Raw genomic sequence first — 57,200 nt, 5'->3', positions numbered from 1 at the left:
AAAATATACTGAAAAAATATAAGTTTGATAAACCTATCATTATTGTTAAGGGTGGGAAAGAAAGGCAGGACTCAGTTTACAATGGACTAATTTCAATGGAAGATTGTGAAGTTGTGCTTATTCATGATGGCGCAAGACCTTTGGTTAGTGATGATATAATAAAAGATGGAATAAGATATGCCTATTTGTATGGTGGTGCGGCACCTGGGGTTAAGGTTAAAGATACTATAAAAGTTATAGATGAAAGTGGCTTTTCAAAGGCTACTTTAAATAGGAAAGAATTAGTAGCAATACAAACACCTCAATGCTTTAAATATTCCATTATATTAGAAGGACATAACTACATTAGAAAGAATAAGATATTAGTAACAGATGATACGGCTGCTTTAGAACTTATAGGTCACAAGGTTTTTATTTATGAGGGAAGCTATGAAAATATAAAAATTACAACTAAAGAAGACCTAAGAATTGCCGAGCTTATCATTAATAGAGTATAGCTATGTGCTAGTAATTATGTAGGGTTAAGTATTTATTAAAATTAAGGTGTAATTACAAAGGCTTTATTTAAAGAAATAATAAAATCAATTAGAAATAAGATGGTTTATAAATTAGCAAAAATAATATAATTAAAAGGTAATATAGAAAAATTAAAAACTTATATATAGTTTTGAATTATGATATAATTTAATTTGGATAGATTAGAAAATTTTATATAGGCTTAAATGGAGGGAAATTATGAAATTATATAATACATTAAATAAAAGAAAAGAAGAATTTGTTCCTTTGACAGAAGGAGAAATAAAGATGTATGTTTGTGGACCTACTGTATATAATCTTTTTCATATAGGTAATGCAAGAACATTTATTGTTTTCGATGCTTTAAGGAGATATCTTGAATATAGTGGATATAAAGTTAGTTATGTTCAAAACTTTACGGATATAGATGATAAAATGATAAAAAAAGCTAATGAAGAAAAAACTACAGTAAAGTCTCTAGGAGATAAATATATAAATGAGTACTATAAGGATGCTGATGCATTAAATATAGAAAGGGCTACCTTTAATCCTAGAGCTACAGAGCACATAGATCAAATAGTAAGTTTTATATCAGATCTTGTGGATAAAGGATATGCATATGAGGCAGATGGAGATGTTTACTTTAGCACAAAGAAATTTAATGGCTATGGCAAACTATCAGGACAAAACATAGATGATTTGCAGGCAGGAGCTAGGATAGAAGTAGGAGATAAGAAACAGGATCCTATGGATTTTGCTCTATGGAAAAACAAAAAAGAAGGGGAACCAGCTTGGGAGAGCCCATGGGGAATGGGAAGACCAGGATGGCATATTGAATGCTCTTGCATGGCGCATAATATATTAGGTGAAACCATTGATATCCATGCTGGAGGATCTGATCTTGTATTCCCACATCATGAAAATGAAATAGCACAAAGCGAATCGAGAAGTGGAAAACCATTTGCAAATTATTGGGTGCATTCAGCCTTTGTAAATATAAATAATCAAAAAATGTCAAAATCATTGAATAACTTTTTCACAACTCGTGATATATTAGAGAGTTATGATTCAGATGTAGTAAGATTTTTCATGTTATCTGGACATTATAGAACACAACTAAACTTTAGTATGGAGCTTTTAGATTCTGCTAAGGCATCTGTAGAAAGGCTTTATAATGCTATAGGTAATTTAGAAAGCCTTTTAGAAGAAGTGAAGCAAGATAGCATTAAGGAAGAAGAGAAGGTATATATAGATCACATAAAGGAATACAAAGAGAAATTTATGATAAAGATGGATGATGATTTTAATACTGCAGATGGAATATCTGTTATATTTGATTTGATTCGAGATTTAAATAGTAATATAGATATAAATTCATCTAAAGATATGATTAATTATGCTTTAAACCTTATAAGAGATTTAGGGTCACCACTTGGAATTCTTCAAAAATCCACTAAGATGAATTTAAAAGAAGAGGTGGAAAGGTTAATTGAACAAAGAGAACAAGCAAGAAAAGATAAAGATTGGGCGTTATCAGATAAAATACGAGATGAACTTAAAGATATGGGGATAGTTTTAGAAGACACACCTCAGGGAGTAAGGTGGAAAAAGTGCAATTAGACTTAGTAAATAATCATATACTTACTATAGAAATTTTTAGTGTTCTAAGGATTATATAGGAGGAATAAACAAATGAAAAATAAGAAGATTAAAATAAAGCCCATTCGTGTAAAATCAACCTTTATAATATTTTCACTTGTATTTCTCCTTTTATCAATACAACTTTTCAGAAGAATGGTTCTACAAGGTGAGTTTTTGGGTAATAAGGCAGAACAACAATTTTTAAACGAGGCTAAAATATCGCCTAAAAGAGGAAGTATATTAGATAGAAACGGAAGAGAACTTGCTGTAAGTGGTGATGTATATAAAGTTAACTTAGATTTATTGGCCATGCAAGAATATTGTGTAAGATACAATGAAACTAAAGAGCAAGTATCAGAAGAAATCTCAGGAGCTCTAGGCATGGATAATGACAAGGTGCTATCTATGCTTGATAAAACAGATAATAATGGTAGATTATTAAGGGGAATGACTCTAGAGAGAAAAATAGAAAAAGATAAAATAGATAAGCTTAAAGAAGTGAGAAAAACTAAAAAGTATAACTTTATGATAATAGAAAATGATTCTACAAGGCTTTATCCTAATAATAATTTTCTAGCTCACGCACTTGGTATAGTAGATTTGGAGGGTGAGGGTGTTTTTGGATTAGAAAAATATTATGATAAAGAACTTATGGGAGTAGCGGGTATCAGGATAGCAGAGTTAGATAAAAATGCTTCAGAGTTGCCCTATGAGGATGTTGTTTATACAGAAGCTATAAATGGTAAAGATGTAATTTTAAGTGTAGATGAAAGTATACAATATATAGCTCAAACAGTGGCAGATAAGGCTTTGAAAGATACTAAAGCTAAAGGTGTAACTATTATTGTAACTAATCCTAAAAATGGTGAAGTATTAGCAATGGTTAACAAACCAGACTTTAATTTAAATGACCCGAGAATGGGAATAGTGGATAATGAAAAATTGCAACAACTATGGAGAAATAAAGCTGTAAATGATGTTTTCGAACCTGGATCCACGTTTAAGATAACCACAATTTCTGCGGCATTAGAAGAAAAGGTGACATTTCTTAATGATGACTTTTATTGCAAGGGGTTTACTGTGGTAAATGGAACAAAGGTGAACTGTTGGAAGTCTGAAGGGCACGGATCAGAGAAATTAATAGACATCTTGGAGAATTCTTGTAATCCTGGATTTATGGAGCTTGGTAGAAGATTAGGTCAAGAAAGATTAAATAAATATATATATGATTTTGGATTTGGAAAACCTGCAGGTATAGATCTAACAGGAGAGGCAGCAGGGATAATTAAGCCTACAGACCAAATGACTGCTTTAGATCTTGCGACCATATCTTTTGGACAAACTGATGCAGCATCACCTATACAAATATTAGCGGCGCTAAACACTATAATGAATGATGGAGTATATTCAACTCCACATTTAATGAAAGAAGTAGTTGGTGTAGACAAAAATGGAGGTACATCGGTGTCCAAGCCTTATGAAGAAAAAAATCAAAGACAAGTAATAAGTAAGGATACAGCAAATACAGTGGCTAAAATGTTGGAAGAAACCGTATCTAAGGGATCAGGTAAACAAGCTTATGTAGAGGGACTTGGAATAGCTGGGAAAACAGGAACAGCTCAAAAGGCCAATATAGGTGGAAAAGGTTATGTGGAAGGAAAGTTTATATCTTCGTTTATTGGAGCAGCACCTTATGATAATCCTAAAGTAAGCGTATTTGTAAGTATTGATGAACCAGAAGGAGAACATTTTGGTGGTATTATTGCGTCTCCAGTGGCTAAGGAGTTGTTTCAACAAATATTTAATCAAATGGGTATTAATTCATTAAAAGAATAATTAAACATAATAAATAAATTAAAAAACTGAGTATTTAGTAGAGATGGTCAGGATGGGAGATTTAAATTTATTAAATAAGGAATAAGACGAAGTGATAATCATTTTCAATAAAGAGATAATGTGATATATTATCTAAAGGCAATAATTTACCGCGGCAATTCATTTATATGGAGGTATATTATGGCGAAAATGATGGGACCACGTTTTAAACAATGCAGAAGGCTTGGATTAAATGTAAGTGGTCATCCAAAGGCAATGAAAAGAGAAGCAAGAGGAACTAGTAGGGCGGATAAAAAGTTATCTGATTTTGGAGTTCAATTATTAGAAAAACAAAGGCTTAGAGCTTACTACGGTGTTTTAGAAAAGCAATTTAAAATATATGTAGATAAAGCTTTGAAAAGTAAAGAAATGACTGGAGATGTGCTACTTGTAAGCCTAGAATGTAGGCTAGATAACATAGTATATAGAATGGGCCTAGCTTCATCCATTAGACAAGCAAGGCAGATGGTAAGTCATGGACATATAGAAGTTGATGGTAAAAAGGTAGATATACCATCCTATTCAGTTAATATAGGAGAAGAGGTATCACTTAAGTCATCATCACAAAATATAAATATATTTAAAGAAAACTTTGAAAATATTTATTCTCTTAATCTATCGTATATAGAAAAAGATGAAGAAAACTTTAAGGCTAAGTTATGTAAATTACCTGAAAGACATGAATTGCCAATAGAAATAAATGAGCAATTAATCGTTGAATATTATTCTAAATAAAAATTAAATATAAAATATAAGTAAAATATAAGTAAAATATATTTAAAACTCTAAATTCATTATCTATATAAATGATGAATTTAGAGTTTTTTTATAAAGCTATAAAAGAACATAATTATTGGTAAGTTTTTATATACAAAAGTTAAATTAGTTGTTATATTATCTTAAACAGTAGGTTAATAAAGATATTTTAGTTGAGATTATTGAAAATATGAGTAATAATTAGATTATGCTAAAAGAATTCAAGGAGAATTAATATGGAATATTTAAAACACAAAAAATATGATGTTAAGGAAGCCACAGGATTAAGTTCATTAACTTTGGCTTTAATAGGAGATGCAGTATTTGAATTATTTATAAGAAATTATATATTAGAAAAAAATGATGAGCTTTCAGCTCATAAGATACACGTTAAAGCTATAGGGTATGTTAAAGCTTCATCTCAAAGTAAAATAATTAATTTAATCAAAGAAGAACTAAGTGATGAAGAAGTTTGTGTTTATAAAAGAGGAAGAAATGCAAAGTCGCATACAATGCCTAAAAATGCTGAGGTTATGGATTATAGAAACGCAACAGGATTTGAGGCTCTTTTAGGTTATTTGTATTTAACAGAACAAAATGAAAGATTAAGTTTTATTTTAGAAAGATCTATAAATTTAGATTTAACGGTATAAAGTAGTTAAGGAGAACGGTAATGAGAGAAAATAAGATACATTTAGAAGATAAACATCAAGAAATAAAAGAAAGAGAAGATTTAATAGAAGGAAGAAATGCTGTTATAGAAGTTTTAAAATCTGATAAGACTATAGAACAACTATTGGTTGCAAAGGGAGACAAGGAAGGATCCATAACTTCTATACTAGCTATGGCTAAAGAAAAATCTATAGTAGTTAAAGAAGTGGATAGAAAGAAACTAGATTCAATGTCTGAAACTGGAAGTCACCAAGGGGTTATAGCAATCGTAACGCCTTATATTTACAATACCATAGAGGAAATACTAGAATATGCAAAAGAAAAGGATGAAGATCCGTTTATAATTGTTTTAGATGAAATTGAAGATCCACATAATTTAGGATCTATAATAAGGACAGCAGAGCTATGTGGTGCACATGGCATAATAATACCTAAAAGAAGAAGCGTTGGAGTAACTACAACAGTATATAAGACCTCAGCTGGAGCTGCTGAGTATATGAAGATAGCTAAGGTTACAAATATTAATTCAGCCATAGATACATTAAAAGAAAAAGGTTTATGGATTTATGGTGCAGATATGAATGGTGATGAGTATAGTCATAAGGTGGACCTAGGTGGATCTATTGCCATTGTTATAGGCAATGAGGGCAAGGGAATATCTAAACTTACTAGGGATAAATGTGATGTGGTTGTAAGCATACCAATGGCTGGCAAATTAAATTCTCTTAATGCATCGGTAGCAGCAGGGATATTAATGTATGAAGTTTTAAAAAGGAGAATTGAAAAGTAATTGTGAAAATTATTTTTGTTGATGGTTATAATATAATCAATAGCTGGCCGACTCTTCGAGATATAAAAGAGTATAGTTATGAAACAGCAAGACAAAATCTTATAGATTATATGCAAAATTACTCATCATTTAAAGGCTATAAAATATTTTTAGTTTTCGATGCCCATAAAGTAAAGGGGTCTATAGAAAAGACAGAAAAAGTAGGGAACGTTATTGTAGTTTTCACAAAAGAAGGTGAAACTGCTGACAGTTATATAGAAAAGTCAGTAAATAATATAGGACGAAAGACAGAGGTGGAAGTAGTAACATCTGACTCGTTAGAACAACAAGTAATTTTTCAAAGAGGTGCAATAAGGATATCATCCTTGGAATTTTATCATAAGTTAAAAGGGATGGAAGAGGAGGTAGCTTCTAGCTATAAAAAACACAAGCTTTCTAAAAAAAATCCAATTGAAGATAGAATACAAAAAAATGTACTGGAAGAACTTGAGAAAATGCGTAGAAGCCATTGAAATAACTTGACTTAAAGCTAGCCACTGGACTATAATTAAATACATGATGTACAGGATTTGGAGGGGGAACTATGGAAAATACGGGTATTATATACAAGAGCACATCTTTGTATAAGGATATGCTTGATGAAGAAATAGTGGCAGAGACAAAAAAGGGTGATTTAAGAGCTGAAGAATACCTTATAAATAAGTATGAAAATTTTGTGAGGATGAAGGCTAAATCTTATTTCTTGATAGGCGCGGATCGAGAGGATATATATCAAGAAGGTATGATAGGTCTATATAAAGCTATAAGAGACTTTAAACCTGATAAATTGGCATCCTTTAAAGCTTTCGTAGAGCTTTGTGTAACTAGGCAAATAATTACTGCTATAAAGACAGCTACCCGTCAAAAACATATTCCGCTAAATACTTATATATCCCTAAATAAACCTATATATGAAGAAGAATCGGATAGAACATTATTAGATGTTATATCTAGCATGAAAATAACAGATCCTGAAGAACTCTTAATAAGCAAAGAAGAGATGAATCGCATAGAAAAGGAAATAGGGAAGGTTCTTTCCGATTTAGAGATGGAAGTTTTAATGTCGTATTTGGATGGAAAGTCCTACCAAGAAATAGCCTGTGATTTAGACAGACATGCGAAGTCTATAGATAATGCTCTCCAAAGAGTTAAGAGAAAATTGGAGAAGTGTTTAAATAACAGATAATTTGTACAAAAATATTGACATAGAAGAAAAATAGTAGTAAAATCAAAAAAGTGGTTAATCACATATATTTGAATAGAAATAGCTTTAATAGTATATTAAATATAATTTAGTACCAAGATTAACCAATCCGTTTCTAAATTCAGTAATGTTGCCCATGTAGCTCAGTAGGTAGAGCGTCACCTTGGTAAGGTGGAGGTAGTCGGTTCGATCCCGATCGTGGGCTCCAATAAATAGAAATTACAACACACTAGGCAAAGTTTATTGCAAAATCTAATAAAGGATAGGAGGAATTCACAAATGTCAAAAGCAAAATTTGAAAGAAGTAAACCACACGTTAATATTGGAACAATAGGTCACGTAGACCACGGTAAGACAACATTAACAGCAGCTATAACATCAGTATTAGCTAATAGAGGATTTGCAGAAGCGTTTAAGTATGACCAAATAGATAAGGCACCAGAGGAGAAGGAAAGAGGAATAACAATCAATACTTCTCACGTAGAGTATGAAACAGAAAAAAGACATTATGCACACGTAGACTGTCCAGGTCACGCTGACTATGTAAAGAATATGATTACAGGTGCAGCACAAATGGATGGAGCAATCCTAGTTGTATCAGCAGCAGATGGTCCAATGCCACAAACAAGAGAACATATATTATTAGCATCTAGAGTAGGCGTTGGTTATATAGTAGTATTCTTAAACAAATCAGATATGGTAGATGATCCAGAATTATTAGAATTAGTTGAGATGGAAGTTAGAGAACTATTAAGTGAGTATGATTTCCCAGGAGACGATACACCAATAATAGCAGGATCAGCATTAAAAGCATTAGAAAATCCAACAGATGAAGTAGCAATTAAGCCTATATTAGACTTAATGGATGCAATAGATAGCTATATTCCAACACCAGAAAGAGCAACTGACAAACCGTTCTTAATGCCAGTAGAAGATGTATTTACAATTACAGGTAGAGGAACAGTAGCAACAGGAAGAGTTGAAACTGGAGTTCTAAAGGTTGGAGAAGAAGTAGAATTAGTAGGATTATCTGAAGATAAGAGAAAGGTAGTAGTAACAGGAGTAGAGATGTTTAGAAAGTTACTAGACCAAGCAATGGCAGGAGATAATGTAGGAGTTCTATTAAGAGGAATACAAAGAGCAGAAATAGAAAGAGGTCAAGTGCTTGCAAAACCAGGTAGTGTAAATCCACACAGCAAGTTTGTAGGTCAAGTATATGTACTTAAAAAAGAAGAAGGCGGAAGACATACACCATTCTTTGATGGATACAGACCACAATTTTATTTCAGAACAACAGATGTAACAGGATCAATCAAATTACCAGATGGAATGGAAATGGTAATGCCTGGAGACCATATAGATATGAATGTTGAACTAATTAATCCAGTAGCTATGGATGAAGGTTTAAGATTTGCTATAAGAGAAGGCGGAAGAACAGTTGGATCAGGAGTTGTTACTACAATAACAAAATAATTATATTGATATATAACTAAATATACTAGGATTGGGGTTAAAACCTAGTCCTTTACATAACTTTAACGTTGACATGAAAGTTTAATTGTGATAAATTATTAAGGTAATGCGTAAAAAGGGGTATAAGAGCACTAAAGTTCTTATGGTTATATACGAAAATACTGGAGGTGCACAAGGTGAGAGTGAAGATAACTTTAGCATGTACAGAGTGCAAGCAGAGAAACTACAACTCAATGAAAAGTAAAAAGAATGACCCAGACAGATTAGAAATGCAAAAGTATTGTAAGTTCTGTAAAAAGCACACACTTCATAAAGAGACAAAATAAGCGCTTAAAAACCTTAAGGATGTGAATTTATGGCTGTGGATGAAAAGAACAAAGTGGTTAAAAGCACAGACAGTAAGGCGAAGCATAAAACTAGTTTCCTAAAAGAAGTTAAGTCGGAATTTAGTAGAATAACTTGGCCATCTAAAGAGGATGTTAAGAAGGCTTTTTTTGCGGTAGTTGGTTTTTGTTTCTTATATATTGTCTTCATAGGCGCAGTGGATCTTTTATTTAAAAACCTCTTTAAGTTAATTTTCAAATTAAAGTAAAAAAAGGAGGTTGGAATGATTAATCATTCCTAAATATTATGAGTGAAAAAGCTAGATGGTATGTAGTACACACATATTCAGGCTATGAAAACAAAGTAAAAGCTAACCTTGAAAAAACTATAGAAAATAGAAACTTACATGATTTGATTCTTGATCTTCAAGTGCCTATGGAAGAAGTTGTAGAAGAAAAAGATGGTAAGAAAAAGGTTACTATGAAAAAGATTTTTCCTGGATATGTATTAGTTAAACTAATAATGACAGATGAATCATGGTACGTTATAAGAAACACAAGAGGCGTTACTGGGTTTGTAGGTCCTGGATCTAAGCCAGTTCCACTTACTGATGAAGAAGTGAATTCTATGGGGATAAATGAAACCCCTGTAACAGTTGACTTTGAGGTGGGGGAAAGTGTTAAAGTTGTTTCGGGGCCATTGAAAGAATTTATGGCTACCTTACAAGAGATTAACATTGAAAAGAAAAAGGTAAAAGCATTGGTTAATATGTTCGGGAGAGAAACATTAGCAGAACTGGACTTTAATCAAGTAGAAAAGTTAGACTAAATTTAAAATAGGTCTTAATTAAGTGGGAGGGCTTTAAAAGTCCGGTATAACCACAGTATAGGAGGAATAACTCATGGCTAAAAAAGTAACAGGAATGATAAAACTTCAGCTTGCAGCAGGAAAGGCAACACCAGCACCACCAGTTGGACCGGCGTTAGGACAACATGGTGTAAACATAATGGGATTCTGTAAAGAATTTAATGCTAAAACAGCTAATCAAGCTGGTATGATAATACCAGTTGTAATTACTGTTTATCAAGATAGATCTTTCAGTTTTATACTTAAAACACCTCCAGCAGCTATATTATTAAAGAAAGCAGCTGGACTTGAAAGTGGATCAGGAGTGCCAAACAATACTAAAGTTGGTACAGTGACAAGTGAACAAGTTAAGCAAATAGCAGAAACTAAAATGCCTGATTTAAATGCAGCGTCTTTAGAAACAGCTATAAGCATGATTGAAGGAACTGCAAGAAGTATGGGAATAGTTGTAGAAGGTTAATTATTGTAAATTAGTGGGAGGCTAGGACCGTTAATACCACAAAGGAGGCATAACAATGGGAAAGATAGGAAAAAACTATATAGAGAGTTCAAAACTTATAGATAGAAACGCTTTATACACACCAAAAGAAGCTTTAGATTTAACTTTAAAAACAGCTAAAGCAAAATTTGATGAAACAATAGAATTACATGTAAGACTTGGAGTAGATCCAAGACATGCGGACCAACAAGTAAGAGGTGCAGTAGTACTTCCACACGGAACTGGTAAGCAAGTTAGAGTTTTAGTTTTCGCTAAGGGTGAAAAAGCTAATGAAGCTAAGGCTGCTGGTGCAGAATTTGTAGGAGCAGAAGATTTATTAGAAAAGATCCAAAAAGAAAATTGGTTTGATTATGATGTAGTTGTTGCAACTCCAGATATGATGGGTGTTGTAGGTAGATTAGGTAGAGTGCTTGGACCTAAGGGATTAATGCCAAATCCAAAATCAGGAACAGTTACATTTGATGTTCAAAAAGCAGTCCAAGAAATTAAAGCTGGTAAAGTTGAATATAGAGTAGATAAAACTTCTATAGTTCACGTTCCAGTAGGAAAGAAATCTTTTGGAAATGAAAAGTTAGCTGACAACTTCCGTGTTTTGATGGAAGCTTTAGTAAAAGCAAAACCATCAGCAACAAAAGGACAGTACATTAAGTCAGTATCAGTTTCTAGCACAATGGGACCTGGAGTAAAAGTAAACCCAACAAAAGTATTAGAATAATATTGACAAGTGTCGATATCTTTAGTATAATTTCATTTGTTGAAAATTAAATAAAGTATTCCGTAGACAGTAGGTGCGAGAGCATAATAGTTTAACTACCTACCGAGGGCCCCATAATAAGATATAATTATAGGTCTTCTCACGTCTGCGAGAGGACCTTTGTTATTTTAAAAAAGCAGTGAAAGCTGTGAGGAGGTGGACACACAGTGAATAAGAATAGACAATTAAAAGAAGCTAAGGTTTCTGAAATAAAAGAAAAGTTAGAAAAAGCACAATCAGTTATACTTTCAGACTATCAAGGGCTTACAGTTGAAGAAGACACAGAGCTTAGAAAAAAATTAAGAGACTCTGGAGTAGAATACAAAGTTTACAAAAATAAGTTAGTTACTCTTGCGGCAAAGGAATTGGGATTAGAAGGAATAACAGAATTCTTAGAAGGTCCTGTATCTATAGCTTTTGGATATGAAGATGTAACAGCTCCAGCTAGAATACTTAGTGATTTTGCTAAGACTCATAAAAAGATAGAATTAAAAGCTGGTATTGTTCAAGGTGATATATATGATGTTGAAAAAGTTAAACAACTTGCATCAATACCACCAAAAGAAGTTCTTATTGCAAAACTTCTTGGAAGTTTCAAGGCTCCTTTATCAAATTTAGCATACTTGTTAAATGCAGTTAAGGAAAACAAAGAAAACCAAGCAGCAGAGTAATATCATGTTAAAATTAATAGAATATTGTTAATAGAAAATTCGGAGGTGTATTTAAATGACAAGAGAAGAAATAATTCAAGCTATAAAAGATATGAGTGTATTAGAATTAAACGAGTTAGTTAAATCTTGTGAAGAGGAATTTGGAGTTAGCGCAGCAGCTCCAGTAGCAGCAGCAGGTGGAGCACCAGCAGCAGCAGCAGAAGAAAAAACTGAATTTGATGTAATACTAGCAAGTATTGGATCTGAAAAAATCAAAGTTATAAAAGCAGTTAGAGAAATAACAGGACTTGGCTTAAAAGAAGCTAAAGAAGTTGTAGACGGAGCTCCTAAAGCAGTAAAAGAAGGAGTTTCTAAAGAAGAAGCAGAAGAAATCAAGACTAAACTTTCAGAAGTTGGAGCTACAGTAGAAGTTAAGTAGTATCTATACATAAAAGAGACACTTTTTAATTAAAGTGTCTCTTTTTTAGAGCATACCTGTTGACGTGAAATATTTATTGTGATACTATTACTTAATGTACCGTTAATTATGGGATAATATATAGTTAACGATATTCAGGGGGAGAGACACCCCATTAATAATATGTTTCAAAGATTTGACAATATAATGATTTTTTTTGACATAACTGGTTATACTAATATGATAATGTCTGTGCAATCCAGAAGCAAAAGTCCTTAGGGATAGTATGTTTTTGGTTATTTTAGTTTATACAAGGGGTGAAAAGCTAATGGTACATCCTATCCAAGTCGGCAAAAGAACACGAATGAGCTTTGCTAGAGTTAAAGACATAATAGATATGCCTAATTTAATAGAGGTACAGTTAGATTCCTATCAGTGGTTTTTAGATGAGGGACTTCAAGAGGTATTTAATGATATAAGTCCTATATCAAACTATACAGGTAATCTTGTACTTGAATTTATTGGCTATAAACTTGATATGGAGAATATTAAGTATTCTGTTGAAGAATGTAAAGAAAGAGACTCAACTTATGCGGCTCCGTTAAAAGTAAAAGTAAGACTTCAAAACAAAGAGACAGGTGAAATTAAAGAACAAGAAGTATTTATGGGAGATTTTCCTTTAATGACGGAACAAGGTACTTTCATTATAAATGGTTCTGAAAGAGTAATTGTAAGCCAATTGGTAAGATCACCAGGGGTGTATTATAATTATTCCGTAGATAAAAATGGAAAGAAACTATATTCAGCTACTGTAATACCTAATAGAGGTGCGTGGCTAGAATATGAAACAGATTCAAATGATATAATTTATGTAAGAATAGATAAGACTAGAAAGCTTCCAATTAGTGTTCTAGCAAGAGCGATGGGATTCGCAAGTGATCAACAAATAATGGATTACTTTGGTGATGATGAAAGATTAAAGGCTACTATAGAAAAAGATAATACTAAAACAAGAGAAGAAGGCCTATTAGAAATATACAAAAGATTAAGGCCAGGTGAGCCACCTACTGTTGATAGTGCAATGAGTTTAATAGATTCATTGTTTTTTGATGCAAAACGCTATGATTTATCAAAGGTAGGTAGATATAAATTCAATAAAAAGTTAGCACTAAACTTAAGGATTGCAAATCAAATATCAGCATTAGATATAGTTCACCCAGAAACAGGAGAAATCTTTGTTCAAAAAGGTGAAAAAATAGACAGAGAAAATGCTTTAGCAATTCAAGATAGTGGTATAAATCTAGTAGATATAATTGTTGATGATAAAGTAGTAAGAGTTGCAGGTAATAATTTTGTTAATATAAACAAACAATTACCTTTTGATATCACGGATTTAAACATACGCGAATATGTTCATTACCCTACTTTAAGAGAAATATTAAACAATTATACCGAAGAAAGTGCAATTAAAGAAGAAATTAAAAAGAACATACATAGACTTATACCTAAGCATATAATTAAAGATGATATGTATGCTACTATAAGCTATCAAATAGGGCTTTTATATGGTATAGGAAATGTAGATGATATAGACCATCTTGGTAATAGAAGACTAAGATCAGTAGGTGAATTGTTGCAAAATCAATTCAGAATAGGTCTTTCAAGGATGGAAAGAGTAGTAAAAGAGAGAATGACTATACAAGATCCAGAAGGAATAACTCCTCAGGCTCTTATAAATATAAGACCAGTTTCAGCAGCTACAAAAGAATTCTTTGGAAGTTCACAACTGTCTCAGTTCATGGATCAAAATAATCCACTTTCTGAGCTTACTCATAAAAGAAGACTCTCAGCTTTAGGACCTGGTGGATTATCAAGAGAAAGAGCAGGCTTTGAAGTAAGAGACGTTCATCACTCTCATTATGGCAGAATGTGTCCTATAGAGACCCCAGAAGGACCAAACATAGGACTTATCAACTCTTTAGCTACTTATGCAAGGGTTAATGAATATGGCTTTATAGAGACACCGTATAGAGTGGTAGATAAAAAGACTGGTATAGTAACTAGTGAAATTAAATATTTTACAGCAGATGAAGAAGATAATTATTTAGTAGCTCAAGCTAATGAGTTATTAGATGAAAACAATATGTTTATTGATGATAGGGTAACTGTAAGAATAAAAGAAGATATATTACTTGTATCAAGAAATGAAGTTGATCTTATGGACGTTTCACCAAGACAGATAGTATCTGTAGCAACAGCTATGATACCTTTCCTTGAAAATGACGATGCTAGCCGTGCTCTTATGGGTGCTAATATGCAACGTCAAGCGGTGCCGTTATTAATGCCTCAAGCACCATTGGTTGGAACTGGTATTGAATATAAAGCAGCATTAGATTCAGGAGTACTTCCAAAAGCTAGAAATGCCGGAATCGTATCTTATGTAAGTGCTAGTGAAGTTAGGGTTAAAAGAGACTCTGATGGTGGAACTGACGTATATAGATTACTTAAATTTAAAAGGTCAAATCCAGGGACGTGTATAAATCAAAGACCTATTGTAACTAAGGGAGACCATGTTGAACATGGATCTGTATTAGGAGATGGGCCATCAACAGATCTTGGAGAAATAGCATTAGGTAAAAATATAAGAATGGGCTTCATCACATGGGAAGGATATAACTATGAGGATGCTATGCTTATTTCTGAAGAATTAGTAAGAGAAGATGTATTCACATCTATTCACATAGAGGAATATGAATGCGAAGCGAGAGATACAAAGCTAGGACCAGAAGAAATAACTAGAGATATACCTAATGTAGGTGAGGATGCGCTAAAGGATATAGATGAGCGTGGAATCATAAGAATAGGTGCAGAAGTAAGAGCTGGAGATGTACTTGTAGGTAAAGTTACACCTAAGGGAGAAACCGAACTTACAGCAGAAGAAAGGTTACTAAGAGCTATCTTTGGAGAAAAGGCAAGAGAAGTTAGAGATACATCATTAAGAGTTCCTCATGGTCAATCGGGTATTATCGTAGACGTAAAGGTCTTTACAAGGGAAAATGGTGATGAGTTACCTCCAGGGGTAAACCAACTTGTAAGATGTTATATAGCTCAAAAGAGAAAAATATCTGTAGGGGATAAGATGGCTGGAAGACATGGTAATAAGGGTGTTATTTCAAGAGTATTACCAGAAGAGGATATGCCATTTTTACCAGACGGACGACCACTACAAATATGTTTAAATCCATTAGGGGTTCCTTCACGTATGAATATAGGTCAGGTGCTAGAAGTCCATCTAGGTCTTGCAGCAAACAAACTAGGTTGGCATATAGCAACTCCAGTATTTGATGGCGCCAATGAGTATGATATAGAAGAACATCTTATAAAAGCAGGGTATGATGGAGATGGTAAAACTGTACTATATGATGGGAGAACCGGAGAAGCATTCGACAACAGAGTAACTGTAGGATATATGTATATATTGAAACTTGCTCACTTAGTTGATGACAAGATTCATGCAAGATCTACAGGCCCATACTCATTAGTTACACAACAACCTTTAGGAGGTAAAGCACAATTCGGAGGACAAAGATTTGGAGAGATGGAAGTTTGGGCTCTTGAAGCCTATGGAGCAGCACACACTCTTCAGGAAATCTTAACTGTAAAGTCGGATGATGTTGTGGGTAGAGTTAAAACTTATGAGTCAATAGTAAAGGGTGAAAATATACCAGAACCAGGTGTACCAGAGTCCTTTAAAGTTCTTATTAAAGAACTTCAAGCTTTGTGCCTAAATGTAAAAGTTCTTAATGATAAAAAAGAAGAAATTAAATTAAGAGAATATACAGAAGAGGAACTTGAAGCTCTAGAGATAAATATAGAAGGAAAAGAAGATGTACCAGTTATAAAATCAACCACTGAACTAGAAGGTAGTAATCTTCAAGAAATAGTAGAAGAAAAAGCAGAAGAAAAAGCAGAAGAAACAGACGAATTAGAAGAAGTAGAAGTAGATGAAAAAGAAGACGATGATGATGAGTTACCACTAGATGAGTTTAAAAAAGAATTGCAACTAGATGATTTTGATGATGAACACTAATTTTGAAGGGAGGATTACCCTTGATTGAATTAAATAATTTTGATGCCATGCAAATAAGTTTAGCTTCTCCAGAGCAGATACGAGAATGGTCTAGAGGGGAAGTTAAAAAACCAGAAACAATAAATTATAGAACATTGAAACCTGAAAGAGATGGTCTATTTTGTGAAAGAATATTTGGACCAACAAAAGATTGGGAATGCCATTGTGGAAAATATAAGAGAGTAAGATATAAGGGGATAGTTTGTGATAGATGCGGAGTTGAAGTCACAAAATCTAAAGTAAGACGTGAGAGAATGGGGCATATAGAACTTGCAGCCCCAGTATCCCATATTTGGTATTTTAAAGGAATACCTTCCCGTATGGGCTTAATGCTAGATATGTCTCCTAGATCCCTTGAAAAAGTTTTATACTTTGCATCTTATATTGTTTTAGATCCTAAAGACACACCTCTTTTAAAGAAACAGCTTCTTAATGAAAAAGAATATAGAGAAGCTATAGATAAATATGGTGAGGAAAGCTTCTCAGCAGGTATGGGAGCAGAATCTATAAAAGTTTTATTAGAAGAAATTGATTTAGTAAAATCAACTGTGGATTTAAAAGAAGATTTAAAGAATAGTACAGGACAAAAGAAGATAAGAATAATAAGAAGACTTGAAGTTATGGAATCATTTAAAAAGTCAGGAAATAAGCCAGTTTGGATGATCATAGGGGTAATACCTGTAATACCACCAGATCTAAGACCTATGGTTCAATTAGATGGTGGAAGATTTGCAACTTCTGATTTAAATGATTTATACAGAAGGGTTATAAATAGAAATAATAGATTAAAGAAACTATTAGATTTAGGAGCACCTAATATAATAGTTAGAAATGAAAAAAGAATGCTTCAAGAAGCTGTAGATGCATTGATAGATAATGGTAGAAGAGGTAGGCCAGTAACAGGTCCTGGAAACAGGCCACTTAAATCTTTATCTGATATGCTTAAAGGAAAACAGGGTAGATTTAGACAAAACTTACTAGGTAAGCGTGTTGACTATTCTGGAAGATCAGTTATTGTTGTTGGACCTGAACTTAAAATGTATCAATGTGGTTTGCCAAAAGAAATGGCGCTAGAACTTTTCAAACCTTTCGTTATGAAAAAACTAGTTGAAAATTCTTTGGCACACAATATAAAAAGTGCTAAAAGAATGGTAGAAAGAGTAATGCCACAGGTATGGGATGTACTAGAAGAAGTTATTTCCGATCATCCAGTGTTATTAAACCGTGCGCCTACACTACATAGATTAGGAATTCAAGCTTTCCAACCTGTGCTAGTTGAAGGTAGAGCTATAAAACTTCATCCTTTAGTGTGTACAGCATATAACGCTGACTTTGATGGAGATCAAATGGCAGTGCATGTACCTCTTTCTGTTGAAGCTCAAGCAGAAGCAAGATTTTTAATGCTTGCTGCTGGTAACATCTTGAAACCATCAGATGGTAAGCCAGTATCAGTTCCTACCCAAGATATGATTTTAGGTTCTTATTATTTAAGTTTAGATAAAGATGGAGAAATAGGTGAAGGAAAGATATTCATATCACCAGAAGAGGCTATTATGGCTTATGAAGTTAAAGATATTTCTTTACATGCTAAGATAAAAGTTAGGATGACTAAAGAAATTAATGGCGAGATTAAGCAAGGAATAATAGATACTTCTGTTGGTAAACTTATATTTAACGAATCCATACCTCAAGATTTAGGCTTTGTAGATAGAACTTTAGAAGAAAACTTGTTTAAACTTGAAGTTGACTTCTTAATAGATAAAAAGGCTCTTGGACGTATAGTTGAAAATTGTTATACAGTTCATGGACCAACCCAAACATCAGTAATGTTAGATGAAATTAAAGCAAAAGGATATCATTATTCTACTATTGGAGCTATTACTGTTTCGGTATCAGATATGGTTGTTCCTGAGAAAAAGGCTGATTTGCTTAAAGAAGCAGAAGAAACTGTTAAAAAAATTGAGAAAATGTATAAAAGAGGATTTATATCTGAAGAAGAAAGATATGAAAGAGTTATAGATAAGTGGACTAAAACTACCGAAGATGTAGCTAATGCTCTAATGGATAATTTGGATAGATTTAATCCAATATTTATGATGGCCGATTCTGGAGCGAGAGGCTCTAAAAGTCAGATAAAGCAGTTAGCGGGTATGAGAGGTCTTATGGCTAACCCATCCGGTAAAATTATAGAACTTCCAATTAAAGCTTCTTTTAGGGAAGGTTTAGATGTATTAGAATATTTCATATCAACTCATGGAGCTAGAAAGGGTAATGCTGATACTGCTCTTAAAACAGCTGACTCAGGATATCTTACAAGGAGACTTGTTGATGTTAGCCAGGATGTAATAGTAAGACATCAAGATTGTGGAACTAAAGATGGAATATACGTATCCGAAATTAAAGTAGGAAACGAACCTATAGAAGAGTTGAAAGAAAGATTAACTGGAAGATATTCAGCAGAAGATATTATAGATCCAAAAACTTCTAAGGTTATAGTTAAAAATCATACTTATATGACTGCTGAAATAGCAGGAAAAGTACAAAAAGCTGGAATTAAGAAGGTAAAGATAAGATCAGTATTTAGTTGTGATTGTAAAGTAGGAGTTTGCGCTACTTGTTATGGTATGAATATGGCGACTGGACAAAAAATAACTATAGGTGAGGCTGTGGGTATAATAGCAGCTCAATCTATTGGTGAGCCAGGTACACAGCTTACAATGAGAACCTTCCATACAGGTGGAGTTGCAGGAGCTGATATAACTCAAGGACTTCCAAGAGTAGAAGAGCTATTTGAAGCCAGAAAACCAAAAGGATTAGCTACAGTATCAGAAGTATCAGGTACAGTTAAAATGGAAGAAACAAAGAAAAAGAGAACAATAATTATAGTTACAGAATCAGGTGAAGAAATTACTTATGAAATTCCATTTGGTTCAAGAATGAAAGTTAGTAATGGAGACTCAATTGAGGCTGGAGATGAAATAACAGAAGGATCAGTAAATCCACATGATGTTATGAGAATTAAAGGACTTGAAGGAGTTAGAGAATATCTATTGTCAGAAGTTCAAAAGGTTTATAGATTGCAAGGTGTTGATATAAATGATAAACATCTTGAAGTTGTAGTAAGACAAATGACTAGGAAGGTTAAGGTATTAGAACCAGGTGATACAGAACTTTTACAAGGAACTATGATAGATATATTTGATTTTATAGAAGAAAATGAAAGAGTTAAAAAAGCTAAGTTAGAAGAAGCTAAGGGAGATCAAGTGCTTCTTGGAATCACAAAAGCAGCTTTAGCTACAGACTCTTTCTTATCAGCAGCATCCTTCCAAGAAACTACAAGAGTTTTAACTGATGCAGCTATAAAAGGTAAAATTGATCCGTTACTAGGACTTAAAGAAAATGTAATTATAGGTAAACTTATACCTGCTGGTACAGGCATGAGTAGATATGGATCAATAAGATTAAACACAGAAACTGATGTAGAAGAAAAAGAGCATGTTAATACTTTAGAAGATTAATTAATTTTATTGACATGACATAATGAAAATGATAAAATATAGCTTGTGTGATTTTATAACAAGGATATTTTAAATATTATATTTAATTTGTTTACATGAGTTTTTCGGAGTGAGGTCTAGACTTCACTCCGGGTTTAATTTTAAATTTCAAGGAGGTAAACCTCATGATAGACAGACTTTTAGGAAAAAAGGTCGTAGGCATAAAGCAAGTTACAAAAGCATTAAATAACGACCAAGGGTTAAAGCTATATGTAGCAGAAGATGCAGATTCAAAAATTACTGTACCTATAGTTAGCATAGCTGAAGAAAAAAACATAGAAATAGAATATATTGCCACAATGAAATATTTAGGTAAGATGTGTGGTATAGAAGTAGGATCAGCGGCTACTTTAATCCTAAAAGAATAATTAATTAGCTATTATCTTAATTTTAATAGAATACCAAAATTACTTTTTAAAATATAGGAGGTGAAAACATGCCAACAATTAGCCAATTAGTAAGAAAAGGCAGAAAGACAGCAGCAACTAAATCTGGATCACCAGCTTTAAAAAACTGTCCACAAAAAAGAGGTGTATGCACAGTAGTTAAAACTACTACACCAAAGAAGCCTAACTCCGCACTAAGAAAAGTTGCAAGAGTTAGATTGACAAATGGTTACGAAGTATCTGCATACATTCCAGGAATAGGACACAATCTACAAGAGCATAGTGTTGTTTTAATCAGAGGTGGAAGAGTAAAAGACCTTCCAGGTGTTAGATATCATATTGTGAGAGGCGCTTTAGACTCAGCAGGTGTAGCTAACAGAATGCAAAGTAGATCAAAGTATGGGGCTAAGAGACCAAAGCAAAAGTAATTTTGCTTGAATCTGGTGCTATGTCTTCGTGTTTACATAGATTTATAAACGTAAGTTTATATAGATTCCGGAGAACAGAGCACTTTGCGGCGTAAAGCCGAGTACCAATGAGCTTAAATATTTATGTTAAGGAGGGAAGAAAAGTGCCAAGAAAAGGACATATAGGAAAAAGAGAAGTTTTACTAGACCCTTTGTACAACAGTGAAGTTGTTACAAAGCTTATAAACAGCATAATGTTAGATGGTAAAAGAGGCGTAGCACAACAAATTTGCTACGATGCATTTGATATAATTGCAGAGAAAACAGAAAAAGATGCTTTGGAAGTTTTTGAAACAGCTATGGCTAATATAATGCCGTTACTAGAAGTTAAAGCTAGAAGAATAGGTGGTGCTACTTACCAAGTACCAATGGAAGTAAGACCAGAGAGAAGACAAACATTGGGAATAAGATGGTTGTTGATCGCTTCTAGAAAAAGAGGAGAAAAATACATGAGGGAAAGATTAGCAAATGAGCTAATCGATGCTTCCAACAATACAGGCGCTGCAGTTAAGAAAAGAGAAGAAACACATAAGATGGCTGAAGCTAATAAAGCATTCGCTCATTACAGATATTAACATAAAACTGTTTTGGCTTTTGCCAAAACAGTTTTATCAGATTTAATTACTAATTTACTCAGATTATATGCTGAGAGGAGGAATATATAGTGCCAAGACAATTTGCGTTAGAAAAGTACCGTAATATAGGAATAATGGCTCATATCGATGCGGGTAAAACTACAACAACTGAGCGTATTTTATTTTACACAGGAAAAACACATAAAATAGGTGAAACTCATGAAGGTGCAGCTACAATGGACTGGATGGTTCAAGAACAAGAAAGAGGTATAACAATTACTTCAGCAGCTACTACCTGCCACTGGAAAGGCTATGAGATAAACATAATTGATACACCAGGCCACGTAGACTTCACAGTTGAGGTTGAAAGATCACTTAGAGTTCTTGATGGAGCTGTAACAGTTCTTGACGCTAAGAGTGGTGTAGAACCACAAACTGAAACTGTTTGGAGACAGGCAGATAAGTATGGTGTACCAAGAATGATATATGTAAATAAGATGGATGCTGTTGGAGCAGACTTCTACACCTGTTTAAATTCTATAAGAGATAGACTTAAAGCAAATGCAGTACCAATTCAAATACCAATAGGTCAAGAATCAGAATTTATGGGAATGGTTGATCTTGTAAAGATGATTGGAATAGTTCACAAGAACGATTTAGGAACTGAAATCGAAGAGGGTGAAATACCAGAAGAATTAAAAGAAAAGGCTGAAGAATATAGATTAGCTATGATTGAATCTATTGCTGAATGTGATGAAGAATTAATGATTAAATATCTAGATGGAGAAGAAATAACTGAAGAAGAAATAAATGCAGCTTTAAGAAAAGCTACTATTGATAATCAAATAATCCCAGTTATTTGTGGATCATCATATAAAAACAAAGGCGTTCAAGAAATGATAGATGCTGCTGTTGCATATATGCCATCACCTTTAGATATACCACCAGTAAAAGGAATTAAAGTAGATACTGAAGAAGAAGATGAAAGAAAAGCAGATGAATCTGAACCACTTTCTGCATTAGCATTTAAAATAGCAACAGACCCATTTGTAGGTAGATTAGCATTTACAAGAATTTACTCTGGAACAATGAAGAGTGGTACATATGTATTAAACTCAACAAAGGGAAAAAGAGAAAGAGTCGGAAGACTTGTTAGAATGCATGCAAACCATAGAGAAGAAGTTGATGAGTTATATGCAGGAGACTTAGGTGCAGTTGTTGGACTTAAAGAAACAACTACAGGGGATACTCTATGTAGTGAAAATGATCCAATTATACTTGAAACTATGGACTTCCCAGAACCAGTTATATCTGTAGCTATTGAGCCTAAAACAAAAGCCAGCCAAGAAAAGATGGGATTAGCGCTTTCAAAGCTTGCAGAAGAAGATCCAACATTCAAAACTTTCACTGATCAAGAAACAGGTCAAGTTATTATAGCAGGTATGGGTGAGCTTCACCTTGAAATTATAGTAGATAGACTTCAAAGAGAATTTAAAGTTGAATGTAATGTTGGTAAACCACAAGTTGCTTACAAAGAAACTATCAGAAAAGCTGTTAAAGCTGAAGGTAAGTTTGTTAGACAATCTGGTGGACGTGGTCAGTATGGTCATTGTTGGATTGAAATGATACCAAATGAAGGTGAATATACATTCGAAAATGCTATCGTTGGAGGATCTATTCCAAGAGAATATATACCAGCAATAGATAATGGAATTAAAGAAGCATCAGATAGTGGTATTTTATCCGGATATCCAGTTATAAACTTTAAAGTTAGACTAGTTGATGGATCATATCATGATGTTGACTCATCTGAAATGGCATTTAAAATAGCAGGATCTATGGCATTTAAAAATGCTATGGCTAAAGCAGATCCAGTATTACTTGAGCCAGCAATGAAAGTTGAAGTTGTTGTAGCTGAAGAGTATATGGGAGATGTTATAGGAGATATAAACTCTAGAAGAGGAAAAATTGAAAGCATGGAAACAAGAGCAGGAGCTCAAGTTATAAACTCTTTTGTCCCACTTTCAGAAATGTTTGGGTATGCTACAACACTTAGATCTAAGACACAAGGTAGAGGTACTTATAGCATGGAATTTGATCATTATGAAGAAGTGCCAAAGAGTATACAAGAACAAGTAGTAGGCAATAAATAATAAAATAAGTCTTTAATAGCAAGGAGGAATTCACAAATGTCAAAAGCAAAATTTGAAAGAAGTAAACCACACGTTAATATTGGAACAATAGGTCACGTAGACCACGGTAAGACAACATTAACAGCAGCTATAACATCAGTATTAGCTAATAGAGGATTTGCAGAAGCGTTTAAGTATGACCAAATAGATAAGGCACCAGAGGAGAAGGAAAGAGGAATAACAATCAATACTTCTCACGTAGAGTATGAAACAGAAAAAAGACATTATGCACACGTAGACTGTCCAGGTCACGCTGACTATGTAAAGAATATGATTACAGGTGCAGCACAAATGGATGGAGCAATCCTAGTTGTATCAGCAGCAGATGGTCCAATGCCACAAACAAGAGAACATATATTATTAGCATCTAGAGTAGGCGTTGGTTATATAGTAGTATTCTTAAACAAATCAGATATGGTAGATGATCCAGAATTATTAGAATTAGTTGAGATGGAAGTTAGAGAACTATTAAGTGAGTATGATTTCCCAGGAGACGATACACCAATAATAGCAGGATCAGCATTAAAAGCATTAGAAAATCCAACAGATGAAGTAGCAATTAAGCCTATATTAGACTTAATGGATGCAATAGATAGCTATATTCCAACACCAGAAAGAGCAACTGACAAACCGTTCTTAATGCCAGTAGAAGATGTATTTACAATTACAGGTAGAGGAACAGTAGCAACAGGAAGAGTTGAAACTGGAGTTCTAAAGGTTGGAGAAGAAGTAGAATTAGTAGGATTATCTGAAGATAAGAGAAAGGTAGTAGTAACAGGAGTAGAGATGTTTAGAAAGTTACTAGACCAAGCAATGGCAGGAGATAATGTAGGAGTTCTATTAAGAGGAATACAAAGAGCAGAAATAGAAAGAGGTCAAGTGCTTGCAAAACCAGGTAGTGTAAATCCACACAGCAAGTTTGTAGGTCAAGTATATGTACTTAAAAAAGAAGAAGGCGGAAGACATACACCATTCTTTGATGGATACAGACCACAATTTTATTTCAGAACAACAGATGTAACAGGATCAATCAAATTACCAGATGGAATGGAAATGGTAATGCCTGGAGACCATATAGATATGAATGTTGAACTAATTAATCCAGTAGCTATGGATGAAGGTTTAAGATTTGCTATAAGAGAAGGCGGAAGAACAGTTGGATCAGGAGTTGTTACTACAATAACAAAATAATTATAAAATTAGAAAATCAATCGATTGGTTTTAAGTGGATAAGGTGACGATCTTATCCACTTTTATTTTATTAAAGATATGTAGTATTCTTAAAACTAATCATAAAATAAATGAGCTATTTTAATCTTTACTGTTGCAATACTTTGAAATTAAATATATAATACTTTAAGTGCATTAAAAAGTATACTTTAAGTAGCGGATTAAACATCAAAGTATATGTCAATACTACAAAATAAATGAATAAAAATGCTTGTAACTTCAAACTAGATATAGTATAATAAAGTAGTTGTAAAGCTATAACAGCGATGAGACAAGAGGTTGCTGGACTTCCGGGGAATTCTTGTTGAGTATGTTAGGGTCTAAGAACCCAGCGACGGAATTGCTTGAACTGTTAGGTGAAAAGTGTGAAATTAAGAAACACCCGGAGCAGTTTACAGAAGGTCCGCTGTTGTGCGTTAGAAGTAATACGTACATGAAAAGGAGGGAAATAAAATGGCAAAACAAAAAATCAGAATAAGATTGAAGGCTTTTGATCACAAGATATTAGATCAATCAGCAGAAAAGATTGTAGAAACTGCAAAGTCTACAGGAGCTCAAGTAGCAGGCCCAGTGCCACTACCTACAGAAAAAGATATTATAACAGTACTAAGAGCAGTTCATAAGTATAAAGATGCTAGAGAACAGTTCGAAATTAGAACTCACAAAAGATTGATAGATATATTGAATCCATCACCAAAGACTGTAGATGCCCTAATGAGGTTAGATTTACCAGCAGGTGTGGATATCGAAATTAAACTATAACGTACATATGGTGTACGCGTAATAGATAACTATTACGAACTATTATGATTGCTACTTAAATCGGTGATCCGCTAATATGTTTAGGAGGTGTAAGGTAATGAAAAAAGCAATAATGGGTAAAAAAATTGGCATGACACAAATATTTGATGCTAATGGTAAAATAGTTCCAGTAACTGTTGTTGAAGCAACTCCAAATGTAGTACTTCAAAAGAAGACTACAGAAAAAGATGGATATGATGCTATACAAGTAGGTTTTGGAGAAATAAGAGAAAAATTAGTGAACAAACCAAGAAAAGGACAATTTACTAAAGCAGGTGCTCCATTTAAAAGATTTGTAAGAGAATTTAGATTAGAGGACTGCAGTGGATATGAAATGGGCCAAGAAATCAAAGTTGATACCTTCGAAGAAGGAGACAAAGTTGATATAAGTGGTATTTCTAAAGGTAAGGGGTTCCAAGGAACAATTAAGAGATGGAACGCACATAGAGGACCTATGTCCCATGGTTCTAAGTTCCATAGAGCAGTAGGGTCTATGGGAGCATCATCAGATCCATCAAGAACATTTAAAAACAAAAGATTGCCAGGACATATGGGGAATGTTAATACAACAGTATTAAATCTTCAAGTTGTTAAAATAATGCCAGAGAAAAATGTAATATTGATTAAAGGTGGAATACCAGGACCAAACAAGGGAATGGTTGTAATAAGAAATTCCGTTAAGGCTTAATTCTTTGGAAGAAAGGAGGAAGTAGAATGCCTAAAGTAGGATTATTTAATGTAGAAGGTAAAAAGGTTGGAGATTTCCAATTATCAGATAGCGTATTTGGAGTAGAAGTCAATGAATATGCAATGCACCAAGTAGTTGTTGCGTTACTTGCAAATAAAAGACAAGGAACACAATCAGCTAAGACAAGAGCAGAAGTTTCAGGAGGCGGAATAAAGCCTTGGAGACAAAAAGGAACAGGTAGAGCTAGACAGGGTTCAATAAGAGCACCTCAATGGATACATGGAGGAATCGTATTTGCACCAAAGCCAAGAGATTATAGAGTTTCAGTTCCTAAAACAATGAGAAAAGTTGCTATGAAATCTGCTTTAACAAGCAAGGTTCAAGACAATGAAATGATAGTTTTAGAGAGCTTAAGCCTAGATGCTCCAAAAACAAAAGAAATAGTTAAAATGCTTAATGCGTTTGAAGCTAAGAAAGCATTAATAATTACTTCAGAGTCAAATGAAGTAATATATAAATCTTCAAGAAATATTGAGGGAGTAAGCGTAATCCCAGTAAACAACATTAATGTGTATGATTTATTGAAATACGAAAAAGTTATTATAACTAAGGACGCTTTGTCTAAGATTGAGGAGGTGTACGCATAATGAAGTTAACAAGTCATGATATAATAAGAAAACCTGTTATAACAGAAAAAAGCATGACATCTATGGCAGAAAAAAAATACACCTTCATCGTTCATGTATCAGCTAACAAATCTCAAATAAAGAGAGCTGTTGAAGAAGTTTTTGGAGTTAAAGTTGAAGATGTAAAGACCATTAGAACTATGGGAAAAACAAAAAGAGTAGGCGTACATGTAGGAAAGAGAGCAGACTACAAAAAGGCTATTGTTAAATTAACAGAAGATAGCAAAACAATAGAATTCTTTGACGGAATGCAATAAGAAAAAGCAGGTATTGGCAAAAAGCCAGAAAAGCGTAAGCAAGGAGGGAATTTAGATGGCAGTTAAGAGTTTTAGACCGACTACCCCATCAAGGAGACAAATGACGATGCCAACATTTGAAGAGATAACAACAGATAAACCTGAAAAGTCTCTTTTAGTTGCAAAAAGCAAAACAGCGGGTAGAAATGCTCATGGTAAGATAACTGTTAGACACCAAGGCGGTGGAGCTAAACAAAAGTATAGAATAATAGATTTCAAAAGAAACAAAGATGGTGTACCAGCAAAGGTATCAAGCATTGAGTATGATCCAAATAGATCAGCGTACATAGCACTTATAGTATATGCTGATGGAGAAAAGACATACATAATCGCTCCAGTTGGAATAAAAGTTGGAGATGTTATAGTATCTGGATCAGAATCTGATATTAAACCAGGGAACACCCTTCCAATGAAAAACATACCAGTAGGTACTGTTATTCATAACATAGAACTTCATGCTGGAAGAGGAGCTCAATTAGTTAGATCAGCAGGATCATCTGCTCAACTAATGGCTAAAGAAGGTAACTATGCTACACTAAGACTTCCAAGTGGGGAAGTTAGATATGTAAGAGTTGAGTGTAAGGCTACTATAGGTATAGTTTCAAATGTAGCACATAAAGATGTTAACATAGGTAAAGCAGGAAGAAAAAGACATATGGGATGGAGACCTACAGTAAGAGGATCCGTTATGAATCCATGTGACCATCCACACGGTGGAGGAGAAGGTAAAGCACCAATAGGTAGACCATCACCACTTACACCATGGGGTAAACCTGCACTTGGATATAAGACTAGAAAAACTAAGAAATATTCAGACAGATTAATAATAAGAGGAAGAAACAGTAAGTAGTCAAGGAGAATATGAAATATTCTCTTTGATATACTGTGTCCATTTGAAGGGAGGAATATCTAGTGAGTAGATCAACAAAGAAAGGACCTTTTGTCCATGAAAGTCTTTTGAAGAAGATAATCGAAATGAACAAATCTGGTGAAAAGAAGGTTGTAAAGACTTGGTCAAGAAGTTCAACTATTTTTCCACAAATGATAGGTCATACCATAGCAGTTCATGACGGTAGAAAGCATGTTCCAGTTTTCGTTAGTGAAGACATGGTAGGACATAAACTAGGTGAGTTCGCATTAACAAGAACTTACAGAGGTCACGTTAATAGTGAAAAATCATCAAAGGTAAGATAAGCCTTGAGAAAGGAGGAATTAGAAATGGAAGCTAAAGCTATAGCTAAATATGTGAGAATGTCTCCAATGAAAGTTGGGATTGTTTTAAACTTAATAAAAGGTAAAAATGTAAATGAAGCTTTTGCTATACTAAAATACACCCAAAAGGATGCTGCGGTAGTTATAGACAAAGTTCTAAAGTCAGCTGTAGCAAACGCTGAAAATAATCTTAATTTAGATGTTTCTAGATTGATAGTTTCAGAAGCGTATGCGGGACCTGGACCAACATTAAAAAGATTTCAACCACATGCTCAAGGAAGAGCATTTAGAATAAATAAAAGATCAAGTCATATAACAGTAATTGTTAAAGAAATAGCTTAAAAAGGAGGGAAATATAGTGGGACAAAAAGTAAATCCTAATGGTTTTAGAGTTGGCGTAATTAAAGATTGGAATGCGAAATGGTTTGCTGATAAGAGAAACTTTGCTGATTACCTTATAGAAGATAATCAAATCAGAAATTACGTTAAAACAAAGTCCTATGCAGCAGGTATTTCAAAAATAGAAATTGAAAGAGCTGCTAAAAGAATTAAATTAAATATATATACAGCAAAACCTGGAGTAATCATTGGAAAAGGTGGATCAGGAATTGACACACTTAAAAAGGGATTAGAACAGTTTATAACTGGTAAAAATATATTAATTAATATAGTTGAAGTTAGAAATACAGAAATAGATGCTCAGTTAATGTCTGAAAATATAGCAGCACAACTTGAGAAAAGAATTTCTTTTAGAAGAGCAATGAAACAAACAATTCAAAGATCAATGAGAGCTGGAGCTAAGGGTGTTAAGATAAATTGTGCAGGAAGACTTGCTGGTGCAGAAATAGCTAGAACAGAACATTATCATGATGGAACAATTCCACTACAAACATTAAGAGCAGACATTGATTATGGATTTGCAGAAGCAAATACAACATATGGTAAAATTGGAGTAAAAGTATGGGTTTATAAGGGAGAAGTTCTTCCAGTGAAAAAGGAAGAGGCTAACGCATAAGAAAGGAGGAATTCGAGATGTTAATGCCTAAAAGAGTAAAACATCGTAAAGTTCAGAAAGGTAGAATGCGTGGTAAAGCTACAAGAGGTAATTTTATAGCTTACGGAGATTACGCAATTCAAGCAACTGAATGCGGTTGGATTACTAGCAATCAAATAGAAGCAGCTAGAATAGCTATCAATAGATATATTAAAAGAGGTGGGAAGCTTTGGATAAAGATTTTCCCAGATAAGCCAATAACTGAAAAGCCTGCTGAAACTCGTATGGGATCCGGTAAAGGTTCACCAGAATATTGGGTAGCAGTTGTTAAGCCAGGTAGAGTTTTATTTGAATTATCAGGTGTTTCAGAAGAAGTAGCAAGAGAAGCAATGAGACTTGCTCAACATAAGCTTCCTATATCAACTAAGTTTGTTACAAGGAGCGATTTTGAGGAAATGGGTGGTGAAAGTAATGAAGGCTAGAGAGTTACAAGATTTAAGAACAAACTCACCCCAAGAACTAGAAGGTAAGCTAGATAACCTTAAAGGGGAGCTTTTTAATTTAAGGTTTCAATTAGCTACAGGCCAATTAGAAAATCCAATGAGAATTAAAGAAGTTAAAAAGTCTATAGCCCAAGTAAAGACCATCTTAAGAGAAGAAGAGTTAAGGTCTATTCAACAATAACCTTGAAAGGAGGTCAATTCAGTGGAAAGAGCAAATAGAAAGACAAGAGTCGGAAGAGTTGTTTCTGATAAAATGGATAAAACTATAGTTGTAGCTGTTGAGACTAAAGTACGTCACCCGTTATACGGAAAAACAGTTAACAAAACTACAAAGTTTAAAACTCATGATGAAAATAATGAAGCAAATTTAAATGATAGAGTACAGATAATGGAAACAAGACCTTTATCAAAAGATAAAAGATGGAGACTTGTTGAAATAGTTGAAAAGGCAAAGTAGTCTTTAAACTGAAAGGAGGATATTTGAATGATACAGCAACAAAGCAGGCTTAAGGTAGCAGATAATTCTGGTGCTAAAGAAATAATGTGTATTAGAGTTTTAGGTGGTTCCGGAAGAAAATACGGAAACATTGGAGATATAATAGTTGCTAGCGTTAAAAGTGCAACACCAGGTGGAGTTGTTAAAAAAGGTGAAGTAGTTAAAGCAGTAATTGTAAGGTCAGTTAAGGGCTTAAGAAGAGCTGATGGTTCTTATATTAGATTTGATGAAAATGCAGCTGTTGTAATTAAAGAAGATAAACAGCCAAAAGGAACACGTATCTTCGGACCAGTTGCTAGGGAGCTAAGAGAAAAAGATTTCACAAAAATATTATCATTAGCACCTGAAGTTCTATAAGATAGGGAGGTGGCAACACAATGAAGGTTCATGTAAGAAAAAGTGATACGGTAATGGTTATATCCGGAAAAGATAAAGGTAAAACGGGTGAAGTAATAGCTGTTACACCTAAAAGCAGTAAAGTCCTAGTTAGAGGAGTTAACATAGTATCTAAGCATAAGAAACCTAGCAAAGAAAATATGCAAGGTGGAATAGTTAGAGAAGAAATAGCAATACATAGCTCAAAGGTTATGTTATATTGTAAAAAATGCAAATCTGTAACAAGGATAAGCAATAAGCTATTAGAAGATGGAACAAAGGTAAGAGTTTGCAAGAAATGTGAAGAAACATTTTAGGATCTGAAAGGAGGTAAAATTGATGATTCCAAGACTAAAAGAAAAATATGATAACGAAGTAGTCCCAGCTTTGATGGAAAAGTTTGGATATAAGAATATTATGGAAGTTCCAAAGTTAGAGAAAATAGTTATTAACATGGGAGTCGGAGAGGCAAAAGATAATTCTAAAGTTTTAGATTCAGCTATGGCTGATATTCAATTAATAACTGGTCAAAAGCCTATACTAACTAAAGCAAAGAAATCTGTAGCTAACTTTAAATTAAGAGAGAACATGCCAATAGGTTGTAAAGTAACGTTAAGAAAAGGCCAAATGTTCGAATTTGCTGATAAACTAATAAGTATAGCTTTACCAAGAGTTAGAGACTTTAGAGGAATATCAGATAAATCTTTTGATGGTAGAGGAAACTATGCATTAGGAATAAAAGAACAATTAATATTCCCAGAAGTGGAATATGATAAAATTGATAAAGTAAGAGGAATGGATATAATATTTGTAACTAGTGCAAAGACAGACGAGGAAGCAAGAGAGTTATTAAGATTCCTTGGTATGCCATTTGCTCAGTAATTAAGGAGGGGAAAACGTGGCACGTAAAGCAATAATAGAAAAATGGAAAAAAACACCTAAGTATTCTACTAGAGCTTATACAAGATGTAGATTATGTGGAAGACCCCATGCGGTTTTAAGTAAGTATGGAATTTGCCGTATTTGCTTTAGAGAACTTGCACATAAGGGAGAAATACCTGGATGCAGAAAAGCAAGCTGGTAAAGGTTAATGTAACGAAAGGAGGCAATGAATATGGGAGTTATCACGGATCCAATTGCAGATTTGCTGACTCGTATAAGAAACGCAAATGCTGTTAGACATGAAATAGTCGAGGTTCCTTCTTCAACAGTTAAGAAGGCTATAACTAATATATTACTTCAAGAAGGTTATATAAAGGATATAGAGGAATACTCTGATGGAGTAGTTCCAATGATGAGAATCACTTTGAAATATGTTTCAAACAATCAAAAAGTAATAACTGGATTAAAGAGAATCTCTAAACCAGGACTAAGAGTATATTCTAGAAAAGAAGAAATCCCTAGAGTATTAAATGGCTTAGGAATAGCAATAATATCAACTTCCCAAGGAATAATGGTTGATAGAGAAGCTAGAAAAGCAGGACTTGGTGGAGAAGTACTCTGCTACGTTTGGTAGTATAAAGAGTTTATATAAATATTAATAGAATGCATGGATATGCGTAATCGGAGTGTAGGAGGTGCGAATATGTCAAGAATAGGTAAGATGCCCATCGCTATACCAAGCGGCGTAAATGTTACTATAACACCAGACAATGTTGTTACAGTAAAAGGCCCTAAAGGTGAACTTACAAGAGCTATGAGAAAAGAAATGACTATAGCTGTTGAAGATAACACAATAGTAGTTACTAGATCAGGCGATGAAAAACAACTTAGAGCGTTTCACGGATTGACAAGATCTTTAATAAATAACATGGTTATCGGAGTAACAGAAGGTTACCAAAAGACATTAGAATTAATTGGAGTTGGATACAAAGCACAACTTCAAGGAAAAAAATTAGTGTTAAACTTAGGTTTTTCACATCCAGTTGAAATAGAGCCAGTAGGCGGAGTAACTTTTGAAATCCTTGCAGCAAATAAAGTTGCAATAAAAGGAATAGATAAAGAAGCTGTTGGAGATGCAGCTGCTGATATAAGAGTTTGGAGAAAACCAGAGCCATATAAAGGCAAAGGTATAAAATATGAGGGCGAAATCATAAGACGTAAAGAAGGTAAAACTGGTAAAAAGTAATAGAAAGGAGTGAACCTTTATGTTAAAGAAGGATGACAGACAAAAAAGCAGAGAAAGGCGCCATCTTAGAGTACGTAAAAAAATAGCTGGTACAGCTGAGAGACCAAGACTTTCTGTTTATAGAAGTGAAAGACATATATATGCTCAAATTATAGATGATGTTTCACAAAGCACACTTGTAGCTGCCTCTACTTTAGATAAAGACTTAGAGATAAGCTTAGGAAGCAATAAAGAAGCTGCTCAAAAAGTAGGAGAAATGATTGCTAAAAAAGCATTAGATAAAGGAATTAAGCAAGTTGTATTTGATAGAGGTGGATACATATATCACGGAAGAATTGAAGAACTTGCAAAAGCAGCAAGAGAAGCTGGCTTAGAATTCTAATTTAGGGAGGGAAATAAATGAGAATCGATCCTAGCACACTAGACCTTAAGGAAAAAGTTGTTTTTATAAACAGAGTAACTAAGGTTGTTAAGGGTGGTAGAAACTTCAGATTCAGCGCTCTTGTTGTTGTCGGAGACGAGAACGGACATGTAGGCGTTGGTATGGGAAAATCTGCTGAAATACCTGAAGCAATAAGAAAAGGCATCGAAGATGCAAAGAAAAATTTAATAGAAGTTCCTATGGTTGGAACTACAATTCCTCATGGAATTGATGGTATGTTTGGAACTGGTAGAGTACTTATAATGCCAGCAACAGAAGGTACTGGAGTTATAGCTGGTGGTGCAGCTAGAGCTGTACTTGAACTAGCAGGTTTAAAAGACGTAAGAGCAAAATCTTTAGGTTCTAAAAACCCAAGAAACATGGTTAATGCTACAATCAACGGATTAAGTCGTCTAAGAACAGCTGAGCAAATTGCGAAGCTTAGAGGCAAAAACGTTGAAGAGATTTTAGGTTAGGAGGGATTGCCTTGGCTAAACTAAAAGTAACTTTAGTTAAGAGTTTAATTGGTAGAAAAAAAGATCACATAGCAACTACAAATGCTCTTGGACTTAAAAAGATAGGAAAAACTATTGAGCATGAGGATACTCCTCAAATAATGGGTATGATAAATAAAGTTAGTTATCTTTTGAAAGTTGAAGAAGTTTAAGAGAGCAAGGAGGTGTAAAGATAGATGAGACTTCATGAATTAAAACCAGCAGAAGGAAGCAGAAAAGCTCCTAAAAGAGTAGGTAGAGGTACAGGATCAGGACTTGGAAGAAATGCCGGAAAAGGTGAAAACGGACAAAATTCAAGAAGTGGTGGTGGAGTTAGACCAGGATTCGAAGGAGGTCAAATGCCACTATACAGAAGACTACCTAAAAGAGGATTTACCAATATATTTGCTAAAGAATATGTTGAAGTAAATATTAACAGATTGAATATATTTGAAGATGGTACAGTTGTGACACCAGAATTATTGCTTGAAAGAAGAGTAGTAAGCAAGATTAAAGACGGAGTTAAGGTTTTAGGAAATGGAAATTTAGAAAAGAACTTAACAGTAAAAGCTACTAAGTTCTCTAAAACTGCAGCTGAAAAAATTGAAGCGGCTGGGGGAAAAGTTGAGGTGGTATAAAAATGCTATCAACCCTACGTAATGCTTGGAAGGTTCCAGAATTGCGCAAAAGACTGATATACACTTTGTTTTTAATTGCAATTTTCAGGATGGGAAATCATATTCCTGTTCCTGGAATTGATACAAGTCGTTTAGCAGATTTTGCAGGTCAATCTGGAAACCTAATTAACTTTTATGATTTAATATCTGGAGGTGCATTTAGTACATTTAGTATATTTGCATTAGGTGTTGTTCCTTATATTAATGCATCAATTATTATGCAATTATTAACTATTGCAATCCCTCAACTAGAACAACTATCAAAAGAGGGAGAAGATGGAAGAAGGAAGATACAAAATATTACTAGGTATGCAGCTATACCTATAGGAGTTCTACAAGCTTATGGATCTTTTTTATTAATACAAAGTCAAAATGCAATAAAAGATGCTTCCATGATGAATGTAGTCATGATAATATTAACTTTATTAGCAGCATCAACATTTTTGATGTGGCTTGGAGATATGATCACTGTTAAAGGACTTGGTAATGGAGTTTCACTTATTATATTTGTAAATATAATATCTAGATTCCCAAATACCATTTTTAAAATATCATCTCTTAAAAAAGGTCAGTATATCGGACCTGTAGAAATTGCTGTATTTGTAATAGTAGCATTAGCTTTATTATTATCAGTAATAGGTATGTCACTTGCAGAAAGAAGAATACCTGTTCAATATGCTGGAAAGTCAGTTGGTAATAAAGTGTTTAAAGGACAGTCTTCACATATTCCAATAAGCATAACTAGTTCAGCTGTAATAGCTATAATATTTGCTATGTCTGTTATGCAATTTCCTTTTACAATAGGACAATTTTGGCCTTTATCTTGGTTTAATAAAGTGATAGTAAATGGACGTTTCAGTCCATTTAAGAATAACTCTATAATGTATATAATCTTTTATGCTGTGTTAACAATATTCTTTACTTGGTTCTATACACAGGTTACAATGAAACCTGAAGAAATGGCAGAGAATATGAGTAAATCAGCTGGATTTATACCAGGTATAAGACCAGGAAATGCAACAGCGAGATACCTAGAAAGAATCCTAGATAGAATTTCTATTATAGGAGGTATCTTTGCAGCGGTAATTGCTTTATTCCCTATAATACTTGAAAATTACACTTCTTTTAAGGGAATTTCATTTGGTGGTACAATGTTGCTTATAATGGTAGGAGTATCCTTGGATACATTAAGACAAATGGAATCTCAATTAGTAATGCGTCATTATCAAGGATTTCTTAAATAAGGATGATGGAGATGATGCCAGTGAAAATAGTATTATTAGGTCCACCGGGTGCAGGCAAGGGCACACAAGCAAAATCAATAAGCAACAGATATTCTATACCACATATATCCACAGGAGATATATTTAGAAAAAATATTTCAGAAAATACCCCTTTAGGCATTGAAGCTAAAAAACATATTGATAAAGGTCATTTGGTTCCAGATGACTTAACTATAGATATAGTTAAAGATCGATTAAGAGAAGAAGATTGTGATAAAGGGTACTTATTAGATGGTTTTCCTAGAACAGTTACGCAGGCAGAAGCTCTAGAATGCTTTTTGAATTCTAGAGATGAAAAGCTTAATACAGCTCTTTTAATAGATGTCCCAAGAGACTTCATATTAGAAAGAATGACAGGCAGAAGGGTTTGCCCAGCTTGTGGTGCTAGTTATCATATAAAATTTAATCCACCAACCATTGATGGTAGATGTGATATTTGCGGTACTGATATAATTCAAAGAAAAGATGATGTTGAAAGTACTGTAAGTGAAAGGTTAGATGTCTATGATGAACAAACACAGCCTTTGATAAATTATTATAAGAGCGAAGGGTTACTATCTATTGTAGATGGTACTAAAGCTATTAATGTAGTTTTCGAGGAAATATGTAACATTCTAGGGAGCAATAAAAATGATAATTATTAAAACCCACGAAGAAATTGAATACATGAGGCAGGCAGGAAAAGTGGTGGGAGATACTCTTTTAAAATTAGAAGAGATAGTAAGACCAGGAATTACTACTGCAAAGATAGATGAATTTGCGGAAGAATTTATAACTAAGCAAGGTGCAAAACCTTCTTTTAAAGGATATGGTGGATTTCCAGCTTCCATATGTACCTCTATTAATGAAGAAGTAGTTCATGGTATACCAACCAACAGGGTTTTAAATGAAGGTGATATCATAAGTATTGACTGTGGAGCTATTTTAAATGGATACCAAGGAGATGCTGCTAGAACTATCCCTGTTGGAAAAGTTTCTAGTGAGATTATGAAACTTATAGAGGTTACAAAAGAAAGTTTTTTCAAAGGTGTAGAAAAAGCCGTAGTAGGTAATAGGCTTACAGATATATCTTACGTTGTTCAACAGCACATTGAAAACAATAAGTTTTCAGTAGTGAGAGATTATGTAGGTCATGGAATAGGAAGGGATATGCATGAAGACCCCCAAATTCCTAACTTCGGAAAACCTGGGAAAGGACCCAAATTAGTTAGTGGAATGGTTTTGGCTATTGAGCCTATGGTAAACATAGGTGGTTTCAAAGTAATTACGAAACCAAATGGATGGACTGTTGTTACTGTAGATGGAAGCTTGTCCGCACACTATGAAAATACAGTAGCTATATTAAATGAAGGTCCAGAGATACTTACGCTAACAAAATAAGGTTACAACTGCTTAGTTATAAATTCACATTGAATCTTATATCTCAATGTAGATTTATTGCTAAGGTAATCATAGAGGTGAATATTTTGCAAGACAATGACTTAATTGGTAAAATTGCATATTCTAAAGCTGGCAGGGATAAGGATAAAGGATATATAATTATTGAAAGAATAGATGATAATTATGTGTTAGTTGCTGACGGAAAGAAGAAAACTATAAGTAAACCTAAAAGAAAAAAGCTTAAGCATCTTAATTTAACTTGTGAGGTTGCAAATGAGATTAAAGATAGTTTGTTAAGTGATGAGCGAGATATAGATATTAAGATTAAAAGCTTTTTAATATTAAAAGCCATTGTTAAGGAGGTTTGATTACCTTATGTCAAAAGATGATATAATAGAAATGCAGGGTACAGTAATTGATGCTTTACCAAACGCTATGTTTCAGGTAGAATTAGAAAGTGGGCATGTAATACTTGCTCATATATCAGGAAAATTAAGAATGAATTTCATACGAATTTTGCCAGGTGATAAAGTAACATTAGAACTTTCACCTTACGATTTAACTCGTGGAAGAATTACCTGGAGAGCAAAGTAATAAGGAGGATTAGCTATGAAAGTAAGACCGTCAGTTAAGCCTATTTGTGAAAAATGTAAGATCATAAAAAGAAAAGGAAGAGTAATGGTAATCTGTGAAAATCCAAAGCATAAGCAAAAGCAAGGCTAATTTCATAAATAGTAATTAATAAAAAAACAATCTGCTATTAAGTTTTAGGTAAGGCTGACAATAGAGGGACCGACATACTCTATTGACCTAGGATTTTAAATATATAAATTAAAAATATAGAAGATAAATTATTTTCTATATAAAAGCAAGTTTAAATACCAGGAGGTGTAAATTTTAATGGCAAGAATATCAGGTATTGACCTACCAAAAGAGAAAAGAATAGAAATAGGTCTAACTTATATATATGGAATAGGAAATTCCAGCGCTAAAAAACTGTTAGAAGAAACTGGCATTAATGCTGATACTAGGGTAAAAGATCTTAGTGAGGAAGAAGTTAATGTTATAAGAGAATATATAAATAAAAACTTAAAGGTTGAGGGAGATCTTAGAAGAGAAGTTGCCCTTAACATAAAAAGATTAGTTGAAATTGGATGTTATAGAGGAATAAGGCATAGAAAAGGTCTTCCAGTAAGAGGACAAAAAACAAAAACTAATGCTAGAACAAGAAAAGGTCCAAAGAGAACTATAGCTAATAGAAAGAAATAGTAAGGAGGTAGAGTAATGGCAGCACAAAAGGTTAAGAAAACAAGAAGAAGAAAAGAAAGAAAAAATATTGAACATGGCGCAGCACATATAAAGTCAACGTTCAATAACTCAATAGTAACTTTAACTGATACAGCTGGAAATGCTTTATCATGGTCTAGTGCAGGTGCTTTAGGATTCAGAGGATCAAGAAAGAGTACACCATATGCAGCACAAATGGCAGCAGAAACAGCTGCAAAAGTTGCAATGGAGCATGGCTTAAAGAGTGTTGAAGTTTATGTTAAAGGACCAGGATCAGGAAGAGAAGCAGCTATAAGATCATTACAAGCAGCTGGAATTGAAGTTACATTAATTAAAGATGTTACTCCAATACCACACAATGGTTGTAGACCACCAAAAAGAAGAAGAGTTTAGTATAAGTAACAGGAGGTGTAATTAATGGCAAGATATACTGAAGCTACCTGCAGATTATGCAGAAGAGAAGGTATGAAACTATTTCTTAAGGGAGATAGATGCTATACAGATAAATGTGCGTTTGCAAGAAGAGCATATGCTCCAGGGCAACACGGACAAAGTAGAAAGAAAGTATCCAACTACGGATTACAATTAAGAGAAAAGCAAAAAGCTAAGAGAATCTACGGTGTGTTAGAAAAACAATTTAGAACATATTATGAAAAAGCAGATAAGCAAAGAGGAATAACAGGTGAAAATCTATTAAGACTACTAGAAATGAGATTAGACAATGTAGCTTTTAGATTTGGATACGGGGCTTCAAGAACAGAAGCTAGACAATTAGTTACTCACGGACATTTCCTAGTAAACGGAAGTAAGGTAGATATTCCATCTTACCAAGTTTCAGTAAATGATGTTGTATCTATCTGTGATAAGAGCAAGGCTACTGAGAAATTCAAAACATTTGCTGAAAATCCAAAAACTTTACCAAAGTGGTTAACATCAAATCCAGAAAATTTTGAAGGAACAGTTATTGCTGAACCAGCAAGAGATGATATAGACGCTCCTATAAATGAAACATTAATAGTTGAGTTATATAGTAAGTAATAATCTAATAGTCTGCTAAATATAGAAAAATCAATTTAGTAGATATAGAATCAGTTGCCCTCATATAAGGTTGCCATTTAAAAAACAAGGAGGGTTTGCCAATGTTAGAAATCGAGAAGCCTAAAATTGAGTGTATAGAAATTAGCGAAGATGAAAGTTATGGTAAGTTTGTTGTAGAACCTCTAGAGAGAGGATACGGTATAACTCTTGGGAATGCGTTAAGAAGAATATTAATATCTTCACTACCTGGCGTTGCAGCTAGGTATGTAAAGATAGATGGTGTACTTCATGAATTCTCAACAGTTCCAGGTGTTAAAGAAGACGTAACAGAATTAATATTAAACATTAAATCTCTTGCTCTTAAAATGACAGGTGAGGGGCCTAAGACTATATATATAGATGCAAAGGGACCTTGCGAAGTAACCGCTGGAGATATAAAAACTGATAGCGATATAGAGGTTGTTAATAAAGATCTACATATAGCAACCCTGGATGATAATGCAAGATTATACATGGAGATTATAGTTGGAAGAGGAAGAGGTTATGTTTCACAAAACAAAAACAAAATCGAAGAACTTCCTATATCATCTATACCTATAGACTCCATATATACTCCAGTTAAAAGAGTTAACTTTACCGTAGATAACACAAGGGTTGGTCAAATCACAGATTATGATAAGCTAACCTTAGAGATCTGGACAAATGGAACCATAAAAACAGAAGAGGCTTTAAGCTTATCAGCTAAAATTCTAATAGAACACTTTAAGTTATTCATGACTCTTACTGATCATGCAAATGATGTAGAGATTATGATAGAAAAAGAAGAAGATAAGAAGGAAAAAGTTCTTGAAATGACTATTGAGGAGCTTGATTTATCAGTTAGAAGCTACAACTGCTTAAAGAGAGCTGGAATAAATACAGTTCAAGAACTTGCCCAAAGATCTATTGAAGATATGATGAAGGTAAGAAACCTTGGAAGAAAGTCCCTAGAAGAAGTAGAACGAAAACTTAAAGATTTAGGTTTGGGATTAAGATTAAACGACGAGTAAGGAGGTAAAGTTATGGCAGTGTACCGTAAATTAGGTCGTCCAACCGACCAAAGAAGAGCAATGTTAAGAAATCTTGTTACTAGTTTCTTAAAATATGGTAAGATAGAAACTACAGAAGCAAGAGCAAAAGAAACAAAGCGATTAGCTGAAAAAATGATCACTCTTGGAAAAAAGGGAGATCTTAATGCAAGAAGGCAAGCGCTTGCTTTCGTAACTGAAGAAGAAGTAGTAAGAAATTTATTTGATAATATAGCTCCTAAGTACAGTGAAAGAAATGGTGGATATACTAGAATTTATAAAGTAGGTCCACGTAGAGGAGACGCAGCAGAAGTAGTTATATTAGAATTAGTATAACAATTAAGGGGATTAAGTGGCATTAGCTTAGTCCCCATTTTAATATATCTATTTATTTTTATTGTTGAGTATGTTATTTTATTAGTATATTAATATTATTAATATGTAAGTAATGGAAAATAGATTTATAAAGTCTACTTTTCATTACTTATATGCACATTTTTATTTTGGAGGACTATTAAATGAAAAATACTATGATTAAATGCGAAAACCTTACATACAAATATATTAATTCAGAAGATAATTCAGAGAAGTATGCTGTTAATGGTGTTAACCTAGAGGTTGAAAAGGGAGAGTTTTTAGTAGTATTAGGACATAATGGTTCGGGAAAATCTACCCTTGCAAAACATTTAAATGCACTATTAATACCATCAGAAGGCAAAGTTTATGTTGATAACATGGATACATCTGATGAGAATAATACATGGAATATTAGAAGCAAAGCAGGTATGGTTTTTCAAAATCCTGATAATCAAATAGTTGCAACAATTGTGGAAGAAGATGTGGCCTTTGGCCCAGAAAATCTTGGAGTAGAACCTAGTGAGATAAGAAAAAGAGTAGAAGAAAGTTTAAAAACAGTAGGTATGTACGAGTACAGGAAACATGCACCACATCTCTTGTCAGGTGGTCAAAAACAAAGAGTAGCTATAGCAGGCATACTAGCAATGATGCCTAAATGCATAGTATTTGATGAACCTACAGCTATGCTAGACCCTTCAGGGAGAAAAGAAGTAATAAACACTATAAAGAAACTTAATAAAGAGTTTGGAATAACTATAATACTTATTACCCACTATATGGAAGAAGCAGTAGAAGCAGATCGTATAGCTGTTATGGATGAAGGAAAGATAATAATAGAGGGTACACCAAGAGATGTTTTCAAAAATGTAGAATTAATGAAAAAGATAGGACTAGATGTTCCACAGGTTACTGAACTTGCCTATGAATTAAAAAAGAGTGGAATTGATATTAATACAGAAATATTAACTATAGATGAGATGGTGAATAAATTATGTCAATTAAGATAGAAAATTTAACCCATATTTATATGAAAAATACGCCTTTTGAAAAGAAGGCATTAGATGATATAAATTTAGAGATAAATAATGGTGAATTTGTTGCCCTTATTGGGCATACAGGATCAGGGAAATCAACACTTATTCAACACCTAAATGGTTTATTAAAACCAACCAGTGGAAAGATAATAATTGATGGGCAAGATATACTTAAAAGAGGAGTAAAGCTAAGTGATGTAAGAAAAAAGGTAGGCTTAGTATTTCAGTATCCTGAATATCAATTGTTTGAAGAAACTGTAGAAAAGGACATAGCTTTTGGACCCCAAAATTTAGGGCTAAAAGATGAAGAAATACTTAAAAGGGTTAAAAAAGCCATGGAAATGGTAGGAATAGATTACGAAGAATATAAAGATAAATCACCCTTTGATTTAAGTGGAGGACAAAAGAGACGTGTAGCAATCGCAGGGGTGGTAGCTATGGAGCCTAAGACACTTATATTAGATGAGCCCACAGCAGGGCTTGATCCAAAGGGAAGAGATGATATATTGTCTCAAATTAAAACCTTACACAAGGATTATAATATGACTATAATATTAGTTTCACATAGCATGGAAGATGTTGCGAAGGTAGCAGATAGAATTATAGTAATGAATAAGGCAACCTGCATTTTAGATGGAAAGCCAAAAGAAATATTTCAAAATATCGATAGGTTAGAAGAGGTTGGACTTGCAGCTCCACAAATTACTTATTTAGTTAGAGAATTAAGAGCTAAAGGCTTTGAGATAGAAAAAGATATATTTACAGTTGATCAAGCTAAAAAAGCGGTTTTAAAATATTTAGATAATACCAAAAAAGCTAGCTTATAGGGGGAAGAACTTATGATAAAAGATATTACAATAGGACAATATGTACCGGGGGAATCTTTTGTTCATAAATTAGACCCCAGGACTAAAATATTAATATCATTATTATTTATAATCCAATTGTTTCTAATCAAAAGTTTTAGTGGATACATATTTGTAGTGGCATTTATATTAGCTACGGTTTCAGTTGCAAAATTATCACCCACATATTTATACAAAGGTCTAAAACCTGTTTTTATACTTATAGTTGTAACAGCTATTTTAAATTTATTTATGGTAGAGGGTACTGAACTTGTATTTCAATGGAAATTTATAAAGATATATAAAGAAGGATTAAGTACAGCAGGCTTTATGGTATTAAGATTAATATTTTTGATAATTGGAACATCGTTACTTACATTAACAACATCACCTATTGAACTTACAGATGGAATTGAAAGGCTTTTAAGCCCTTTTAAAAAGATAGGTTTACCTGCTCATGAACTAGCAATGATGATGACTATAGCATTAAGATTTATACCTACACTAATGGATGAAACTGATAAAATAATGAAGGCTCAGATGGCTAGGGGTGCTGATTTTGATAGTGGAAATATAATAAACAAAGCAAAAGGATTAATTCCATTACTTGTGCCACTATTTATAAGTTCATTTAGAAGAGCAGATGAGCTTGCTATGGCTATGGAGTCAAGATGTTATAGGGGTGGAGAAGGTAGAACTAGAATGAAACAACTTAAAATGCAAGGTATTGATTTGGTTGCTGCTATAATATATTTTTCTTTAGCAACATTATCCATAGCAATATATTATATATAGTTGGATATTATAATGAAAAATATAAAATTAATAGTAGAGTACGATGGAACAAATTATAGTGGGTGGCAAAGGCAAAACAATGCTATGACTATTCAACAAAAAATTGAAGAGGCTATATTTAAATCAACTGGTGAAAGCTTAGATGTAATAGGATGTAGTAGAACAGATGCTGGAGTACATGCAAAAGCTTTTGTACTAAACTTTCATACTAAATCCACAATACCATCAGATAAAATTAAGAATGTTATAAATCTAAATTTACCAGAAGACATAATTATATTAAGTTCAGAAGAGGTAGAAAAAGAATTCCATGCTAGATATAGTTGTGTAGCAAAGACGTACTCCTACACTATATTTAATAGGGAAAGCGTTCCAGCATTATATAGAAATTATGTATATCATGTAAGGAAACCCCTAAATGTGGATATAATGATAGAAGCCAGTAAATATTTTCTAGGAAAACAAGACTTCTCTGCATTTAAAAATATGGGAAGCTCCGTTAAAACTAGCACTAGAACTATTAAAGATATAGAAATATATAAAGAAAATGATTATATAAAGATCTATATAACCGCAGATGGATTTTTATATAATATGGTTAAAATAATAGTAGGTACTTTAGTTCAAGTGGGAAAAGGTAAAATGCCACCAAAGCAGATAAGAGATATAATAGAATCAAAGGATAGATCTAAAGCAGGGAAAGCAGTTTTATCATCAGGGCTTTGTTTAGAAAAAGTATTTTATTAATTTAATAAAATACATTGACACACCAGGAAGATTGTATTACAATGATAATGTTTGAAAAAACTATATTTGCTAAGTGTATAAGATCCACGAAGGTTGGATCTTCACATAGAAATAGAAGAACGAAAAAGTTTATATAAGAAGTTCAGGGAGGGAAAAAGATGAAATCATACATAGCTAAAACAGGAGAAGTTGATAGAAAATGGTATGTAGTTGATGCAGCAGGAAAACCATTGGGTAGAGTTGCCAGCCAAGTAGCATCTATATTAAGAGGAAAACACAAACCAATATTCACACCAAATGTTGATACAGGTGATTATGTAATAGTAATCAATGCTGAAAAGGTAGTTTTAACTGGAAAGAAATTAGATCAAAAGATGTTGAGACATCACTCATTTTATCCAGGTGGATTAAAAGAAACACCTTACAGAGAGGTATTAAAAAAGAAGCCAGAATATGCATTTGAAGAGGCTGTAAGAAGAATGCTTCCAACAGGAGTACTTGGAAGACAAACATTAAGAAAACTTAAAGTATACAGAGGTTCTGAGCATGATCAACAAGCACAGAAGCCAGAAGTTTTAGAACTTAAATACTAATAGGACGCGAGAGGAGGAAATTTTAAATGGCTAAAGTTCAATATATGGCAACTGGTAGAAGAAAGAAAGCTGTAGCAAGAGTAAGACTTATACCAGGTGAAGGAAAAGTAACTATAAATAACAGAGACATAGAAGAATTTTTTGGATTAGAAACTTTAAGGGTTATAGCTAACCAACCATTGGTTTTAACTGAAACTAAAGGTAAATTTGATGTTTTAGTAAATGTACACGGTGGGGGATATACAGGTCAAGCCGGAGCTATAAGACACGGTATTACAAGAGCATTAGTTAAAGCTGATGAAAATTTAAGACCTGAACTTAAGAAGGCAGGATTCTTAACAAGAGACCCAAGAATGAAAGAAAGAAAGAAATACGGTCTTAAGAAAGCTAGAAGATCACCGCAATTTTCAAAGAGATAGTATTTATAAAATCACGAAACCCGCAAACATTAATGTTTGGGGGTTTTATTTTTTTAGTCCTAAGTTATTTAAGTTTACAGGATTTACATCATATTAAGACTTAAACCTTTTTAATGGCTAACCTTATTACTTGGTGATATAAAGCTTTTTAAAAGAATTAGTTATGACTATCTGAGCTTCATTAAGTAAATATTTATAAATGCTTGATAAAATAGTGGAATATAGTCAAAACTAATAATTTATAATTAAAAGGGTGTTATTTTATTAAACAGATAATTGAATTACAAAAAATGTATGCTTATATTAAGATTAGGTTAAAAGTTATGAGATTCTCTTAACATACATAAAAATATACTGTATTATTTCTAAGATAAAAGTAATTTATAATGGGGGAATATGGTTTGAATACAATGGCAATTATAATTGGATTAATAGGTGGTCTAGGTTTATTTTTGTATGGTATGAAACTTATGGGAGATGGATTAGAAAACGCAGCTGGTGAAGGGCTAAAAAGTATATTAGAAAAAGCTACTTCTAATAAGTTTATGGGTGTACTAGTAGGTGCAGTAGTAACAGCTGTAGTTCAAAGTAGTAGTGCTACTACAGTAATGGTAGTAGGATTTGTTAATGCTGGACTTATGAACTTATCCCAAGCAGTAGGAGTTATAATGGGAGCTAATATAGGTACTACTGTAACTGCACAGTTAGTAGCATTTAAGTTAGATACAATAGCCCCAATATTTGTAGGTATAGGTGTAGCCATAGTAATGTTTTCGAAGTCTACAAAAAGAAGAGAGTTTGGTAACATAATATTAGGATTCGGAATATTATTTATGGGTATGGGAATAATGGGAGATGCAATGAAACCAATCGCACAGTCTCAACAATTTAAAGATTTAATTATTGCCATAGGCGATAATTGGGCAATTGGTATTGTAGCAGGATTAGCTATGACAGCTGTAGTGCAAAGCTCTTCGGCAACAACAGGTATACTTATAGCGTTAGCAGGCACAGGTAGTATTGATATGTCTATAGCCATTCCTGTAATCTTAGGATGTAATATAGGTACTTGTGTTACAGCACTATTAGCGAGTATAGGAACTTCTAAAACAGCCAGAAAAGCCGCTATTATACATTTGTGTTTTAATGTTATAGGTACATTAATATTCATTCCACTAAGAGGACCTTTAGCACAACTAGTTCAATACATTAGTCCACTAAACACACAAAGACAAATAGCAAATGCGCATGCAGTTTTTAATATAACAAACACTATAATATTACTTCCTTTGAGTAATTATTTAATACTTATAGCAAACAAAGTTATAAAAGGAGAAGACGAAATAGAAAAGGTTGGAGCTAAATTTATAGATGACAGGCTTTTAGAAACACCAGTAATAGCACTAGGACAAGTTATAAAAGAAGTTTTAAGAATGGCAAATAAGGCTAAGGAAAATGTTGAAATTGCTATCAAAGCCTTTGAAAGTGATGATGAAAAATTAGTTGAAAAAGTTTATAAAAATGAAAAAATAATAAATATTTTAGAACAAGAAATAACTACATATTTAGTGAAACTTTCAAAAACTGAAGTTTCAGATAAGCAAAAAGGAATTATCGCGTCTACTTTTCATGTTGTAAATGATATAGAACGTATAGGGGATCATGCAGAAAATATTGCAGATTTAACAAGCGAAAAGATAATAAAGAAATTAGAATATACGGATGAAGCATTAGAAGAGCTTAAACAGATGTATGATTATACTATCCATTCATTACAACTTGCAATAGAGAGTTATGAAAATAATGATCCAAACAAAGTTGAAGAATTATTAAATGTGGAACAAAGAATAGATACATTAGAAAGAGAATTTAGATCGTCTCATATAAGAAGATTAAATCAGGGTACATGTACAGCAACTGCTGGAGCTGTATATTTAGATATAATTAGTAATCTTGAAAGAATAGGCGATCATTCTACAAACATAGGTGAAAATATAAATGCAAGTATACTTAGATAATATATAGGTATAAAATCAGTTGCTTTTAATTTAAAAGATAGCTGATTTTTTTTCATTTAAAAGATAGTTGATTTTTAATTAAAATATATTATTATGGGAACAATATATAGGATGATGTATTTAATAATAATTTTAAAATAGATGGAGGTGAATATCTGTGAAATATATAAAACTAAAAAGTATTTACAAATTAACTTTTAGGTTAATGTTTATTCTTACATTAATTTTAGCTATAACACCTTTTACCTACAAAACAGAAGCTCTAGAAAACAAAAATAAAATTATACTTATAGATCCAGGTCATGGAGGAATAGATGGCGGAGCTGTGTCAAAAAGTGGAACTTTAGAAAAAGATATTAATTTAAGCATAAGTAAGTTTTTAAAAGAAAGTTTAGAAAAGGAAGGATACCAGGTTTACATTACAAGAGAGGAAGATAAAGGATTATATGAGGATAAAGGTACAGTAAGAGAGAAAAAGAATCAAGATCTTAATAATAGATGCGTAATGAAGGATAAGACAAAATGCGATATGTTCCTAAGCATACATTTAAATATGTTCCCTCAAATAAAGTATTCAGGTGCACAAGTATGGTATTCAGATTACAAAGAAAGTAAAGATTTTGCAAAGATACTTCAAGATACATTAAAAGAAGAATTAAATCCTAATAACAATAGAAATGAAAAAGCTGCAGGAGATACTTACAAAATATTAAGAGATGGGTATAAAGCGCCCTGTGTAATAATTGAATGTGGATTTTTATCAAATATAGAAGAAGAGGCTAAGCTTAGAACATCAGAATATCAAGAGAGTATTGCTAAAGCTATAACAAAAGCTGTAAATAAGTATTATAACAATTAAAAATAGAGTTAAAATTTTAAGGGGTAAAATAGAATTAAACACTTAAGCTATAAAATATAGTTAAAGATTCAAGTTATAAAATGTAGTTTTAAATTTAATAATTTAAAATTTAAATATATATAAATAAAGGTTCATTCTTAATATTTTAAGAATGAACCTTATATTCATGTCTTTAATATTTTTAGTATTATAGAATATGTTAAATTATTTATAAATTAAAGAATTACTTTTATCTATAATCACCCACCAAGTATTACCTCTAACTATAGAAAGTGGTACCTCATTAGAATCGTATATAGAAGTTTTATTATTATCTTTAACCCATTTCATATTTAATGCTTTTCCACTTGCAAATAACATTCCATGGCCTGAATCATTTTTGTTAGAACTCTGAAAGGATATGGGATCATCTACAAATTGAACTACTACATTGGTGGCTTTTATGATTTCTTTATCTAAGCTATCTACATGAGGAACACTTCCTAAAAAGTGTTCATATACCCCATCTTTATATATAAAATTAGAAGTATAAAGATTATTAAGGTTTATAAATAAATATTCAGCATTTATTAAATTAGAGTCAACGTCAACCGCATCTTTAAAATTAAAACTTGGAATTGAATCTAATTTGCTGGTGCGAATTGATGATATTGGGTAATTATTATTGGGTATGTTGCTATAAAATATAGCATTATAATTAAGTTTTTGATTTTTATCTATAAACTCATAAATAATGTCAGCTTTACCTAGACCACAAATCGAATCATTTTCATAAATATCAGTATAATTAACTGAAATGGGTAGTGTATCCTCATTATAAACATTAGTAATTATTTCACCAGTTATTGGAGATACATTTATACTATTATTAGGAACATATTTCTTTTTATAATTAATATATGTATATATATTAAATAAAATGATGATTATTAAGACGGCAATTAAAATTTTTATAATATAATCAAATAATTTATCTGCATTCATTTAACTCTCCTACATAAAGTGAACTTACTTATATTATTAAAATATATTATTAAAACTTATAAAGTATGTTAAATAATTTTCAGTATTTAAATTAATAATAAAAATATATTAATAATAATAAGTGGTTAAATAATGGATAAACTTAAAATTAAGTGTTTATTTTATTAATAGAAGATTTATGAAGGCATATATTATTAATATAATAATATTAAGAAAGCTTTAATAAAAGATACATATTATAAAGGTTACTAAAGTATTAAATAAGTTATGAAAACGTATTGATTGGACTCGTGCATTGTGATATTATTTAATCGGTGGTTCAATCCATTAGTCCAATAGATCTTGGAGGCGAATTAAAATAAACATAGTGATAACTAAAAAAAGTGGCATTCCACTGTATTTGCAAGTAAAAAAGCAAATAATGTATCATATTAGAAGTGGCTCTCTCAAGGTTGGAACAAAGATGCCAACAGAAAGAGAATTATCGGAAAATCTAAAGGTAAGTAGAAATACAATAAGTACTGCCTATAAAGAATTAGAAAAGGAAGGCGTTTTAAAATCTTATCAAGGGAAAGGAACATTTGTAGCAGAAGAAGCCAAGCCTTGGAAGGAACAAAACGTTAGAGATAAAATAGTTAGATTTGTAGATATAGGAATAGAAGAAGCTTTAGAAGCTGGTATGAATATTGACGAGTTTTTGGAAATAGTAAGTACAAGAGTTAAAGAAAAATCAGATTTTATGAAAGAACTTAAAGGTATTTATGTAGAATGCAATACAGAGCAATCTAGAATGTTTAGTAAAGAATTAAGTGAAGCTATGAATATGAATGTTGTACCATTAACTATAGGAGAACTTAAAAAGATGGATGAAGAAACATTAACATTATTAAAAGAGGCTCAAGTGGTTATATCAACATTTAATCATGTTAATGAAGTAAATAAGCTTATAGAAGGATTTCACAAGGAAATATTTGGAGTGGCCATTAACGCAGATTTAGAAACCATCGTAAAAATAGCAAGGTATAAAGAAGGAACAAAGTTCGGGTTTTTGTGTATATCTGAAGAATTTATGTTTAAGATAAAAGGCGCTTTAGAAAGCGCGGGACTCGGAGGTATAAATATAAAATACACAAATACACAGAATTTAGAAGAAATAAAAGAGCTTATAGAGGAATCAGAAGTAATAATTGTTTCACCAGGAAGATTTAAAGAAACAAAAAGATTAAATAATGATGATAAAGATATAATTAAATTCATATATAATTTAGACGAAGGATCTGTAAAAGCATTAAGGTCTAAAATACTAGAAATAAATTATAAAAGTTAATAGTTGTAAATTATTTCATAAATATTAATAATAAAAAGATTTAACTTACAATTAAAATAAAAATAAAAAGAAATCATTTAATTTCATTATTATTTTTAGGAGGCTTATAAAATGGAAGAAAAAAGATTAGTTCTTGGAGTAATCGGTTCAGACTGTCATGCAGTAGGAAATAAGATTTTAGACTATGCTTTGTCTGAAGCTGGTTTTAAGGTTGAAAACATAGGGGTATTATCACCACAAGAAGATTTTATAAATGCAGCTGTAGAAACAAATGCTGACGTTATAGTAGTATCTTCTCTCTATGGACATGGTGAGATGGATTGTAGAGGAATGAGAGAAAAATGCGAAGAGTCTGGACTTAAAAATATAATCTTATATGTAGGTGGAAATATAGTAGTTGGAAAACAAAATTGGCCAGAGGTTGAAAAAAGATTCAAAGATATGGGATTTAACAGGGTATTTCCTCCAGGAACATCTGTAGATACTACAATAAAGTGCTTGAGAGAAGACTTAAACTTAGAAGAAAACTAAAAAATAAATGGATGTGATGTTAATGGATGCATATTTATTAATAGACTTTGGGAGCACATATACAAAGCTTACAGCCATAGATATTAAAAATGAAGAGATATTGGCTACATCTAAGGATATAACTACAATAGAAGATGATATAATGATAGGCTTTAATAAGGCCTATGATAAATTATTAAAAGATTTACAAGGTAAAGAAGTTAATTTTGTAAGAAGACTTGCTTGCTCATCAGCAGCAGGTGGGCTAAAGATGATAGCTATAGGACTTGTGCCGGAACTTACAGCTGAAGCTGCTAAAAGGGCAGCATTAGGTGCAGGAGCAAGGGTACTAAAAACTTATAGCTATGAACTCACAAATATAGAGATGAAAGAAATCAAAAAATCTGACATAGACATTATTCTACTTGCAGGGGGCACAGATGGTGGAAACAAAGAATGTATAATACATAACGCTAAAATGATTGTGAAACATGGAATTAATATTCCAGTTGTAGTAGCTGGAAATAAAGGTGCTAACGATGATATAAGTGAATTATTTGATGAGGCTAAAACACCTTATTTTATTACTGAAAATGTTATGCCTAAATTAAATTCATTAAATGTAGAGCCAGCAAGAGAAGAGATAAGAAAGATATTCATGAATAGAATAGTGGATGCAAAGGGCCTTTCTAATGCAGAAGAGTATGTAAATGGAATACTTATGCCAACCCCTGCTGCTGTACTTAAAGCGGCAAGGGTATTAAGCGAGGGCAGTGATAAAGAAGAGGGAATAGGGGAAATTGTTGTTATAGACATTGGTGGTGCGACTACCGATGTACACTCTATAGCAGATGGTGAACCAACAAAAGCCGGAGTTACACTTAGAGGGCTTGAAGAACCCTTTGCAAAAAGAACTGTTGAGGGTGATCTTGGCATGAGGTACTCTGCATTATCCTTATGGGAGGCAGCAGGAACTAGAAAAATCAAAAAAAGTCTTAAAAATAAAGATTTGGATGTAGAAGAAAACTGTAGACTAAGATCTAAAGATATAATGATGATACCTAAAACTGAAGATGAGGTAGATTTTGATGAGTCCATGGCGCGTATAGCAACAGAGCTTGCCATGGAAAGACACTGTGGATATGTAGAACCAGTTTACTCACCTTTAGGGGTTGTATACACTCAATATGGAAAAGATCTTATGGAAGTGAAATATATGATAGGAACAGGTGGAGTTTTAGTTCACAGTAAAGATTCAGGCAATATATTACAAGCAGGGACATTTTCTAAAGAAAATTTAAATTCCTTAAGACCTCAAAGATCAAAGTTATTATTAGATAAAACTTATATACTTTCATCTATGGGATTACTTGCAGAAGAATTGCCAGATTTAGCTGTAAGAATAATGAAAAAGTATTTAGTAGAAATAGATTATAAAAAAGATGAAGAAAATGATTATATTGATGAAAAAAAGATAGAATTATTTAAACAACAGTTTAAGGATGCACAAAGCTTTGATAACCACTGTAACGGTGAATTTTAGTTAAATTTTTATTGTAGGTATAAATTTAAGAAGGGCAGGTACAAAAAGTGGGATTAAAAAATAAAAAGTGGACAGAGGAAGAGTTTTTTAAAGAAAGAGAACAGGTTTTAAATCAATGGCCAACCGGCAAAGAAGTAGATCTTCAAGAGGCAGTAGATTTTTTAAAAAAGGTTCCAGATCATAAAAGCTTTCCTAAAAAACTTATGAAAGCTAAAGAAGAGGGAGTAACATTGGCACAACCAAGAGCAGGTGTTGCACTTATAGATGCTCATATAAAACTTTTAACTTATCTTCAAGATGAAGGTGGGGCTGACTTACTACCTTCAACAATAGACAGTTATACAAGACAAAATAGATATGATGAATGTGAAATTGGAATAAAGGAAAGTAAGCTTGCAAATAGATCACTATTAAATGGATTTCCAGGAGTAAATCATGGTGTTCATGGTTGTAGGGAAGTTTTTGAAGCAATTAACCTACCTATAGAATCAAGACATGGTACTCCAGATGGCAGGCTCCTTGCTGAGATTACTCATGCATCTGGTTGGACTTCTAATGAAGGTGGAGGAATATCTTATAATATACCTTATGCAAAAAGTGTAAGTATAGAAAGAACTTTATTAGATTGGCAATATTGCGATAGGCTTGCAGGATTCTATGAAGAACAAGGCATATCGATTAACAGAGAACCCTTTGGACCACTTACAGGAACTTTGGTACCACCAAGTACTTCTAATGCAGTAGCTATAGTTGAGGCTTTATTTGCAGCAGAACAAGGCGTTAAAAACATAACTGTGGGATATGGACAGTGTGGAAATCTTATTCAAGACGTAGCAGCTATAAGAGCTTTAGAGGAGCAGACTGATGAATATTTAAAGGCTAATGGATATAATGATGTATATATAACTACAGTTTTCCATCAATGGATGGGCGGATTCCCAGCAGATGAATCTAAAGCTTTTGGAGTAATATCCACAGGAGCTGCAGCAGCCGCCCTTGCAGGAGCTACAAAGGTAATAGTTAAAACTCCTCATGAAGCTATAGGAGTTCCAACTAAAGAAGCTAATGCAGCGGGCATAAAGGCTACAAAGGTAACTCTTAATTTACTAAGAGGACAAAAGATGCCTATGTCAAAAGAGTTACAAACTGAAATTAATATAATAAAAGCAGAAACTAAATGTATGGTAGATAAATTGTTTGAACTAGGTAATGGCGATCTTGCAATAGGTACTGTAAAAGGATTCCAGGCAGGAATTGTAGATATACCTTTTGCACCTAGTAAATATAATAATGGTAAAATGATGCCAGCTAGAGATAATAACGGAGCTGTAAGGTATCTTAAATTTGGAAATGTTCCTTTCACTCAGGATATTATGAACTTTAATATGAAGAAGTTAGAAGAAAGAGCCAAATATGAGAATAGAGAAATTGGATTCCAAATGACCATAGATGATATATTTGCAGTAGGCAAAGGAGTTCTAATAGGTAGACCAGATAAAAAATAGAGATAGTTTATCCAAAATAAAAGGATGAATATAAAGTATTAATGTAAAGACAAATAAAAAATATCTTTTTAAAAGATAAAAATAATTGAAAAGAGGGCGTAAAATGAAAATTGTTGATGTTGTTTGTTCAGCTGGAAGAACAGGATTTTATTTTGATGACCAAAGAGCTATAAAAAATGGAGTAGAACATGATGGATTTACTTATATAGGAGAACCTGTTACAGAAGGTTTTGACGCTATAAGACAAGCAGGTGAGTCTATATCAGTTATGTTTATATTAGAAGACGGACAGGTGGCTCATGGAGATTGTGCAGCAGTACAATATTCAGGTGCAGGTGGAAGAGATCCTTTATTTTTAGCAGAAGAATTCATACCTTTAATAGAAAAAGAAATTGCACCAAAATTAATAGGTAGAGATTTAAATAGTTTTAAAGACTTAGCAGAAGAATTTGATAAGATGAATGTTAATGGTAAAAGACTACATACAGCAATAAGATATGGAGTAACTCAAGCTATATTAGATGCAGTAGCAAAATCTAAAAAGATCACTATGGCTGAGGTAGTTAAAGAAGAATACAATACAGGAGTTAATATAAAAAGAATTCCTATATTTACTCAATCAGGAGACGATAGATATACAAATGCTGACAAAATGATAATCAAAGGTGCAGATGTTTTACCACATGCTCTTTTCAATAATGTAAAAGAAAAGCTTGGAGAAAGTGGAGAAAAACTTATTGCATATGTTGAATGGTTAAGAGATAGAGTTTTAAAGGTAAGAAGCTCAGAAGATTATAATCCAATATTTCATATAGATGTTTATGGAACTATAGGTGTAGCTTTTAACAATGATATGGGAAAAATGGTTGAGTACTTTAAAGTATTAGAAGAAACCGCAAAACCATTCCATTTAAGAATAGAAGGACCTATGGATGTAGATGATAGAATAAAACAAATGGAAGCTCTTAGAGATTTAAGAATTGAGCTTGATAAGAAAAATATTAATGTAGAAATAGTTGCAGATGAATGGTGTAATACTTATGATGATGTAGTTTTATTTGCTGATAACAACTCAGGACATATGCTTCAAATAAAGACTCCAGATCTTGGAGGAGTTAATAACATAATAGAAGCTATATTATACTGCAAGAAAAAAGGAATTGGGGCTTATTCAGGAGGAACTTGTAACGAAACTAATAGATCCTCAGAAGTTTGCACTAACATTGCTATGGCTTGTGGAGCGGACCAATGCTTAGCTAAACCAGGAATGGGTGTAGATGAAGGATATATGATAGTAAACAATGAGATGAATAGAGTAGTTGCCCTTGTTAATAGAAGAAATAAATAAGTGATTTAAATTTCACATAAGGCAGTTTAATTATTAAACTGCCTTTATCCAATTAATGATAAATTATAGAGCCTTTAATACTTGTAATAACTTATTATATATTAAAAACGTTAATACTATATAAAATTCAATGTATTTTCAATATTTAAGGCTAATAAAAGGGTATAATATAGGCAGAAGATAGATTTAAAAAAAATATATAAAAATCAGTTGTTACAAGTAAGGTTTAAACTTGTACAAGGATATTTAAAGGAGTGTTTAATATGAAAGAAGTTCATGTGTCAGATATAACTAATGCAGTAAGAAATCTATGTATAGATTCTAACTATTATTTATCAGAGGATGTTAGAAATAGATTAAAAGAAGCCTATGAAAAAGAAACCTGGGCTATTGCAAAAGATATTTTAGATAAAATATTAATAAATGCAGACATAGCTAAAAATCAAAGAATGCCTATGTGTCAAGATACAGGAATGACTTGTGTGTTTGTAGATATGGGTCAAGATGTTCATGTAGTTGGAGGAAACTTAGAAGAGGCTATTAATGAAGGTATAAGGCAAGGGTATGCAGAAGGGTACTTAAGAAAATCTGTGGTTAGCGATCCGCTAAATAGAGTAAATACAAAGGATAATACTCCAGGAATCTTATATTATAATATAGTTCCAGGAGATAAACTTAAGATAACTGTGGCTCCTAAAGGATTTGGGTCAGAAAACATGAGTCAATTAAAGATGCTAAGGCCTGCAGATGGAGTAAAAGGAGTTAAAGACTTCGTAATAAAGGTAGTTAAAGAGGCAGGTCCTAATCCATGTCCACCTATAATAGTAGGTGTAGGTATAGGTGGTACTTTTGATAAGTCAGCTAATTTGGCTAAGAAGGCATTAATTAGACTTACATCAGAAAGAAATCCAAATCCTTATTATGCAGATTTAGAAAGAGAATTAATGGAGAGTATAAATGCTTTAGGCATAGGACCCCAAGGTTTTGGAGGAAGAAGCACAGCTTTAGCTGTAAATATTGAAACTTATGCAACTCATATAGCAGGGCTTCCGGTAGCTGTTAATATAAATTGCCATGCTACAAGACATGCTGAAATAGAATTATAGGAGGAAATAAGTATGGAAAAGAAGATAACAACCCCACTTACAAAAGAAAAGGTTAAAGGTCTTAAGGCTGGAGATAGTGTGCTTATAAGTGGAACTATCTATACAGCTAGAGATGCTGCTCATAAAAGATTAGTAGATCTTTTAGATGAAGGAAAAGAACTTCCATTAGATTTAAAAGACGCAATAATATACTATGTAGGACCAAGTCCTGCAAAGCCAGGAATGGCGCTAGGATCAGCAGGGCCTACTACTAGTTATAGAATGGATCCTTATGCCCCAAGACTTTTAGATAAAGGTCTTAAAGGGATGATAGGTAAAGGACTTAGAAGTAAAGACGTAGTAGACTCATTAATAAAAAATAATGCAGTTT

At 32.9% G+C, this 57,200-nt stretch carries 71 protein-coding genes, 1 tRNA gene and 1 other annotated feature (2 of these 73 only partly in view); of the genes, 71 read left to right on the top strand and 1 reads right to left on the bottom strand.

What is annotated here, in order from left to right; translation table 11 throughout:
• The 64 genes from ispD to cwlD all read left to right on the top strand — a co-directional run.
• A protein-coding gene (gene ispD / locus BV55_RS0103745) for a 2-C-methyl-D-erythritol 4-phosphate cytidylyltransferase (protein ID WP_029451441.1) crosses the window boundary here: on the top strand, positions 1–497 show its 3' portion. The gene continues 190 nt to the left of window position 1, outside the view; only the last 497 of its 687 coding nucleotides appear in the window; its start codon lies off the left edge, out of view; it ends in the stop codon at positions 495–497.
• 238 nt (positions 498–735) lie between these two features.
• The gene (cysS, locus tag BV55_RS0103740; protein ID WP_029451440.1) at positions 736–2,136 is read left to right on the top strand and encodes a cysteine--tRNA ligase; all 1,401 of its coding nucleotides are present in this window, start codon (positions 736–738) and stop codon (positions 2,134–2,136) included.
• Between the two features lie 72 nt (positions 2,137–2,208).
• A complete protein-coding gene (locus tag BV55_RS0103735; RefSeq protein ID WP_029451439.1) occupies positions 2,209–3,993 on the top strand; it encodes a penicillin-binding transpeptidase domain-containing protein in 1,785 nt (594 codons plus the stop codon).
• Positions 3,994–4,173: 180 nt separating this feature from the next.
• On the top strand, positions 4,174–4,767 hold the full coding sequence (rpsD, locus tag BV55_RS0103730; RefSeq protein ID WP_029451438.1) for a 30S ribosomal protein S4: 594 nt from the start codon (positions 4,174–4,176) through the stop codon (positions 4,765–4,767).
• Between the two features lie 257 nt (positions 4,768–5,024).
• Positions 5,025–5,441, top strand: a complete 417-nt coding sequence (locus BV55_RS0103725; RefSeq protein WP_029451437.1) for a Mini-ribonuclease 3 — start codon at positions 5,025–5,027, stop codon at positions 5,439–5,441.
• 20 nt (positions 5,442–5,461) lie between these two features.
• Positions 5,462–6,250, top strand: a complete 789-nt coding sequence (rlmB, locus tag BV55_RS0103720; protein ID WP_029451436.1) for a 23S rRNA (guanosine(2251)-2'-O)-methyltransferase RlmB — start codon at positions 5,462–5,464, stop codon at positions 6,248–6,250.
• 2 nt (positions 6,251–6,252) lie between these two features.
• Positions 6,253–6,762, top strand: coding sequence for an NYN domain-containing protein (locus BV55_RS0103715; RefSeq protein WP_029451435.1), 510 nt, complete (start codon positions 6,253–6,255; stop codon positions 6,760–6,762).
• 71 nt (positions 6,763–6,833) lie between these two features.
• Entirely contained in the window at positions 6,834–7,475 is a 642-nt protein-coding gene (gene sigH / locus BV55_RS0103710) for an RNA polymerase sporulation sigma factor SigH (protein WP_029451434.1), read from the top strand.
• 150 nt (positions 7,476–7,625) lie between these two features.
• A tRNA-Thr gene (locus tag BV55_RS0103705) sits at positions 7,626–7,701 on the top strand.
• A 71-nt stretch (positions 7,702–7,772) separates the two neighbouring features.
• Positions 7,773–8,966: an elongation factor Tu gene (tuf, locus tag BV55_RS0103700; protein ID WP_029451416.1), complete on the top strand. Its 1,194-nt coding sequence runs from the start codon at positions 7,773–7,775 to the stop codon at positions 8,964–8,966.
• A gap of 176 nt (positions 8,967–9,142) precedes the next feature.
• Positions 9,143–9,292, top strand: coding sequence for a 50S ribosomal protein L33 (rpmG, locus tag BV55_RS15265; protein ID WP_084170488.1), 150 nt, complete (start codon positions 9,143–9,145; stop codon positions 9,290–9,292).
• A gap of 29 nt (positions 9,293–9,321) precedes the next feature.
• Positions 9,322–9,558, top strand: a complete 237-nt coding sequence (gene secE / locus BV55_RS0103690; RefSeq protein WP_029451433.1) for a preprotein translocase subunit SecE — start codon at positions 9,322–9,324, stop codon at positions 9,556–9,558.
• Between the two features lie 38 nt (positions 9,559–9,596).
• Positions 9,597–10,118, top strand: a complete 522-nt coding sequence (nusG, locus tag BV55_RS0103685) for a transcription termination/antitermination protein NusG (protein ID WP_029451432.1) — start codon at positions 9,597–9,599, stop codon at positions 10,116–10,118.
• 73 nt (positions 10,119–10,191) lie between these two features.
• Positions 10,192–10,617 carry a 50S ribosomal protein L11 gene (gene rplK, locus BV55_RS0103680; protein WP_029451430.1) on the top strand — a complete coding sequence of 142 codons (426 nt, stop codon included), beginning with the start codon at positions 10,192–10,194 and terminating at the stop codon, positions 10,615–10,617.
• 64 nt (positions 10,618–10,681) lie between these two features.
• Entirely contained in the window at positions 10,682–11,371 is a 690-nt protein-coding gene (gene rplA, locus BV55_RS0103675; RefSeq protein ID WP_084170591.1) for a 50S ribosomal protein L1, read from the top strand.
• Between the two features lie 42 nt (positions 11,372–11,413).
• Positions 11,414–11,544 (top strand) — a sequence feature (ribosomal protein L10 leader region).
• A 33-nt stretch (positions 11,545–11,577) separates the two neighbouring features.
• Positions 11,578–12,081 carry a 50S ribosomal protein L10 gene (gene rplJ, locus BV55_RS0103670; RefSeq protein ID WP_029451427.1) on the top strand — a complete coding sequence of 168 codons (504 nt, stop codon included), beginning with the start codon at positions 11,578–11,580 and terminating at the stop codon, positions 12,079–12,081.
• A 55-nt stretch (positions 12,082–12,136) separates the two neighbouring features.
• Positions 12,137–12,499, top strand: coding sequence for a 50S ribosomal protein L7/L12 (gene rplL, locus BV55_RS0103665; RefSeq protein ID WP_029451425.1), 363 nt, complete (start codon positions 12,137–12,139; stop codon positions 12,497–12,499).
• A 307-nt stretch (positions 12,500–12,806) separates the two neighbouring features.
• Entirely contained in the window at positions 12,807–16,568 is a 3,762-nt protein-coding gene (rpoB, locus tag BV55_RS0103660; RefSeq protein WP_029451424.1) for a DNA-directed RNA polymerase subunit beta, read from the top strand.
• A 20-nt stretch (positions 16,569–16,588) separates the two neighbouring features.
• Complete coding sequence (rpoC, locus tag BV55_RS0103655; protein ID WP_029451422.1) at positions 16,589–20,125, top strand: DNA-directed RNA polymerase subunit beta'; 3,537 nt, start codon at positions 16,589–16,591, stop codon at positions 20,123–20,125.
• Between the two features lie 164 nt (positions 20,126–20,289).
• On the top strand, positions 20,290–20,532 hold the full coding sequence (locus tag BV55_RS0103650) for a ribosomal L7Ae/L30e/S12e/Gadd45 family protein (RefSeq protein WP_029451421.1): 243 nt from the start codon (positions 20,290–20,292) through the stop codon (positions 20,530–20,532).
• 68 nt (positions 20,533–20,600) lie between these two features.
• A complete protein-coding gene (gene rpsL, locus BV55_RS0103645; RefSeq protein ID WP_029451420.1) occupies positions 20,601–20,978 on the top strand; it encodes a 30S ribosomal protein S12 in 378 nt (125 codons plus the stop codon).
• Between the two features lie 143 nt (positions 20,979–21,121).
• Positions 21,122–21,592, top strand: a complete 471-nt coding sequence (rpsG, locus tag BV55_RS0103640; RefSeq protein WP_029451419.1) for a 30S ribosomal protein S7 — start codon at positions 21,122–21,124, stop codon at positions 21,590–21,592.
• An 89-nt stretch (positions 21,593–21,681) separates the two neighbouring features.
• Complete coding sequence (gene fusA, locus BV55_RS0103635; RefSeq protein ID WP_029451418.1) at positions 21,682–23,745, top strand: elongation factor G; 2,064 nt, start codon at positions 21,682–21,684, stop codon at positions 23,743–23,745.
• Positions 23,746–23,781: 36 nt separating this feature from the next.
• Positions 23,782–24,975 (top strand): elongation factor Tu, encoded by a 1,194-nt coding sequence (tuf, locus tag BV55_RS0103630; protein ID WP_029451416.1) that lies wholly within the window; start codon positions 23,782–23,784, stop codon positions 24,973–24,975.
• A 492-nt stretch (positions 24,976–25,467) separates the two neighbouring features.
• Positions 25,468–25,776, top strand: a complete 309-nt coding sequence (rpsJ, locus tag BV55_RS0103620) for a 30S ribosomal protein S10 (protein ID WP_029451415.1) — start codon at positions 25,468–25,470, stop codon at positions 25,774–25,776.
• Positions 25,777–25,873: 97 nt separating this feature from the next.
• Positions 25,874–26,503 carry a 50S ribosomal protein L3 gene (rplC, locus tag BV55_RS0103615; protein WP_029451414.1) on the top strand — a complete coding sequence of 210 codons (630 nt, stop codon included), beginning with the start codon at positions 25,874–25,876 and terminating at the stop codon, positions 26,501–26,503.
• Positions 26,504–26,529: 26 nt separating this feature from the next.
• The gene (gene rplD / locus BV55_RS0103610) at positions 26,530–27,150 is read left to right on the top strand and encodes a 50S ribosomal protein L4 (RefSeq protein WP_029451413.1); all 621 of its coding nucleotides are present in this window, start codon (positions 26,530–26,532) and stop codon (positions 27,148–27,150) included.
• A complete protein-coding gene (rplW, locus tag BV55_RS0103605) occupies positions 27,150–27,446 on the top strand; it encodes a 50S ribosomal protein L23 (protein ID WP_029451412.1) in 297 nt (98 codons plus the stop codon). The genes rplD and rplW overlap by 1 nt, the downstream gene beginning before the upstream one ends.
• Positions 27,447–27,501: 55 nt before the next feature.
• Entirely contained in the window at positions 27,502–28,335 is an 834-nt protein-coding gene (gene rplB / locus BV55_RS0103600; RefSeq protein ID WP_029451411.1) for a 50S ribosomal protein L2, read from the top strand.
• Between the two features lie 62 nt (positions 28,336–28,397).
• Positions 28,398–28,679, top strand: a complete 282-nt coding sequence (gene rpsS / locus BV55_RS0103595) for a 30S ribosomal protein S19 (RefSeq protein WP_029451409.1) — start codon at positions 28,398–28,400, stop codon at positions 28,677–28,679.
• A 24-nt stretch (positions 28,680–28,703) separates the two neighbouring features.
• Positions 28,704–29,039 carry a 50S ribosomal protein L22 gene (gene rplV / locus BV55_RS0103590; protein WP_029451408.1) on the top strand — a complete coding sequence of 112 codons (336 nt, stop codon included), beginning with the start codon at positions 28,704–28,706 and terminating at the stop codon, positions 29,037–29,039.
• Between the two features lie 16 nt (positions 29,040–29,055).
• Positions 29,056–29,712: a 30S ribosomal protein S3 gene (gene rpsC, locus BV55_RS0103585; protein ID WP_029451407.1), complete on the top strand. Its 657-nt coding sequence runs from the start codon at positions 29,056–29,058 to the stop codon at positions 29,710–29,712.
• 17 nt (positions 29,713–29,729) lie between these two features.
• Positions 29,730–30,173, top strand: coding sequence for a 50S ribosomal protein L16 (gene rplP / locus BV55_RS0103580; protein ID WP_029451406.1), 444 nt, complete (start codon positions 29,730–29,732; stop codon positions 30,171–30,173).
• Complete coding sequence (rpmC, locus tag BV55_RS0103575; protein WP_029451405.1) at positions 30,163–30,375, top strand: 50S ribosomal protein L29; 213 nt, start codon at positions 30,163–30,165, stop codon at positions 30,373–30,375. Before rplP ends, rpmC begins: the two co-directional genes overlap by 11 nt.
• Positions 30,376–30,396: 21 nt before the next feature.
• Positions 30,397–30,651: a 30S ribosomal protein S17 gene (gene rpsQ / locus BV55_RS0103570; protein ID WP_029451404.1), complete on the top strand. Its 255-nt coding sequence runs from the start codon at positions 30,397–30,399 to the stop codon at positions 30,649–30,651.
• 27 nt (positions 30,652–30,678) lie between these two features.
• Entirely contained in the window at positions 30,679–31,047 is a 369-nt protein-coding gene (rplN, locus tag BV55_RS0103565; protein WP_029451402.1) for a 50S ribosomal protein L14, read from the top strand.
• Positions 31,048–31,067: 20 nt separating this feature from the next.
• A complete protein-coding gene (gene rplX, locus BV55_RS0103560; RefSeq protein WP_029451401.1) occupies positions 31,068–31,382 on the top strand; it encodes a 50S ribosomal protein L24 in 315 nt (104 codons plus the stop codon).
• Between the two features lie 22 nt (positions 31,383–31,404).
• Positions 31,405–31,947 (top strand): 50S ribosomal protein L5, encoded by a 543-nt coding sequence (gene rplE / locus BV55_RS0103555; RefSeq protein ID WP_029451400.1) that lies wholly within the window; start codon positions 31,405–31,407, stop codon positions 31,945–31,947.
• A 16-nt stretch (positions 31,948–31,963) separates the two neighbouring features.
• Entirely contained in the window at positions 31,964–32,149 is a 186-nt protein-coding gene (locus BV55_RS0103550; RefSeq protein ID WP_029451399.1) for a type Z 30S ribosomal protein S14, read from the top strand.
• Positions 32,150–32,179: 30 nt separating this feature from the next.
• Positions 32,180–32,581, top strand: a complete 402-nt coding sequence (rpsH, locus tag BV55_RS0103545; protein WP_084170487.1) for a 30S ribosomal protein S8 — start codon at positions 32,180–32,182, stop codon at positions 32,579–32,581.
• A gap of 69 nt (positions 32,582–32,650) precedes the next feature.
• Positions 32,651–33,193, top strand: a complete 543-nt coding sequence (gene rplF, locus BV55_RS0103540; protein ID WP_029451397.1) for a 50S ribosomal protein L6 — start codon at positions 32,651–32,653, stop codon at positions 33,191–33,193.
• Between the two features lie 19 nt (positions 33,194–33,212).
• Entirely contained in the window at positions 33,213–33,575 is a 363-nt protein-coding gene (gene rplR, locus BV55_RS0103535; RefSeq protein ID WP_029451396.1) for a 50S ribosomal protein L18, read from the top strand.
• 17 nt (positions 33,576–33,592) lie between these two features.
• Positions 33,593–34,090, top strand: a complete 498-nt coding sequence (gene rpsE / locus BV55_RS0103530) for a 30S ribosomal protein S5 (protein ID WP_029451394.1) — start codon at positions 33,593–33,595, stop codon at positions 34,088–34,090.
• An 11-nt stretch (positions 34,091–34,101) separates the two neighbouring features.
• Positions 34,102–34,281, top strand: a complete 180-nt coding sequence (gene rpmD, locus BV55_RS0103525; protein ID WP_029451393.1) for a 50S ribosomal protein L30 — start codon at positions 34,102–34,104, stop codon at positions 34,279–34,281.
• A gap of 24 nt (positions 34,282–34,305) precedes the next feature.
• The gene (rplO, locus tag BV55_RS0103520) at positions 34,306–34,746 is read left to right on the top strand and encodes a 50S ribosomal protein L15 (protein ID WP_029451392.1); all 441 of its coding nucleotides are present in this window, start codon (positions 34,306–34,308) and stop codon (positions 34,744–34,746) included.
• A 2-nt stretch (positions 34,747–34,748) separates the two neighbouring features.
• Complete coding sequence (secY, locus tag BV55_RS0103515; RefSeq protein WP_029451391.1) at positions 34,749–36,029, top strand: preprotein translocase subunit SecY; 1,281 nt, start codon at positions 34,749–34,751, stop codon at positions 36,027–36,029.
• Positions 36,030–36,049: 20 nt separating this feature from the next.
• Positions 36,050–36,712: an adenylate kinase gene (locus BV55_RS0103510; protein WP_029451390.1), complete on the top strand. Its 663-nt coding sequence runs from the start codon at positions 36,050–36,052 to the stop codon at positions 36,710–36,712.
• Entirely contained in the window at positions 36,699–37,448 is a 750-nt protein-coding gene (gene map, locus BV55_RS0103505; protein ID WP_029451389.1) for a type I methionyl aminopeptidase, read from the top strand. The genes BV55_RS0103510 and map overlap by 14 nt, the downstream gene beginning before the upstream one ends.
• Before the next feature lie 77 nt (positions 37,449–37,525).
• Positions 37,526–37,816: a KOW domain-containing RNA-binding protein gene (locus BV55_RS0103500; protein ID WP_226104648.1), complete on the top strand. Its 291-nt coding sequence runs from the start codon at positions 37,526–37,528 to the stop codon at positions 37,814–37,816.
• A gap of 7 nt (positions 37,817–37,823) precedes the next feature.
• Complete coding sequence (gene infA, locus BV55_RS0103495) at positions 37,824–38,042, top strand: translation initiation factor IF-1 (protein ID WP_029451387.1); 219 nt, start codon at positions 37,824–37,826, stop codon at positions 38,040–38,042.
• A 15-nt stretch (positions 38,043–38,057) separates the two neighbouring features.
• A complete protein-coding gene (rpmJ, locus tag BV55_RS0103490; RefSeq protein ID WP_025434559.1) occupies positions 38,058–38,171 on the top strand; it encodes a 50S ribosomal protein L36 in 114 nt (37 codons plus the stop codon).
• Positions 38,172–38,348: 177 nt separating this feature from the next.
• Positions 38,349–38,717, top strand: coding sequence for a 30S ribosomal protein S13 (rpsM, locus tag BV55_RS0103485; RefSeq protein WP_029451386.1), 369 nt, complete (start codon positions 38,349–38,351; stop codon positions 38,715–38,717).
• 15 nt (positions 38,718–38,732) lie between these two features.
• Positions 38,733–39,128: a 30S ribosomal protein S11 gene (gene rpsK, locus BV55_RS0103480; RefSeq protein WP_029451385.1), complete on the top strand. Its 396-nt coding sequence runs from the start codon at positions 38,733–38,735 to the stop codon at positions 39,126–39,128.
• A 24-nt stretch (positions 39,129–39,152) separates the two neighbouring features.
• On the top strand, positions 39,153–39,773 hold the full coding sequence (gene rpsD, locus BV55_RS0103475; RefSeq protein ID WP_029451384.1) for a 30S ribosomal protein S4: 621 nt from the start codon (positions 39,153–39,155) through the stop codon (positions 39,771–39,773).
• A 101-nt stretch (positions 39,774–39,874) separates the two neighbouring features.
• Positions 39,875–40,822 carry a DNA-directed RNA polymerase subunit alpha gene (locus BV55_RS0103470; protein ID WP_029451383.1) on the top strand — a complete coding sequence of 316 codons (948 nt, stop codon included), beginning with the start codon at positions 39,875–39,877 and terminating at the stop codon, positions 40,820–40,822.
• Positions 40,823–40,834: 12 nt separating this feature from the next.
• Positions 40,835–41,176 carry a 50S ribosomal protein L17 gene (gene rplQ / locus BV55_RS0103465; protein ID WP_029451381.1) on the top strand — a complete coding sequence of 114 codons (342 nt, stop codon included), beginning with the start codon at positions 40,835–40,837 and terminating at the stop codon, positions 41,174–41,176.
• A 182-nt stretch (positions 41,177–41,358) separates the two neighbouring features.
• Positions 41,359–42,204, top strand: a complete 846-nt coding sequence (locus BV55_RS0103460) for an energy-coupling factor transporter ATPase (RefSeq protein WP_029451380.1) — start codon at positions 41,359–41,361, stop codon at positions 42,202–42,204.
• The gene (locus BV55_RS0103455; protein WP_029451379.1) at positions 42,189–43,058 is read left to right on the top strand and encodes an energy-coupling factor transporter ATPase; all 870 of its coding nucleotides are present in this window, start codon (positions 42,189–42,191) and stop codon (positions 43,056–43,058) included. The genes BV55_RS0103460 and BV55_RS0103455 overlap by 16 nt, the downstream gene beginning before the upstream one ends.
• Before the next feature lie 12 nt (positions 43,059–43,070).
• Positions 43,071–43,871 (top strand): energy-coupling factor transporter transmembrane component T family protein, encoded by an 801-nt coding sequence (locus BV55_RS0103450; protein WP_029451378.1) that lies wholly within the window; start codon positions 43,071–43,073, stop codon positions 43,869–43,871.
• A 12-nt stretch (positions 43,872–43,883) separates the two neighbouring features.
• Positions 43,884–44,618 (top strand): tRNA pseudouridine(38-40) synthase TruA, encoded by a 735-nt coding sequence (truA, locus tag BV55_RS0103445; RefSeq protein WP_029451376.1) that lies wholly within the window; start codon positions 43,884–43,886, stop codon positions 44,616–44,618.
• Between the two features lie 158 nt (positions 44,619–44,776).
• On the top strand, positions 44,777–45,211 hold the full coding sequence (gene rplM / locus BV55_RS0103440) for a 50S ribosomal protein L13 (protein ID WP_029451374.1): 435 nt from the start codon (positions 44,777–44,779) through the stop codon (positions 45,209–45,211).
• A 26-nt stretch (positions 45,212–45,237) separates the two neighbouring features.
• Positions 45,238–45,630, top strand: a complete 393-nt coding sequence (gene rpsI, locus BV55_RS0103435; RefSeq protein WP_029451373.1) for a 30S ribosomal protein S9 — start codon at positions 45,238–45,240, stop codon at positions 45,628–45,630.
• Positions 45,631–46,040: 410 nt separating this feature from the next.
• Positions 46,041–47,648, top strand: coding sequence for a Na/Pi cotransporter family protein (locus tag BV55_RS0103430; protein WP_423752108.1), 1,608 nt, complete (start codon positions 46,041–46,043; stop codon positions 47,646–47,648).
• A 205-nt stretch (positions 47,649–47,853) separates the two neighbouring features.
• Positions 47,854–48,507, top strand: coding sequence for an N-acetylmuramoyl-L-alanine amidase CwlD (gene cwlD / locus BV55_RS0103425; protein WP_029451371.1), 654 nt, complete (start codon positions 47,854–47,856; stop codon positions 48,505–48,507).
• Between the two features lie 204 nt (positions 48,508–48,711).
• On the opposite strand, the gene BV55_RS0103420 is transcribed toward cwlD, so the two are convergent.
• Positions 48,712–49,491, bottom strand: coding sequence for a DUF3048 C-terminal domain-containing protein (locus tag BV55_RS0103420; protein ID WP_029451370.1), 780 nt, complete (start codon positions 49,489–49,491; stop codon positions 48,712–48,714).
• A gap of 367 nt (positions 49,492–49,858) precedes the next feature.
• On the opposite strand from BV55_RS0103420, the gene BV55_RS0103415 reads away from it, so the two are divergent.
• The 7 genes from BV55_RS0103415 to BV55_RS0103385 form a co-directional block, all read left to right on the top strand.
• Entirely contained in the window at positions 49,859–50,818 is a 960-nt protein-coding gene (locus BV55_RS0103415) for a GntR family transcriptional regulator (RefSeq protein WP_341349696.1), read from the top strand.
• A 111-nt stretch (positions 50,819–50,929) separates the two neighbouring features.
• Positions 50,930–51,349: a methylaspartate mutase subunit S gene (glmS, locus tag BV55_RS0103410; RefSeq protein WP_029451367.1), complete on the top strand. Its 420-nt coding sequence runs from the start codon at positions 50,930–50,932 to the stop codon at positions 51,347–51,349.
• Positions 51,350–51,371: 22 nt separating this feature from the next.
• A complete protein-coding gene (gene glmL / locus BV55_RS0103405; RefSeq protein ID WP_084170486.1) occupies positions 51,372–52,871 on the top strand; it encodes a methylaspartate mutase accessory protein GlmL in 1,500 nt (499 codons plus the stop codon).
• A 47-nt stretch (positions 52,872–52,918) separates the two neighbouring features.
• Positions 52,919–54,376, top strand: coding sequence for a methylaspartate mutase subunit E (locus tag BV55_RS0103400; RefSeq protein ID WP_029451365.1), 1,458 nt, complete (start codon positions 52,919–52,921; stop codon positions 54,374–54,376).
• Positions 54,377–54,479: 103 nt separating this feature from the next.
• Positions 54,480–55,724 (top strand): methylaspartate ammonia-lyase, encoded by a 1,245-nt coding sequence (locus BV55_RS0103395; protein ID WP_029451364.1) that lies wholly within the window; start codon positions 54,480–54,482, stop codon positions 55,722–55,724.
• 263 nt (positions 55,725–55,987) lie between these two features.
• On the top strand, positions 55,988–56,830 hold the full coding sequence (locus BV55_RS0103390; RefSeq protein ID WP_029451363.1) for a fumarate hydratase: 843 nt from the start codon (positions 55,988–55,990) through the stop codon (positions 56,828–56,830).
• Positions 56,831–56,842: 12 nt separating this feature from the next.
• A protein-coding gene (locus BV55_RS0103385) for a Fe-S-containing hydro-lyase (protein ID WP_029451362.1) crosses the window boundary here: on the top strand, positions 56,843–57,200 show its 5' portion. 200 nt of this gene lie beyond the right edge of the window; the window shows 358 of its 558 coding nt (coding positions 1–358); its start codon is at positions 56,843–56,845; its stop codon lies off the right edge, out of view.

The organism is Clostridium algidicarnis, from assembly GCF_000703125.1.
GTDB lineage: Bacteria > Bacillota > Clostridia > Clostridiales > Clostridiaceae > Clostridium_L > Clostridium_L algidicarnis.
The sequence above is the reverse complement of the archived record's forward strand: the minus strand, read 5'-3'. Positions and strand labels throughout refer to the sequence as shown.

What these genes read in the sequence shown, in the direction of transcription:
- rplV (WP_029451408.1), top strand. Translation starts at nt 28,704, where the DNA reads ATGGAAGCTAAAGCTATAGCTAAATATGTGAGAATGTCTCCAATGAAA.
- infA (WP_029451387.1), top strand. Translation starts at nt 37,824, where the DNA reads ATGTCAAAAGATGATATAATAGAAATGCAGGGTACAGTAATTGATGCT.
- rplO (WP_029451392.1), top strand. Translation starts at nt 34,306, where the DNA reads ATGAGACTTCATGAATTAAAACCAGCAGAAGGAAGCAGAAAAGCTCCT.
- BV55_RS0103395 (WP_029451364.1), top strand. Translation starts at nt 54,480, where the DNA reads ATGAAAATTGTTGATGTTGTTTGTTCAGCTGGAAGAACAGGATTTTAT.
- rpsD (WP_029451438.1), top strand. Translation starts at nt 4,174, where the DNA reads ATGGCGAAAATGATGGGACCACGTTTTAAACAATGCAGAAGGCTTGGA.
- rpsE (WP_029451394.1), top strand. Translation starts at nt 33,593, where the DNA reads ATGAGAATCGATCCTAGCACACTAGACCTTAAGGAAAAAGTTGTTTTT.
- map (WP_029451389.1), top strand. Translation starts at nt 36,699, where the DNA reads ATGATAATTATTAAAACCCACGAAGAAATTGAATACATGAGGCAGGCA.
- secE (WP_029451433.1), top strand. Translation starts at nt 9,322, where the DNA reads ATGGCTGTGGATGAAAAGAACAAAGTGGTTAAAAGCACAGACAGTAAG.
- BV55_RS0103450 (WP_029451378.1), top strand. Translation starts at nt 43,071, where the DNA reads ATGATAAAAGATATTACAATAGGACAATATGTACCGGGGGAATCTTTT.
- BV55_RS0103455 (WP_029451379.1), top strand. Translation starts at nt 42,189, where the DNA reads ATGTCAATTAAGATAGAAAATTTAACCCATATTTATATGAAAAATACG.
- rpsD (WP_029451384.1), top strand. Translation starts at nt 39,153, where the DNA reads ATGGCAAGATATACTGAAGCTACCTGCAGATTATGCAGAAGAGAAGGT.
- rpsK (WP_029451385.1), top strand. Translation starts at nt 38,733, where the DNA reads ATGGCAGCACAAAAGGTTAAGAAAACAAGAAGAAGAAAAGAAAGAAAA.
- rplB (WP_029451411.1), top strand. Translation starts at nt 27,502, where the DNA reads ATGGCAGTTAAGAGTTTTAGACCGACTACCCCATCAAGGAGACAAATG.
- rplQ (WP_029451381.1), top strand. Translation starts at nt 40,835, where the DNA reads ATGGCAGTGTACCGTAAATTAGGTCGTCCAACCGACCAAAGAAGAGCA.
- BV55_RS0103460 (WP_029451380.1), top strand. Translation starts at nt 41,359, where the DNA reads ATGAAAAATACTATGATTAAATGCGAAAACCTTACATACAAATATATT.
- secY (WP_029451391.1), top strand. Translation starts at nt 34,749, where the DNA reads ATGCTATCAACCCTACGTAATGCTTGGAAGGTTCCAGAATTGCGCAAA.
- tuf (WP_029451416.1), top strand. Translation starts at nt 7,773, where the DNA reads ATGTCAAAAGCAAAATTTGAAAGAAGTAAACCACACGTTAATATTGGA.
- rpsL (WP_029451420.1), top strand. Translation starts at nt 20,601, where the DNA reads ATGCCAACAATTAGCCAATTAGTAAGAAAAGGCAGAAAGACAGCAGCA.
- BV55_RS0103430 (WP_423752108.1), top strand. Translation starts at nt 46,041, where the DNA reads ATGGCAATTATAATTGGATTAATAGGTGGTCTAGGTTTATTTTTGTAT.
- rplF (WP_029451397.1), top strand. Translation starts at nt 32,651, where the DNA reads ATGTCAAGAATAGGTAAGATGCCCATCGCTATACCAAGCGGCGTAAAT.
- BV55_RS0103420 (WP_029451370.1), bottom strand. Translation starts at nt 49,491, where the DNA reads ATGAATGCAGATAAATTATTTGATTATATTATAAAAATTTTAATTGCC.
- glmL (WP_084170486.1), top strand. Translation starts at nt 51,372, where the DNA reads ATGGATGCATATTTATTAATAGACTTTGGGAGCACATATACAAAGCTT.
- rplK (WP_029451430.1), top strand. Translation starts at nt 10,192, where the DNA reads ATGGCTAAAAAAGTAACAGGAATGATAAAACTTCAGCTTGCAGCAGGA.
- rplW (WP_029451412.1), top strand. Translation starts at nt 27,150, where the DNA reads ATGAAGTTAACAAGTCATGATATAATAAGAAAACCTGTTATAACAGAA.
- rpmC (WP_029451405.1), top strand. Translation starts at nt 30,163, where the DNA reads ATGAAGGCTAGAGAGTTACAAGATTTAAGAACAAACTCACCCCAAGAA.
- rlmB (WP_029451436.1), top strand. Translation starts at nt 5,462, where the DNA reads ATGAGAGAAAATAAGATACATTTAGAAGATAAACATCAAGAAATAAAA.
- rpoB (WP_029451424.1), top strand. Translation starts at nt 12,807, where the DNA reads ATGGTACATCCTATCCAAGTCGGCAAAAGAACACGAATGAGCTTTGCT.
- rplL (WP_029451425.1), top strand. Translation starts at nt 12,137, where the DNA reads ATGACAAGAGAAGAAATAATTCAAGCTATAAAAGATATGAGTGTATTA.
- rpsH (WP_084170487.1), top strand. Translation starts at nt 32,180, where the DNA reads ATGGGAGTTATCACGGATCCAATTGCAGATTTGCTGACTCGTATAAGA.
- BV55_RS0103735 (WP_029451439.1), top strand. Translation starts at nt 2,209, where the DNA reads ATGAAAAATAAGAAGATTAAAATAAAGCCCATTCGTGTAAAATCAACC.
- rplX (WP_029451401.1), top strand. Translation starts at nt 31,068, where the DNA reads ATGAAGGTTCATGTAAGAAAAAGTGATACGGTAATGGTTATATCCGGA.
- glmS (WP_029451367.1), top strand. Translation starts at nt 50,930, where the DNA reads ATGGAAGAAAAAAGATTAGTTCTTGGAGTAATCGGTTCAGACTGTCAT.
- sigH (WP_029451434.1), top strand. Translation starts at nt 6,834, where the DNA reads ATGGAAAATACGGGTATTATATACAAGAGCACATCTTTGTATAAGGAT.
- rplR (WP_029451396.1), top strand. Translation starts at nt 33,213, where the DNA reads ATGTTAAAGAAGGATGACAGACAAAAAAGCAGAGAAAGGCGCCATCTT.
- nusG (WP_029451432.1), top strand. Translation starts at nt 9,597, where the DNA reads ATGAGTGAAAAAGCTAGATGGTATGTAGTACACACATATTCAGGCTAT.
- rplM (WP_029451374.1), top strand. Translation starts at nt 44,777, where the DNA reads ATGAAATCATACATAGCTAAAACAGGAGAAGTTGATAGAAAATGGTAT.
- rplD (WP_029451413.1), top strand. Translation starts at nt 26,530, where the DNA reads ATGCCTAAAGTAGGATTATTTAATGTAGAAGGTAAAAAGGTTGGAGAT.
- tuf (WP_029451416.1), top strand. Translation starts at nt 23,782, where the DNA reads ATGTCAAAAGCAAAATTTGAAAGAAGTAAACCACACGTTAATATTGGA.
- rpsM (WP_029451386.1), top strand. Translation starts at nt 38,349, where the DNA reads ATGGCAAGAATATCAGGTATTGACCTACCAAAAGAGAAAAGAATAGAA.
- rpmJ (WP_025434559.1), top strand. Translation starts at nt 38,058, where the DNA reads ATGAAAGTAAGACCGTCAGTTAAGCCTATTTGTGAAAAATGTAAGATC.
- rplC (WP_029451414.1), top strand. Translation starts at nt 25,874, where the DNA reads ATGAAAAAAGCAATAATGGGTAAAAAAATTGGCATGACACAAATATTT.
- cysS (WP_029451440.1), top strand. Translation starts at nt 736, where the DNA reads ATGAAATTATATAATACATTAAATAAAAGAAAAGAAGAATTTGTTCCT.
- rpsI (WP_029451373.1), top strand. Translation starts at nt 45,238, where the DNA reads ATGGCTAAAGTTCAATATATGGCAACTGGTAGAAGAAAGAAAGCTGTA.
- BV55_RS0103650 (WP_029451421.1), top strand. Translation starts at nt 20,290, where the DNA reads ATGATAGACAGACTTTTAGGAAAAAAGGTCGTAGGCATAAAGCAAGTT.
- rplE (WP_029451400.1), top strand. Translation starts at nt 31,405, where the DNA reads ATGATTCCAAGACTAAAAGAAAAATATGATAACGAAGTAGTCCCAGCT.
- rpsJ (WP_029451415.1), top strand. Translation starts at nt 25,468, where the DNA reads ATGGCAAAACAAAAAATCAGAATAAGATTGAAGGCTTTTGATCACAAG.
- cwlD (WP_029451371.1), top strand. Translation starts at nt 47,854, where the DNA reads ATGTTTATTCTTACATTAATTTTAGCTATAACACCTTTTACCTACAAA.
- BV55_RS0103725 (WP_029451437.1), top strand. Translation starts at nt 5,025, where the DNA reads ATGGAATATTTAAAACACAAAAAATATGATGTTAAGGAAGCCACAGGA.
- truA (WP_029451376.1), top strand. Translation starts at nt 43,884, where the DNA reads ATGAAAAATATAAAATTAATAGTAGAGTACGATGGAACAAATTATAGT.
- rplP (WP_029451406.1), top strand. Translation starts at nt 29,730, where the DNA reads ATGTTAATGCCTAAAAGAGTAAAACATCGTAAAGTTCAGAAAGGTAGA.
- BV55_RS0103470 (WP_029451383.1), top strand. Translation starts at nt 39,875, where the DNA reads ATGTTAGAAATCGAGAAGCCTAAAATTGAGTGTATAGAAATTAGCGAA.
- rplN (WP_029451402.1), top strand. Translation starts at nt 30,679, where the DNA reads ATGATACAGCAACAAAGCAGGCTTAAGGTAGCAGATAATTCTGGTGCT.
- BV55_RS0103390 (WP_029451363.1), top strand. Translation starts at nt 55,988, where the DNA reads ATGAAAGAAGTTCATGTGTCAGATATAACTAATGCAGTAAGAAATCTA.